Raw genomic sequence first — 57,367 nt, forward strand, 5'->3', positions numbered from 1 at the left:
CGTGTGCCACAGTACTTCGCCTACCACGCCGAAGAATCCCAGCGCGCCGCCGACATCTCCACTGTCAGCGAACTGGTGCGCAAGGGCGACAAGGCTGAGGTCACCCTGCGCAACGACGCGGGTGACGAGCAGCATCTGACCGTCGACGACAACAGCCTGCAAGTTGCCCAAGGCGATGACGTGGCTGAGGGCGACGTGATCGGCGTGACTCGCCATTGGGCCGCAGGCCCCCTGATGTGGGGGCTTTGGACCACCTTGTGGTTGTCCGTGGTGTCGGGCGTGCTTGGCCTGTTGATTGGCCTGGCCACCGGCTTGTGTCGTCTGTCGAACAACCCGACCCTGCGTGACCTCTCGACGATCTACGTCGAACTGGTGCGCGGTACGCCGCTGCTGGTGCAGATTTTCATTTTCTACTTCTTCATCGGCACCGTGATGAACCTGTCACGGGAATTCGCCGGGATCGCCGCGCTCTCTCTGTTCACCGGCGCGTACGTGGCAGAGATCATCCGCTCCGGCGTGCAATCGATTGCCCGGGGCCAGAACGAAGCCGCACGCTCCCTCGGCCTTAGCGCCGGCCAGTCGATGCGCCACGTGGTGCTGCCGCAAGCGTTCAAACGCGTGCTGCCGCCGCTCGCCGGGCAGTTCATCAGCCTGGTTAAGGACACCTCACTGGTGTCGGTGATCGCGATTACCGAACTGCTGAAAAGTGGTCGCGAAGTCATCACCACCTCGTTTTCGCCATTCGAAATCCTGTTCTGCGTGGCCGGCCTGTATTTGTTGATCAACCTGCCGCTGTCGAAAATCGCCAGTCGGCTTGAGCGGAGGCTCGCGCAAAGTGATTGAAGTCCGCGATCTGGTAAAAGTCTTCGACACCCGCGGCCAAGTGGTGCGTGCGGTGGACAACGTCAGCACAGCCGTGGCCAAGGGCGAAGTGCTGGTGGTGATCGGCCCGTCCGGTTCCGGCAAGTCGACCTTCCTGCGCTGCCTCAACGGCCTGGAAGAATTCGATTCAGGCTCGGTGAGCATCGACGGCCTGCAACTGGCCGACCCGAAAACCGACGTGAATGCCTACCGTCGCGAAGTCGGCATGGTGTTCCAGCATTTCAACCTGTTCCCGCACATGACCGTGCTGGAAAACCTCTGCCTGGCGCAGAAAGTCGTGCGCAAGCGCGGCAAGAAAGAACGTGAGGCCAAGGCGCTGGCGCTGCTGGAAAAGGTTGGAATCGCGCAGAAGGCCAACGAGTATCCGTCGCGCCTGTCCGGCGGCCAGCAACAGCGCGTGGCGATTGCCCGGGCGTTGGCCATGGAACCCAAGGTCATGCTGTTCGATGAGCCGACCTCGGCGCTGGATCCGGAAATGGTCGGTGAAGTGCTGGACGTGATGAAAACCCTGGCCGTGGAAGGCATGACCATGGTCTGCGTCACCCATGAGATGGGCTTTGCGCGGGAAGTGGCGGATCGGGTGCTGTTCTTCGATCACGGCAAATTGCTGGAAGACGCCTCGCCAGCCGAGTTCTTCGATGCGCCGAAGGATCCACGGGCTCAGGCGTTCTTGCGTCAGGTTCTATAACCTCAGCATCTACGCCGACGTCTTCGCGAGCAAGTCGAATCGTCGCACCGCCGCTCCCACAGTTATCGCATTCTTCTGTGGGAGCGGGCTTGCTCGCGAAGGCATCGCCTCGGTCCTGAGTGAACCGAGGCCCCCGCATCACCTCAAACCCTGAACTTGCCCACCAGCATCTGCAAATGCGTCCCCAACCGCGCCAGCTCGACGCTGGAGGCCGCGGTTTCTTCGCTGGCTGCCGAGGTCTGCTCGGACACATCGCGCACGTTGAGCACGCTACGGTTGATCTCTTCAGCCACCGCACTCTGCTGCTCGGCCGCTGCGGCAATCTGCTGGTTCATCGACTGAATCGCCGACACGGTGCGGGTGATGCTTTCCAGCGAGCCACCCGCTCGACGGGTCAGTTCGACGCTGCTGTCGGTCAGGCTGCGGCTGTTGTCCATGATGGTCGCGACTTGCTGGGTGCCGCTTTGCAGGCCGACGATCAGCTCTTCGATTTCTTCGGTGGACTTCTGGGTGCGCTGGGCCAGGCTGCGGACCTCGTCGGCGACCACCGCAAAACCACGTCCGGCTTCACCGGCGCGGGCGGCTTCAATAGCCGCGTTGAGCGCCAGCAGGTTGGTTTGCTGGGCGACGGATTTGATCACGTCGAGCACGCTGCCGATCTTGTCGCTTTCGCGTTTCAAGTGACCCATGGCTTCGGTGGAATTACCGACTTCGAGGGCCAGGCGCTCGATCTGGGCGATGGCTTCGCCGACGACCTTGTCACCTTCGCGGGCCTGCTGGTCAGCGGCAAGGGCGGCTTCAGAGGCTTCTTCGGCGTTGCGCGCGACTTCCTGCACGGTGGCAGTCATTTCGTTCATCGCGGTTGCCACCTGATCGGTCTCGACCTTCTGGCTGTTGACCCCGGCGCTGGTCTGCTCGGTCACTGCGGACAGTTCTTCGGCGGCGCTGGCGATTTGCGTGACGCCGTCGCTGATGCCACCGATCAATTCGCGCAGGCCCAGGGTCATGCTCTGCATGGCGCGCTGGAGTTGACCGAGTTCGTCCTGACGCTCGGACACGAGGTTCTGGCTCAGGTCGCCGGCGGCGATGCGCTCGGCCACTTTCAGCGTCTGGCTCAGTGGAATGACGATCTGTCGGGTGATAGCCCATGCCGCGAAAAGACCGAAGATCAAGGCCAGGGCAGTGGCCAGCAACAGCATGTTCTTGGCGTGCGCGGCGTCGGTGTCGCGTACGACGGTTTGCGAGGCGGTGAGCTTTTTGCTGACGTCGAGCAGGATGTTGCCCTGGGAGGCCATGCGTGTGAGTGCGGCGGCGCTGGCGACTTGAGAGTCGCGGAACTGGCTGACGGCGGCGCGATAGGCTTTGAACGATTCGCTGGCCTGTTGCAGATTGGCCGTGTGCTGTTGCGGCAGTTTCGATGGCAGGCTGTCGAGGCTGTTCAGGGCATTGGTAATGGCATCCAGCGCCGGTTGTTCAGCGTCGGCCTTGCCGCTGTAGGTGTAGCCGCGAACTTGATAGCGGGCTTGCTGAAGTAATTTGCTGACTTCAACCACACTGTTGAAATCGGCGACGCTGTCGCCCTGCTGCATGGCTTTCTCGACTTCAGTCACGCGTGCTACGGCGTTATCGGCGTTGGCGCCGAGTTTGCTGCGCGCATCTTCGCGGCTGGCGCCGGCCTGGACCATGGCGGCAAAGGCTTGTTTGTACTCGCTGACCGCGGCCAACTGCTGGTCGACCATGGCCGCATCGGCAGGTTGTTCGATCAGTGTACGCGCGGTCTTCAGCCCGGTGTCGAGTTGCCCGAGCAGGTCGTTGACGGCCCCCGGGCCTTGTTCGCCACGGCGCATTTCGTAATCCAGGCGGGCCAGGCGCAAGTCTTTGGTCAGGTCATTGAGACTGGCAATGAACCCCAGTTTGTCGCCGCGACTGATGACGTCACTCAGGCCGGTCCAGCCGGTGAAGGTGATCAACAAGGTGAGTAGCAGTACCAGACCGAAGCCGACACCCAGTTTGCGATTGACGCTGACGTTTCCCAGTTTCTCGGCTAGCCATCGGTACATGCTGCAACTCCCTCGGACCACAAATTGGTTTTATGGGAGGTATATCGGCAGGGGTGCGGGGTTCTGTAGGTGCAGGCCGATGTGCGGCCAGCAATATTCGAAGTGAAAGATGACTTATGGGAGCGGCGGTGTTTAGAACAGACGGGCGAGCAATGCAGTGACGGCAGTCTCGACGCGCAGGATGCGCTCGCCGAGCTGCACCGGTTGCAGGCCGGATTTGCCGAGTAAATCGATTTCGTAAGGAATCCAGCCACCTTCCGGGCCGATGGCCAGGGTTACCGGTTCGTCCAGGCCGCGGGGGCAGGGCGGGTAATTTCCGGGGTGACCGACCAGGCCAAGGGTGCCTTCGGTGATGGCCGGCAGGCGATCTTCGACGAACGGTTTGAAGCGTTTTTCGATGACGATTTCAGGCAACACGCTGTCCCGGGCCTGCTCGAGGCCGAGGATCAGTTGCTCGCGAATCGCTTCAGGTTCGAGAAACGGTGTCTGCCAGAAGCTCTTCTCGACGCGGTAGCTGTTCACCAGCACGATCCGCGGCACACCCATGGCCGCCACGGTCTGAAACACCCGACGGAGCATTTTGGGCCGCGGAAGGGCCAATACCAGGGTCAGCGGCAGCTTGGCCGGAGGCGGTTGATCGAGTGTGACACGCAGTTCGGCTTCATCGGCGTCCAGGCGCAGCACTTCGGCCGAACCCATCAGGCCGCCGATACGCCCGACGCGCAGGGTGTCACCCACTTCACAGCGGTGAACTTCCTGCATGTGGGTCAACCGGCGATCACGCAGGATCGCCCGGTCGGCCGCAATGAAATCGGCCTCGATGAGGAGCAACAGGTTCACGGCTGGGTCGCTGGCGGCTGGTCGTTGTGATCGTCAACCGGCTGGTCGTCCGGGTGCTCGCCACGCTTGCTGATCAGGCCGCCGAACAGGATACCGATTTCAAACAGCAGCCACATCGGTACGGCCAGCAGCGTCTGCGAAAAGATGTCCGGTGGCGTCAGGATCATGCCGACCACGAAGCAGCCGATGATCACGTACGGGCGGATTTTTTTCAGGTATTTGACGTCGACCACGCCGATCCATACCAGCAGCACCACCGCCACCGGGATTTCGAACGCCACGCCGAAGGCGAAGAACAGCGTCATGACGAAGTCGAGGTAGCTGCTGATGTCGGTCATCATCTCCACGCCGGCCGGGGTGGCGGCGGCGAAGAATTTGAAGATCAGCGGGAACACCAGGTAGTAGGCGAACGCCATGCCGGCGTAGAACAGCATGATGCTCGATACCAGCAAGGGTACGGCGATGCGTTTTTCATGTTTGTACAGGCCTGGCGCAATGAAGCCCCAGATCTGATGCAGGATCACCGGGATCGCCAGGAACAGCGACACCATCATGGTCAGCTTCAGCGGCGTGAGGAAAGGCGACGACACGTCGGTGGCGATCATCGTCGCGCCCACCGGCAGGTATTGCCGCAGTGGCGTGGAGACGAAGGTGTAGATCTGCTGGGTGAAGGCGAACAACCCGGCGAAGATAATGAAGATCGCCGCTACGCAGCGCAGCAGACGGGTACGCAACTCGGTGAGGTGCGAAACCAGCGGCATGTGCTGGTCGTTTTCTGGGAGATCGCTCATGGGGCTCGCGGCGGCAGTGTTGGGTCATGAGGGGCCGGCGCAACAGGCGCAGCCGCAGGAGTAACGGGTTCAACCGGTGTGGCTGCAACGACGGGCGCTGGTTCTACAGCCACTGCAACAGGTGCAGCGGTTGGAGCATGGATCGTCTGCTCCGCTACAGGCTCAACAGGTTGAACCGGTGTGGCTTCCTGCTGAGTCGGCGTGAAGATCTTCCGCGCCTCCTGTTCCAGCGACAGAATGTGCTCGTTGTGCAGTTGCCGACGGATCTCGTCGGCACCGATTTCACGTTCAACTTCCTGTTTGATCGCGTTGAAGCTGCGCTTCAGGCGCCCGACCCACAGGCCGGCCGTGCGCGCAGCACCCGGCAGACGTTCGGGGCCCAGCACGAGCAGGGCCACGAGGCCGACGAGCAGCAGTTCAGAGAAGCTGATACCAAACATTAGTCAGTGCTCACACGTCTTTGCGGATCGGCTCTTCGACTTTTTGCGCCTGCACGTCGATGGTGTGCGGCTGGTTCACGGACTGTGTGGTCTGTGGCTGAACGGGTGGCACCGGTTGGGCCGGGGTCACTGTCGGGTCAACCGGTTTGTCTTCATCGCTCATGGCTTTCTTGAAGCCCTTGATCGACTCGCCCACGTCAGTGCCGAGGTTTTTCAGTTTCTTGGTGCCGAAGACCAAAACGACAACAACCAGGATGACGATCCAGTGTTTCCAGTCAAAAATGCCCATGTTGCTGCTCCTCTCTAATAATTGTTCAGGCGGACGGGCGCGAGGCTTTCTCGGCGTGTCCGGACAGACCGAAACGACGGTCCAGTTCATCGAGTACAGCCTGTGGATGCTGCCCCAGTTGGGCGAGCATGACCATGCTGTGGAACCATAGGTCGGCGGTCTCGTAGATCACATCGCTGCAGTCACCGCTGATGGCGGCATCCTTGGCGGCAATGATGGTTTCGACCGACTCTTCGCCGACTTTTTCCAGAATCTTGTTCAAGCCCTTGTGGTACAGGCTGGCGACATACGAGCTGTCGGCGGCGGCGCCTTTGCGCTCTTCCAGCACCTGGGCCAGACGGGTCAGGGTGTCACTCATGGGTATGTCCTGCGGAGTAGATGGCGTGCGGATCTTTCAGGACCGGGTCGACGGTTTTCCAGTCGCCGTTCTCGAAGACGCGGTAGAAGCAGCTCTGGCGACCGGTATGGCAGGCAATGTCGCCGATCTGTTCGACCATCAGGATGATCACGTCGGCGTCACAGTCCAGGCGCATCTCATGCAGGGTCTGCACGTGGCCGGATTCTTCACCCTTGCGCCACAGCTTGCCACGGGAACGTGACCAGTAAATGGCACGGTTTTCGGCGGCGGTCAGTTCCAGCGCTTCACGGTTCATCCAGGCCATCATCAGGACGCGCCCGGTCTTGTGATCCTGGGCAATTGCCGGCACCAGGCCATCGGCGTCCCACTTGATTTCGTCCAGCCAGTTTTTCATCTTCGACTCCGACAGCGGACCCCGCACTTCATTAGCAGAGCCCAACGTTCAAACAGTGTGCCAGTGGATCACACAACTGGCTATCGGCGAACGACCAGATACAAACCGACGGCCATCATGATTCCGGCCGGCCAGTAAGCCAGTTCGTTCAACGGCCCGCCAATGGCGAGTATCGCGCCGCCGGCCAGATGAGCCGTGCCGAGCAGCCGCAGGAACCAGTCGTCCCGGCGACGATGCCACGGTGGTGGCGGGTCGTAGGCGTGGGGCTGGGACATGCGTTCGAGCAGATCGCGGGCCATATTGGCCAGGTGCGGCAGTTGTTCGAACTGGCTCTGCACGTTGCCGAGCAAGGCTTTAGGGCTGACGCGCTCACGCATCCAGCGTTCGAGGAACGGCTGGGCGGTGTTCCACAAATCAAGGTCCGGGTACAACTGACGGCCCAGGCCTTCGATGTTCAGCAGGGTTTTCTGCAGCAGCACCAGTTGCGGCTGCACTTCCATGTTGAAGCGTCGAGCAGTCTGGAACAGGCGCATCAGCACCTGGCCGAAGGAAATATCTTTTAACGGTTTTTCGAAAATCGGCTCGCACACCGTACGGATCGCTGCTTCGAATTCGTTGAGTTTGGTTTCCGCCGGCACCCAGCCCGAGTCGATGTGCAATTGCGCGACACGCCGGTAGTCACGCTTGAAGAACGCGAACAGGTTGCGCGCCAGGTAATCCTGGTCTTCCGGGGTCAGGCTGCCGACGATGCCGCAGTCGATCGCAATGTATTGCGGGCTCCACGGATTCACGGTGCTGACGAAGATGTTGCCGGGGTGCATGTCGGCATGGAAGAAACTGTCGCGGAACACCTGGGTGAAGAAGATCTCCACGCCGCGCTCGGCGAGCATTTTCATGTCGGTGCGCTGGTCGGCGAGGGTCGCCAGATCGGTCACCTGAATCCCGTAGATGCGCTCCATCACCAGCACTTTCGGCCGGCACCAGTCCCAATAGACTTGCGGCACGTACAGCAGCGGTGAACCGTCGAAGTTGCGCTTCAACTGGCTGGCGTTGGCGGCCTCGCGCAGCAGATCGAGCTCGTCGTAGATGGTTTTTTCGTAGTCGCTGACCACGTCCACCGGGTGCAGCAAGCGTGCGTCCGCGGAGAGTTTTTCCGCGGCGCGAGCGAGGATGAACAGCCACGCCAGATCCTGCGCGATGATGGGTTTCAGGCCGGGGCGGATGACTTTGACGACGACTTCTTCACCGGTTTTCAGCTGCGCGGCATGCACCTGCGCCACCGAAGCAGAAGCCAGTGGTTCGACGTCAAAGCGGCTGAACACTTCACTGATTTTCTTGCCGAGCTGTTCTTCGATCAGCCTGACCGACACTTGCGAATCGAACGGCGGTACGCGGTCCTGCAACTTCATCAGTTCGTCGGCGATGTCTTCCGGCAGCAGGTCGCGACGAGTGGACAGGATCTGCCCGAACTTGATGAAAATCGGGCCCAGGTCCTGCAGCGCCAGGCGCAATCGGGCGCCGCGGCTCAGGTCCAGCGTCTTGCGTGGGAACCAGCGCCACGGCAAGGCGTAGCGCAGCGCCAGCAGAAACCACGGCAGCGGGAGGGCGAACAGCAAGTCATCGAGGCGGTAGCGAATCACAACGCGCTGGATGCGCAACAAACGGCGGACGGCAAGCAGCTTCATGCGTTATCGCTTGGGTCGAGGGATCGGGAAAGGCGCTCGAAACGCGCCTCGAGACGTTCCAGATCGAGTTTGATCTGGTCCAGTTCACTGAAACGGGCTTCGGCTTCGCGCTGACCGACGAGGGTGCGCGACTCTTCGGCCAGGTATTCGCCAAGGTTCTGATTGAGGCTGGCGAACCCTTGCCGATACCAGCGTGCGCGGCTGCGCAGGTGACCGCCGACCAGTTGCGTGGCGACCGGGCCGAGCCAGCGCGAGAGTTCGTACTCCCAGTCCAGTTCGAGGTCCTGAAGGATCGCCGCCAGCTCCAGCAGCACGCCGCTGTCGCCGTCGAGTTCAACTTGAGGTTCATGCAGGACCGAGGTCTTGTCCTTGCTCATCGCCAGTTTCAGCAGGCTTGAGGCCGGTGCACGCAAAGTGCAGTCGGCACTGGTTTCCCAGTGGGATGCGAGCATCAGGCCTTCGTCGCTGGGCAGGATGAACAATTGCAACGCCGGGCTGCGGCAGTCGACGGCAATCACTCTGCCGTTCAAATGCGCCAGCCGCGGCAGCGCCGTGCTGTCGAGGCGCAGCACCCGGTTCAGGCCGAGTTCAACGCTGGCGAGCAGTCCGGCCAGCAACATCAGGGTTTGATGCCGCGGTGCAGGGCGACGATGCCTGCGGTCATGTTGTGGTAGGTCACGCGGTCGAAGCCGGCCTCGACCATCATCGACTTCAGGGTTTCCTGATTCGGGTGCATGCGGATCGATTCGGCGAGGTAGCGATAGCTTTCCGAGTCGTTGGTGATCAGCTTGCCCATCAGTGGCATGAAGGCGAACGAGTAGGCGTCGTAGGCCTTGGACATCAGCGCGTTGGTCGGTTTGGAGAATTCCAGCACCAGCAAACGGCCGCCCGGCTTGAGTACGCGCAGCATCGAACGCAGGGCGTCTTCTTTATGCGTCACGTTGCGCAGACCGAACGCGATGGTCACGCAGTCGAAGTGGTTGTCCGGGAACGGCAGCTTTTCAGCATCGGCCTGGACGAATTCAACGTTGCCGGCCACGCCGAGATCCAGCAGGCGGTCACGGCCGACCTTAAGCATGGATTCGTTGATGTCGGCCAACACTACCTGGCCAGTCGGCCCCACGAGGTGCGAGAATTTTTTGGTCAGGTCGCCGGTGCCGCCAGCAATGTCCAGCACGCGGTTGCCGGTGCGCACGCCCGACAGCTCGATCGCGAAACGCTTCCACAGACGGTGCATGCCGCCCGACAGGAGGTCGTTCATCAAGTCGTACTTGGCGGCTACCGAGTGGAAAACCTCAGCGACTTTTTCCGCTTTTTGGCTTTCCGGAACGTTTTTGAAACCGAAGTGAGTGGTGGGTTCGGCATCGCTGCCTTTGCGCTGATCAGTCATATCGCTGTCACCAGAAGAGAATGCGGGACATTCTAATCCCGGTGGCTTGCTTTGTCTTGGCAAGGCTGAAGGTAAGATAGGTAACCGCCAGGACGTTTTGCCGCAGCAGCGGTCAAGATGCTTCAGGAAAGTATCCATAAAGCAGGAGTCATTCGATGGCCCGTATTAGTGTTGAACGTGCCCACGGCCTGGGCAAGGAAGCGGCCCGAGAGAAGGCCGACCAATTGGCGCAGAAGCTGTCCGATCAATATGGCCTGGAGCCGCAGTGGTCTGGCGACACCTTGAACCTCAAGCGCTCGGGTGTGAAAGGTGCGGTGCATGTCAGCGAAGATTCGATCCGCGTCGATGTGGAGTTGGGCCTGATGATGTCGGCCATGAGCGGCATGATCAAATCGGAAATCGAAAAGGCGCTCGATAAAGCCCTCGCGTAAATCCGATTGTTCCCTTGGAATACGATCATGTGGGAGCGGGCTTGCTCGCGAATGCAGCCTGTCAGTTGACTGAGATGTCGACTGGCATGACGCTTTCGCGAGCAAGCCCGCTCCCACATTTGTTTGTGGTGAATCCAAAGGTTTATGTCAGTTGTTAGGGTGCCGTTTCTAATTTTTCTCCCTACTTTGTGCATGAGCCCGACACTTTCGCGGGCAGTTCCTCAAACCTTCTGCGCGTGAGGTGCACCATGGCCAAAGTTATTTTGAAGAAAAAAATCGACGCTTCGACAACCGCTCTGAGCGACGTCAAATCCTATGCCCGCAAGATCTGGCTGGCAGGCCTGGGGGCCTACACCAAGGTCGGCCAAGAGGGCAGCGAGTACTTTCAAGAGTTGGTGAAGGCGGGTCAAACCGTTGAAAAAAAAGGCAAAAAAGTAGTTGCCGAGAAACTTGAAGCCGCTAACGCCGAGATCGATGAAGCCAAGAGTGAAGTGAGCACATTCAAAGGCAAGGTCGAACTTCAACTCGACAAGGTCGAGAAGGCTTTTGACTCGCGTGTTGCAAGTGCCTTGAATCGTATCGGCATTCCGTCTAAACATGACGTTGAGACACTCTCTGCTAAGCTCGATGAGCTGACGGCATTGCTCGAACGCGTCGCGCGTAAATCTTAAGGAGAACGGGATGGCTGGTAAAAAGAACACCGAAAAAGAAGGCAGCTCGTGGATTGGGAAAGTCGAAGACTACTCCCGCAAAATCTGGCTGGCTGGTTTAGGCGTGTACTCGAAGATCGACACTGACGGCAGCAAGCTCTTCGATGCATTGGTCAAAGACGGCGAGAAAGCCGAGAAGCTCACCAAGAACGCTGTCGGCAAAAAAGTCGATGACGTCAAGGATTCCGCTTCCTCGGCCAAGTCGCGCATCAGTGGCGTGAAAGATCGTGCGCTGGGCAAGTGGGATGAGCTGGAAGGCGCTTTCGACAAGCGCCTGAACAGCGCCATTTCGCGCCTGGGTGTACCAAGCCGTAACGAAGTGAAAGCGCTGCACAGCAAGGTCGATACCCTGACCAAGCAAATCGAAAGACTCACCGGTGCCAAGGTTGCGCCTGTTGCGGCGAAAACCGCAGCGGCCAAACCGGCTGCTAAAACGGCCGCCAAGCCACTGGCAAAAGCGGCCGCTAAACCGGCTGCTAAACCGGCTGCCAAACCAGCGGCCAAAACTGCCGCAGCCAAACCTGCAGCAGCCAAGGCAGCGGCCAAACCGGCCGCCGCCAAAGCAGCAGCAAAACCAGCCGCCAAGCCAGCTGCCAAACCGGCGGCGAAAGCCGCAGCCGCCAAACCGGCAGCCAAGCCCGCGGCAAAACCTGCCGCAGCGAAGAAGCCGGCAGTGAAAAAACCGGCAGCGCCGAAAGCCGCTGCACCAAAACCAGCAGTGGCTGCCGCCAAACCGGCAACCCCGTCGACTCCGGTCAGCACATCGAACTCTGCTACCGCGCCGACCCCTGCTGCAACCCCGACTGCCGCGCCAACTCCATCGACGCCAACCAGTCAGTCCTGATTTCAGGGCTCAAAAAAACGCCCGGCCTGCAAAGGTCGGGCGTTTTTGTTTATGCACGTTTCCATGAACACCGCAGATCCAATGTGGGAGCGGGCTTGCTCGCGAATGCGGTGTGTCATTCAGCATTGATGTCGTCTGACACGCCGTATTCGCGAGCAAGCCCGCTCCCACATTTGTTTTGTGTACAACCGAAATTCAGTTATTCGTGTTCTTCGAGGTATTGGAGTGCCAGTTGTTCGGTCGCGACCTTGATCGGCGGCAGCAGATGCGGCGCCACCAGCATCATGATCTGATACACCACCAGCCTCACCTCACCCTCACGATCCAGAATCCGCTGATAGTCCAGCGAGAACAGCAGCGTCATGGTGATCTGCTCCACCAGTTGCCCCAACGCCTGCGTGTCGCTGACCAACAGCCCTTGAGCCTTCAGCCGCGCCAGCAATGAAGCCAGCGTGCGCTTCAGTGCATTGAGCAGGTTGCGTATCCCTTTGGCCAGTTTCGGCAATCGACCGGCGAGGTTCGACAGGTCCTGGAACAGAAACCGGTAATGAGCCAGGCGCTCGACGATCAAATGCAGAAACAGCCAATAGTCTTCAGGGGCCAGTTCCACGTCGGACGGCGGATCGAGCAGCGGCGCAAGCTCCGCCTGGAAACGCTCGAACAACCCGAGAATCAGCGGTTCCTTGCCGTGGAAGTGGTAGTAGAGGTTGCCCGGGCTGATGCCCATTTCGTTGGCAACTTCCATGGTGGAGACGTTCGGTTCGCCCTTCTGGTTAAACAACTGCAGGGCACATTCGAGGATCCGGTCGCGGGTTTTCATCCAGTCTTCTTAATGGTCATGCCACAACCAGGTTCAAACCCGCAGGAGCCGGCTTGCTGGCGATCGCACCACCGCGGTGGCTCGTGATGCCGCGGTGATGCGATCGCCAGCAAGCCGGCTCCTGCAGGGTGAGCACCCGTCGTGGTGTATTGAGTGTCAGCGCACGCGCACGTAAGTACCGGGTGCCGCCTCCATCGGTGGATAGTTCTGGTTGCCGAGCGCCATGTGGGTTTCTTTCTGCGCGCCCGAGCGTTCCTGAATCCAGCCCAGCCATTGCGTCCACCAACTGCCGTCGACTTGCTTGGCGTCGTAATACCAGGCCCGGGGATCGCCGCTCAGTTTCGTGCTTTCGATGAAATTGGCTTTCGGGTTGGAAGGCGGGTTGAGGATGCTCTGCACATGCCCGCTGTTGGACAGCACGAAGCGCCGCTCGCCACCCAGCAGCAGCGTCGAGCGATACACCGCATCCCACGGGGTGATGTGGTCGTTGATGCCGGCCACGCTGAAGCTGTCGACGGTGACTTTCTGCAAATCGATCGGCGTGCCGCACACTTCAAGACCGCCCGGATGACTCAGCGGGTTGTGCTTGAAGAAGTCCAGCAGGTCGCCGTGAAAGGCTGCCGGCAGACGCGTGTTGTCGTTGTTCCAGTAGAGAATGTCGAACGCCGGCGGCTCCTTGCCCAACAGGTAGTTGTTGACGAAGTAGCTCCAGATCAAATCGTTGGGGCGCATCCAGGCAAAGACCTTGGCCATGTCGCGGCCGTCCAGCACTCCCTTCTGATAGGACCGACGCTTGGCTGCTTCCAGGGTTTGCTCGTCGGCGAAAAGAGTCGCGGGGCTCTCCATCTGGCTGTCGAGCAGGCTCACCAGATAGGTCGCGCTGGATACCCGACGCAGTTGCCGCTTGGCTTGCAAATGACCTTGCAGCGCGGCGATGGTCAGCCCGCCGGCGCAGGCGCCCATCAGGTTGACTTCGCGGGCGCCGGTGATCGCCCGGCACACGTTCATCGCTTCTTCCACGGCTTCGACGTAGGTCGACAGGCCCCACTCGCGATGGCGCACATCCGGGTTGCGCCAACTGATCATGAAGGTCTGCAGGCCGTTTTTCAGGGCGAACTGAACGAAGCTGTTACTCGGGCTCAGGTCGAAAATGTAGTACTTGTTGATCTGTGGCGGCACCACCAGCAGCGGCTTTGAATACTGCTTCTCGCTCATCGGCTTGTACTGGATCAGCTCCAGCAACTCATTGCGAAACACCACGGAGCCGGTGGTGGTGGCGACCGTTTTGCCGACCTCGAATGCCTGTTTGGTGACTTGCCTGGGCAGGCCGTCGTTGTGCAGGAAATCATCGACCAGATGACTGATGCCGCGCACCAGGCTGTTGCCGCCGGAGTTGAAAATCTCCTTGATTGCCAGCGGATTGAGCAGGGTGTTGGACGGTGACACCGCGTCGTTGAGCAAGGCGAACGCGAAGTGGGCGCGGGCGCGATCGTCCGGATTCATGTTGCTTTCGTCGATCCAGCTTTTGACCTGCTTCTGCCAACTCAGGTACGCCTGCAGGCTGCGGCGATAGAACGGGTTGAGGCTCCAGGCCGGGTCGGCAAAACGACTGTCCTGCGGGTTGGTCGGGTGCAAGGTTTCGCCCAGCAACACCCGCCCCAATTGACCGCCCAGCTTCAATGCATGGCGGGCGCTGTGCACCGGGTTGCGCAAACCATGGGCGGCGACACTGCGCAGGGTCGATATCAGATCCCGACCCCGCAGGCCGGTAATCGCACTCTGTGCGTTGATGAACGCGGCGGGAGTAGGTAAAGATTCCCTCGCTGGTTTATCGCGCATGACTCAACACTCCTTCGTCTTCAAGCCGAATACAAACACTTAACCAGAACACCATAGACGCTGTAACGGGTTGTTGCGCGGTGCGGCGTCCTGCCGACCGACGATGAGCCGGCTAACCGCCCAATGGTGCCGGGTGTGGATGCATCACCGCGCGCTGCCGTTCTTCCTCGAGAAATTTCATGATGATCGGCGCCACGGCCTCGGCGCGGGTGATCAGGAACAGATGACCGTCATCGATGATGTGCAGCTGGGCATTGGGAATCCGCCAGGCCAGCACGCGCATGTTGATCAACGGGATCAGCGGATCGTCGTCACCCGCCAGCACCAGCGTCGGCTGATGGATCTTGTGCAGCCAGTGAATGCTGGTCCAGCCGAGGCCGGCGAACAGCTGCCAGTAGTAACCGAGCTTGCCCGCCGAACGCACTTTTGCAGCATGGCTGGCGGCGAGTGTCGGATCGCGACGGAACGAGCCGCCGTAGATCATCGGCGCAATGCGAATCACGTGGGAGGGCTGGATGTAGCGCCGCGGGCTGGCCATCATCCACAGCACTTTCGGCTTGCCCGGCACCATTACCGCACCCGCCGCCGTCGCTGCCAGCACCAGTTTCTTGCAGCGCTCGGGATAGTCGTAAGCAAACTGCTGGGCGAGAGCGCCCCCCCACGACACACCGATCACGTTGACTTTCCCGTAATCGAGGTAGTCGAGCATCCGCGCCGTGAGTTTGGCCAGGCCCGGAAAACGATAGGGCCGGTTCGGCGTCGACGAACCGCCAACACCCGGGACATCGAAAGCGATGACTTCGAGGTCCGGGTCCAGCGCCGCGACGAACGGAAACACCAGCTCCAGGTTGGCGCCGATGCCATTGAAAATCAGCAAGGGCGTCAAGTGAGGCTTGCCGGGGCGTACCGCCGTGCGGAGGGTCTGGCCATCCAGGTCGACGGTACGAAAAATGAACGGTTGCGGCATGCTTCAAGCCCTGTAAGTGGATCGGCCCCCATTCTGTAGGAGCCGGTTTGCTGGCGATCGCAACACCACGGTTTCACAGTTTCACCGCGGTGATGCGATCGCCAGCAAGCCGGCTCCTACGGGTCGGGGGACATTTAGCGTTCGTGTACGTAAGTGCCTGGTGCTGCTTCGCCAGCGGGATAAGCCTTGTTGCCCAGTTTTGTCGGAGCTTTTTTCAGTTCGCCCGAACGATCCGCTTGCCAGGCCTGCCAGTGCAGCCACCAGGAGTCGGTGTGTTTGGTCGAGTTTTCTTGCCAGTCCTCGGCCTTTACCGGCATTTCAGCACTGGTCATGTAACGCGATTTCGGATTGCCCGGCGGGTTCAGGATGCTCTGGATGTGCCCGCTGCTGGACAGCACGAACTCGACTTTGCCGCCAAACAATTGCGCCGACTTGTAGCAGGACTTCCACGGCGTGATGTGGTCGTTAGTGCCGGCCAGGGAGTAGATGTCGGCAGTGACCTGCTTCAGGTCGATCGGTGTGCCGCACACTTCCAGTGCATTCGGGCGGATCAGCGGATTGTTTTTGAACATCTCGATCAGGTCGCCGTGGAACGCGGCGGGCAATCGTGTGGTGTCGTTGTTCCAGAACAGGATGTCGAACACCGGCGGCTCGTTGCCGAGCAGGTAGTTGTTGACCCAGTAGTTCCAGATCAGGTCATTGGGGCGCATCCAGGCGAACACCTTCGCCATGTCTCGGCCTTCCAGCACGCCGGCCTGATAGGAATGGCGCTTGGCGGCTTCGAGGGTCTGCTCGTCGACGAACAGGGCCACGTCGCTGTCCAGCGTGGTGTCCAGCACGCTCACCAGCAAGGTGAGGGCGTTGACCTTCTTCTCGCCGATCGCGGCGTAGTGGCCCAGCAGCGCGGTGCAGGTGATGCCGCCCGAGCAGGCGCCGAGCATGTTCACGTCTTTGCTGCCGGTGATCGCGGTGACCGCGTCGACCGCTTCCTTGAGGGCTTCGATGTAGGTCGAAAGGCCCCACTCGCGCTGCTCCTTGGTCGGGTTGCGCCAGCTGACGATGAAGGTCTGCACGTGATTGCGCAGGCAGAAACGCGCCAGGCTTTTGTCCGGGCTCAGGTCGAACACATAGAACTTGTTGATCTGCGGTGGCACTACCAGCAATGGGCGCTCGTGCACCTGCTCGGTGGTCGGCCGGTACTGGATCAGCTCCAGCACATCGTTGCGAAACACCACCGCGCCTTCGGTCACGCCCAGGCTCTTGCCGACTTCGAACGCGCCCATGTTGACCTGGCTCGGCATACCGCCGTTGTGCACCAGATCCTTGGCCAGGTGCGAGAGGCCGTCGAGCAGGCTCTTGCCACCGGTTTCGAAGAAGCGTTTGACCGCCGCCGGGTTGGCCGCACTGTTGGTCGGGGCCATGGCTTCGGTCATGAGGTTGATCACGAAGTGTCCGCGCGCCACATCCTTGGGCCCGAGGTTGCTGTCGTCGATCCAGTCGTGGAGTTCCTTGCGCCACGCCAGGTAAGTTTGCAGATAACGTTTGTAGAGCGGGTTCTGGCTCCAGGCCGGATCGTGGAAGCGACGGTCATCGCTGGTCGGTTGCAGCTCGGATTTGCCAAACAGCACGTTCTTGAGTTCAAGGCCGAAATGAGCGACATGCCTGGCGCTATGCACCGGTTGCCTGATGGCCTGCCTGAGCACCATTCGAGCAGAAGCCAGTAGATCCTTTCCACGCAGCCCAACGACAGGATTCAGCCCCAAAGTGTTTTCCGAGGCCTGATACTTCAAGTCATCGTTATTCTTGTTACTCATCTACGACGCTCCATTGTCCTGAGACGAGTACCAGGGTCCAGCTGTGTAAGTACACAGCCAATGCCAGGTACTACTGCTCGGGTGACCGTTAATTCTGCATCGCTGCTTTTTGTTCGCAGAGAGCACTGCAGGGAACTTGCCAGCTCCATTGGTTACCCGAGTTTAATTTTTTTCGCAAGCAGGCCAATGACTGGCCTCGCGGCCAAGCATTCAAACAGATGAAATTAGAAAATGCCCTCTAAAGCGCAAGAGGCCTGGGCTAGAGCATCAGCTTGACGACAGACTCGTTCGGGTCGCGGGTCTTTCCGGCCGCTTTCAGTTCGGCAAGATAATCGTTCCAGAGATCCTCCTGACGCACGCCCAGTTGATACAAGTAATCCCAGGTGAACAGGCCGCTGTCGTGGCCATCGTCGAAGGTCAATTTCAGTGCGTACTGACCGGCCGGTTCTACTTTGGTCAGGCCTACGCCGATCTTGCCAAATTGCAGGATAGGTTTGCCGTGGCCCTGGACCTCGGCGGAAGGAGAGTGCACGCGCAGGAACTCGGCGGGCAGGTGATGTTCCTCGCCGGACGTGTATTTCAGCGACAGGGTTTTCGAGGCTTTGTGCAGTTTGATGTCGGTAGGAAGTTGGGTCATGACCTGAAGTCCGTACTTAAGCGCAAGGTCTGAACCTCTGTAGGAGCCGGCTTGCTGGCGATGGCGATTTCAAGTACGCCATCGCCAGTAAGCCTGCTCCTGCAGGAGGTGGCATACCTACAGGATATAACGGGACAGGTCTTCGTTCTGCGCCAATTCACCGAGGTGGCTGTTGACGTAGTCGGCGTCGATCAGGATGACCTTGCCGTCGTGGGCGCTGGCCAGGTCACCTGCGCTGAACGACACCTCTTCGAGCAGTCGCTCAAGCAAGGTGTGCAGGCGACGGGCACCGATGTTCTCGGTCTTCTCGTTGACCTGCCAGGCGATCTCGGCGATGCGCTTGATGCCGTCCGGCTGGAACTCGATGGCCAGGCCTTCGGTTTTCAGCAGTGCGCAATATTGCTCGGTGAGCGACGCGTGCGGCTCGCTGAGAATGCGTTCGAAGTCTTCAGGCGTCAGCGCCTTCAGCTCGACACGGATCGGCAGACGACCTTGCAACTCAGGCACCAGGTCGCTCGGCTTGCTCAAGTGAAACGCACCGGAAGCGATGAACAGGATGTGGTCGGTCTTGACCATGCCCAGTTTGGTGTTGACGGTGCAGCCTTCGATCAGCGGCAGCAGGTCGCGCTGTACGCCTTCACGGGACACGTCGACGCCGCCGGAATTACCGCGCTTGGCCACCTTGTCGATTTCATCGATGAACACAATGCCGTGTTGCTCGACCGCTTCCAGTGCCTTGGCCTTCAGCTCTTCATCGTTGACCAGGCGGCTGGCTTCTTCGTCGCGGACCAGTTTCAGCGCTTCCTTGACCTTGAGCTTGCGGCTCTTGCGTTTGCCCTTGCCCATGTTGGCGAACAGGCTCTGCAACTGGTTGGTCATTTCTTCCATGCCCGGTGGCGCGGAGATATCGACGCCGGCCACTTCGGCGACTTCGATTTCGATCTCCTTGTCATCCAGTTGACCTTCGCGCAGGCGCTTGCGGAACAGCTGGCGGGTGTTGGAGTCGGCCGACGGGGTGTCATCGTTGTTGAAACCCATGCGCGCCGGTGGCAGCAGGGCGTCGAGGATGCGCTCTTCGGCGGCGTCTTCGGCACGGTGGCGAACCTTGGTCATTTCCTGTTCGCGCAGCAGTTTGATGGCGGCGTCAGCCAGGTCACGAATGATCGACTCGACATCGCGGCCGACGTAGCCGACTTCGGTGAACTTGGTCGCTTCGACTTTGATGAACGGCGCGTTGGCCAGTTTGGCCAGGCGACGGGCGATCTCGGTTTTACCGACACCGGTCGGGCCGATCATCAGGATGTTCTTTGGCGTGACTTCAACGCGCAGCTCTTCCGGCAGCTGCATCCGGCGCCAGCGGTTACGCAACGCGATGGCGACGGCGCGCTTGGCATCGTCCTGGCCAATGATGTGGCGATTGAGTTCGTGGACGATTTCACGGGGAGTCATGGACATAATATTTTGACGGACCTTAAACAAGAAGAGTCGTGGCAGGAGCCGTAACAGACTTACTCGTCGCCTTTGGCGCAGTCCTGCTCCTCAATGGTCTGGGTGTGGTTGGTGAATACACAGATGTCGCCGGCAATGCCCAGGGCGGTTTCGACGATTTCCCGGGCTGACAGGTCGGTTTTCTTCAGCAGCGCACTGGCGGCCGCCTGGGCGTAGGCGCCACCGGAACCCATGGCAATCAGGCCTTGTTCAGGTTCAACAACGTCGCCGTTGCCAGTGATGATCAGGGACGCGTCTTTGTTGGCGACCGCGAGCATGGCTTCGAGGCGGCTGAGGGTGCGGTCGGTGCGCCATTCTTTGGCGAGTTCGACGGCGGCGCGAACGAGATGGCCCTGGTGTTTCTCCAGTTGACCCTCGAAACGTTCGAAAAGAGTAAAGGCGTCAGCCGTGGCGCCGGCAAATCCAGCGAGGACTTCGCCGTGGTACAGGCGACGAACTTTCTTCGCGTTGCCTTTCATCACGGTATTGCCGAGAGAAACCTGGCCGTCGCCGCCCATGACGACTTTGCCGTGGCGGCGAACTGAAACGATGGTGGTCAAGGGAGAGTCTCCACGCAGCGGGGCGAAAATGCCTTATGCCAACTCATATGGGGGTGGTGGGGCGTTTTTCAACTGCGGGGTTGGAGAGGGGACGAGCGGTGTTTTGGCGGGAGGGGTGTGTTGTTTGTTCTGACGCCATCGCCAGCAAGCCGGCTCCTACAGGGATTCGCATAGGTCCTGTAGGAGCCGGCTTGCTGGCGATGAACGATAACGCGGTGCGGCTGACGGCATCAGCGGTTCTGGCGTTGTTGTAACAACAGGTTGCTGAAGCCAGCGCCGGACAGTTGTTTCTGCGCTGTGGTCAGTTGTTCACGGTTGCTGAACGGCCCGACCAGCACCCGATACCAGGTCTCGTCCTTCACCGTGCCGGATTCAACCGCCACCGCCTGCCCGAGCAGGATGATCTGCGCACGCACCTTGTCCGCATCGGCTTCCTTGCGGAATGAGCCGGCCTGCAGGAAGAACTTGGTCACCGGCGCTGCCTTGGCCACGGGCGGTGGCGGCGGCGGGGTGATGCCGGCCAATGCTGCCTGGGCGCGTGCGGTGTCGATCTTCGCCGCTTCCGCTGGCGTTACCGGCGTAGTCGGTACAGCCGGCGTCGGCGGGGTTTTTTCCGGCACGGCATCCGGCGGAACGATCACTTCCGATTCCGGCAGCAGGGTGTAGAAGTCGTACTTCGGCTTCACCGGTTGCGTCGGGCTCGGCGGGGTCTTGTTGGCCTCGGCGATCTTGGTGGCTTTCTGCTGCTCGATCTTTTCGCGCTTGACGCTCTCGCTGCCCTTGCCCGGCTCCAGTTTCATCAGGAACACAATGAACGCGCCGACCGTCAGGCCGATGGCCATCCACAGCCAGCCCGGGATCGGTTGCTTTGCAGGAGCTTGGTAACGGCTGGCGCCACGCTTGGGTGCAGGTTTTTTCTTGGCAGCCAACTTACATACGCTCCAGAGTTTCCAGACCCAAGAGTTCCAGGCCTTGCTTGAGAGTGCGGCCGGTCAGCGCGGCAAGGCGCAGACGGCTTTGCATTTGCGCCGGGGTTTCAGCACTGAGGATCGGGCAGTTCTCGTAGAAACTGGAGAACAGGCCGGCAACGTCGTACAGGTAGGTGCAGAGGATGTGCGGGGTGCCTTTCTCGGACACGTTGTTCAGTATTTCACCGAACTGCGCGAGTTTTGCCGCCAGCTCATGTTCATGCGCAGCCTCAAGGACGATCTGCCCTTCGACTTCGCTGAAGTCTTTGCCGAGCTTGCGGAACACACCGGCCACGCGAGTGTAGGCGTACAGCAGGTACGGCGCGGTGTTGCCTTCGAAGTTCAGCATCAGGTCGAAGTTGAAGCTGTAATCGCTGGTGCGGTGTTTGGACAGGTCGGCGTATTTCACTGCGCCAATGCCCACGACTTTGGCGATGTTGCGCAGTTCGGCCTCGGCCAGCTCCGGGTTCTTGTCCTTCACCAGGGTGTAGGCGCGTTCCTGGGCTTCGGTCAGCAAGTCGATCAGTTTCACGGTGCCGCCGTCACGGGTCTTGAATGGACGGCCATCGGCGCCGTTCATGGTGCCGAAGCCCATGTGTTCCATTTCCATCGGGTGCGTCACGAAGCCGGCCTTGCGGGCGACTGCGAACACTTGCTGGAAATGCAGGGCCTGGCGCTGGTCGACAAAGTACAGCGCGCGATCCGCCTTGAGCTTGCCGCTGCGATAACGCACGGCTGCCAGGTCGGTGGTGGCGTAGAGGTAGCCGCCATCAGCCTTGACGATGATCACCGGCAGCGGGTCGCCGTCAGCATTTTTGAACTCGTCGAGGAACACGCACTGCGCGCCATTGCTCTCGACCAGCATGCCGGCAGCCTTGAGGTCGTTGACCACATTGATCAGGTCGTCGTTATAGGCGCTTTCGCCCATCACGTCGGCCATGGTCAGTTTGACGTTCAGCAGTTCGTAGATTTTCTGGCAGTGGGACAGCGAGATGTCCTTGAACTTGGTCCACAGCGCCAGGCAGTCCGGGTCGCCGGCTTGCAGCTTGACCACCAGGCCACGGGCGCGGTCGGCGAACTCTTCGGATTCATCGAAGCGTTGCTTGGCGGCGCGGTAGAAGTTTTCCAGGTCCGACAGCTCGTCGCTGGTAATCGGGTTTTCTTGCAGGTAGGCCATCAGCATGCCGAACTGGGTGCCCCAGTCGCCGACGTGGTTCTGACGGATCACTTCGTCACCGAGGAACTCCAGCACGCGGGCCACGCCGTCGCCGATGATGGTCGAGCGCAAGTGGCCGACGTGCATCTCTTTGGCGAGGTTGGGGGCGGACAGGTCAACCACGGTGCGCTGCACCGGACCCGCCTTGCGCACGCCGATGTGTTCGTCCGCCAGTGCGGCGTCAAGGCGCGAGGCCAGGGCCTGGGTGTTCTGGAAGAAGTTCAGGAAGCCGGGGCCGGCGATTTCGGTCTTGGTGACGTTCTCGTCGGCCGGCAGTGCGGCGATGATTTTCTCGGCCAGGTCACGCGGCTTCATGCCGGCCGGCTTGGCCAGCATCATGGCGATGTTGCTGGCGAAGTCGCCGTTCTTCTTGTCGCGGGAGTTTTCCACCTGGATCGCCGGCGACAGGCCTTCAGGCAACACACCTTCGTTGACGAGTTGGGTGATGGCTTGTTGGATCAGCTGGCGAATGGTGTCTTTCATGGTCTTCTCTTTCGACCGCAAGCGCGGCGGCGCTTCGATGCGCTGGTGGAAAAACTGGGCATTATCCGTTGCGAAGGCGGGCTTGCCAACTATAGCGGGCAGGTTGTGGATATGTGGTGACAAAAGCGGCAAAGATCGCAGCCTTCGGCAGCTCCTGCGTAGAGCGCGTTCCCCTGTAGGAGCTGCCGAAGGCTGCGATCTTTTGATCTTTAATACAAATCCACCGGGTCAACATCCAGCGACCAACGTACCGCCCGCCCGCTCGGCATCTGCTCCAGCACCAGCAACCAACTGGCCAGTAACCGATGCAGCGGCGCCCGGGCCGTAGCCTGCAACAACAATTGCGCCCGATAACGCCCTGCTCGGCGTTCCATCGGTGCCGGCACCGGCCCGAGCAATTCGATCCCGGTCAGATTATGTTCTGCCAGCAAACGTTCCGCCTCGCTGCACGCCTCATCGAGAAAACCTTCGGCCTGCCCCGGTTTGTGCGCTTCGGCCCGCAACAGCGCCAGATGTGCAAACGGCGGCAAACCGGCAGAGCGCCGCTCGCTCAACGCCTGTTCGGCGAAGGCGAAATAGCCTTGTTCGGTCAGTTGCACCAGCAGCGGATGGTCCGCCAGATGCGTCTGGATAATCACCTTGCCCGGCTCTTCAGCCCGTCCCGCACGCCCGGCCACCTGGACGATCAACTGCGCCATGCGCTCGCTGGCGCGGAAGTCGCCGGAGAACAACCCACCGTCGGCGTCGAGAATCGACACCAGCGTTACCCGTGGAAAGTGATGCCCTTTGGCAAGCATCTGCGTGCCCACCAGGATGCACGGCTGACCCTTCTGAATGGTCGCGAACAACTGATTCATCGCGTCTTTGCGCGATGTGCTGTCGCGGTCGACCCGCAGCACCGGAACATCCGGAAACAGAATGGCCAGACGTTCTTCGGCACGTTCGGTGCCAGCGCCGACGGGCCGCAAGTCGACCTTGCCGCATTTCGGACAATGCCGGGGCACGCGCTCGACGTAGCCACAATGGTGGCAGCGCAGTTCGCCGGAGCGCTGGTGCACGGTCATTCGCGCATCGCAACGCTGGCATTCGGACATCCAGCCACAGTCATGACAAAGCAGGGTGGGGGCAAATCCTCGGCGGTTGAGGAACACCAGCACTTGCTGGCCGGCGGCCAGAGTCTGACCGATGGCTTGCTGCATTGGCCCGGAAATGCCGCTGTCGAGCGGGCGACTTTTCACATCCAGACGAAGGAATCGCGGCTGCTTGGCGCCACCGGCGCGCTCGTTCAGGCGCAGGAGACCATACCGACCGGTGTAGGCGTTGTGCAGGCTTTCGAGCGAAGGCGTGGCGGAACCGAGCACGATCGGGATGTTTTCCTGCCGTGCGCGCACCAATGCCAGGTCGCGGGCGTGATAGCGCAGGCCTTCCTGCTGTTTATAGGAGCCATCGTGCTCTTCGTCGATGATGATCAGGCCAGGGTTTTTCATCGGTGTGAACAGCGCGGAACGGGTGCCGATAATAATGTCGGCGTCGCCGTCACGGGCGGCGAGCCAGGCTTCGAGGCGCTCGCGATCGTTGACCGCCGAGTGGATCAGCGCAATGCGCGCATTGAAGCGCTGCTCGAAGCGCGCCAGGGTTTGCGGGCCGAGGTTGATCTCCGGGATCAGCACCAGCGCCTGCTTGCCGGCTTCAAGGGTTTCGCGGATCAACTGCAAATAGACTTCAGTCTTGCCGCTCCCGGTGACACCGGCCAGCAGGAACGCGTGATAACTGTCGAACCCGGCGCGAATCGCTTCATAGGCGGCGCGTTGCTCAGGGTTGAGCGGCAATTCCGGTTGCGCCAGCCAATGCTCGTGACGGGCGCCGGGGGCATGCTTGCGGATTTCCACTTGCACCAGGTCCTTGGCCAGCAGCAGGTCGAGACTGTCCTTGCTCAGCATCAGTTTGCTCAGCAATTGATGAGCGACGCCGTGGGGATGCTGGGCCAGGGTCGCCAGCGCCTCGCGCTGACGCGGGGCGCGGGCAATGCGCGGGTCATCGAGGCTGGCGCCGGGCGCGGCAGACCAGAAGCGTTCCTGGCGCGCTTCAGCCAGTTCGCCCTGGCGTAACAACACAGGCAGCGCCCAACTCAAGGTGTCGCCGAGGCTGTGCTGATAATACTGAGAGGTCCACAGGCAGAGCTTGAACAGGGCCGGCGGCAAGGGCGGCGTTGCGTCGAGCAGCGCCAGGGCTGGCTTGAGCTTCTCTGCCGGCACGTCACTGGTATCGGTAACCTCCACCAGAATCCCTATCATTTCCCGCCGGCCGAACGGCACCCGCAGGCGCATGCCCGGGTGCAACTGGGCGCGCAAGACCCCGGCCGGAGCTCGGTAGTCGAACAGGCGGCGCAGGGGCGAAGGCAGGGCTAGGCGCAGGATGGCGTTGGGCACGCGGGGGATTCTCTTTGGGCGGGCAAAAACGGAAGAACGGACGCATGACCTGTGGGAGCGGGCTTGCTCGCGAAAGCGGTGTGTCAGGCGATGTAAATGTTGACTGATACACCGCTTTCGCGAGCAAGCCCGCTCCCACAGGGGGTGTGCTTTGGGTCGGGAGCCTAGCAGACGGTCGGTCTTGGCGACAGCTTGCGTGATTGAGATTGTCTGGTAGAATCCGCGGCCTAATTACGTGCGGTATTCAACAATAGTGTTGGGTGGCGGCACGCAGCCCGAGGAAGACACCATGAAAGCTGATATCCATCCAGATTATCCAGTCATTGCTGTTACTTGCAGCTGTGGCAACAAGTTCGAAACTCGTTCGACCTTCGGCAAAGCTCTGCCGATCGACGTTTGCAACGAGTGCCACCCGTTCTACACCGGTAAGCAGAAGACTCTGGACACTGGCGGCCGCGTTCAGCGCTTCGCAGACCGTTTCGGTGCTTTCGGCGCGAAAAAGGCCTAAGGCCGATCATTTTGGAAAGTCGTTCCGGCTTCTCCAGACTGATGAAAAAGGCGTCCCTTGCGGGCGCCTTTTTTATGTCCGCGATTTGGCTTTCAGGCGCCCAGGCTTTCTGCCCGGTGCCGAATGGCATGACGCCAGTCGCGGTGCAGCGGGTGGTGGATGGCGACACCGTGCGCCTGAGCGATGGCCGCAGTGTGCGGATGATCGGTTTGAACACGCCCGAACTGGGCAAGCAGGGCAGATCCGACGAGCCGTTCGCCGTGGCGGCGCGCAAGCGTCTGGAAGCATTGGTGGTCGCGAGCGACGGGCGGGTCGGCGTGCTACCGGGTAAAGAGAGCAAGGATCACTACGGTCGCACCCTTGCGCATCTCTATGGCGCCGATGGCGTCAACCTCGAAGCGCAGATGCTCGCCGAGGGCCTTGGGTTTCAGGTGGCGGTCGCGCCGAATGTCGATCTGGTCACCTGTCAGCAAGCGGCGGAACGCAGTGCGCGGCAGGCCGGGCTCGGCGTGTGGCGTCAGTCACCTGTACTGAAAGCGGAGCAGATCAATACGTCCGGTTTCGCCGTGGTCAGCGGGCGTGTGAGCAAGGTTCAACGCAATCGTGGCGGCCTTTGGATCGAATTGCAGGATTCGCTTGTATTGCGTGTTGCACCCAATTTGTTGGGGCAGTTCGATGTCGTGGCGTTGGAACGCCTGAAGGGCAAGCAGATCGAGGCGCGTGGCTGGGTCGTGGACCGTTCTCGTCGTGGCGGGTTGAAACCGGAACAGGCGCGCTGGCTCCTGCCGTTGACCGATCCGGCGATGCTGCAAGCGGCGCCCTGATAAAGAATTGTAGACATTTTTTATATCGATTGTGAACAGTCTATCCCTTGTGTTTCGTGGCTCTTGGCCCAAAGTCGTAGGACCGGGCGCTTGACAGGGGTGACTGGTCAGTCTTGTGGGGACTTTGCGAGGCGCGTATCCTCGCTGACCAGTCTGTCCAACAGTAAAAGCGGAATGCCCCCATGTCTGATTTGAAAACTGCCGCTCTCGAATATCACGCCCATCCTCGTCCAGGTAAGCTGAGTGTCGAGCTCACCAAGGCCACCGCTACCGCCCGCGACCTGTCGCTGGCCTACAGCCCCGGCGTAGCCGAACCAGTACGCGAAATCGCTCGCGATCCTGAACTGGCCTACAAATACACCGGCAAAGGCAACCTGGTTGCAGTCATTTCCGATGGCACCGCGATTCTGGGCCTGGGTAACCTTGGCCCATTGGCTTCCAAGCCAGTGATGGAAGGTAAGGGCGTGCTGTTCAAGCGCTTCGCCGGCATCGATGTTTTTGACATCGAAGTCGATTCCGAAAGCCCGCAAGCCTTCATCGACACCGTCAAGCGCATCTCCATCACCTTCGGTGGCATCAACCTGGAAGACATCAAGGCACCTGAGTGCTTTGAGATCGAGCGCGCTCTGATCGAGCAGTGCGACATTCCAGTGTTCCACGATGACCAGCACGGCACCGCGATCGTGACTGCGGCCGGCATGATCAACGCCCTGGAAATCGCTGGCAAAACCCTCGCCGACGCCAAGATCGTCTGCCTGGGCGCCGGTGCTGCCGCCATCTCCTGCATGAAATTGCTGGTGAGCATGGGCGCCAACATCGAAAACATCTACATGGTTGACCGTACCGGCGTGATCCACTCCGGCCGTGACGACCTGAACCAGTACAAGGCTGTCTTCGCTCACGCGACCGACAAGCGCACCCTGGCTGACGCCCTGCAAGGCGCAGACGTGTTCGTCGGCCTGTCCGGTCCGAACCTGCTGAGTGCCGAAGGCCTGAAATCCATGGCGGCCAACCCGATCGTGTTCGCGTGCTCGAACCCGGATCCGGAAATCTCCCCGGAACTGGCGCACGCTACCCGTAACGACGTGATCATGGCGACCGGTCGTTCGGACTACCCGAACCAGGTCAACAACGTACTGGGCTTCCCGTTCATCTTCCGTGGTGCCCTGGACGTTCGCGCCAAGCGCATCAACGAAGAAATGAAAGTGGCTGCGGCCAACGCCCTGCGTGAACTGGCCAAGCTGCCGGTTCCTCAGGAAGTGTGCGACGCCTACGGCGGCATCAAACTGGAATTCGGTCGTGAGTACATCATTCCGAAGCCAATGGACAAGCGTCTGATCACCCTGATCTCCGATGCCGTGGCCAAGGCTGCGATCGAGACTGGTGTGGCAACCCTGCCGTATCCGAAGAACTACCCGCTGAAAAGCGTGGATGACGTGTTCAACGGCTAAGCTGTTGTAGCGCTTCAATGAAAAGCCCCGGCTCTGGTGAGTCGGGGCTTTTTATTGTCTGCCGGTTTTTGCGGTGTCTGTGATGGCCCCTTCGCGAGCAAGCCCGCTCCCACAGGAGTACGCATTCCAATGTGGGAGCGGGCTTGCTCGCGAAGGCGGCCTGGCTGGCGACCTGTTTTTATTCTGTGCAGAGACTCCGGATACAAAAAAGCCCCGCTCTTCTTCCGAGGGCGGGGCTTTTTGGTACTGCTGCGATCAGAACAAATCGATCGGCGCCGCTTCATCGGCTGGCAGCGGGCTTCCCGGTGCGTTGCCGTTACCCAGCTCATTCACCGACGGCGGCGTGTCTTCGGCCTTGAACAGCTCGAAGTACGCGCCTGGCGTGCCAGGGGTGGCGGCGCGACCACTGACCGGGTCAACCCGCAGGCTCAGAATGCCTTCCGGCTCTGGCTGCGTATGCGGTGGCTTGTCCTTGAGCGCGGCAGCCATGTAGTTCATCCAGATCGGCAACGCTACAGTACCGCCGAATTCACGTTTGCCCAGGCTTTCCGGCTGGTCGAAGCCGGTCCAGACGGTGGTCACATAATCGGCGTTGTAGCCCGAGAACCACGCGTCCTTGGATTCGTTGGTGGTACCGGTCTTGCCCGCGATGTCGGGGCGGCCCATGGCCAGCGCGCGGCGGCCTGTACCGAGTTTGATCACATCCTGAAGCATGCTGTTGAGGATGTAAGTGGTGCGGCCATCGACAATGCGTTCGGCCACGGCTGGAGCCTGAGGCGCGGGTTGGCCCGGAGCTTCGCCGGGTGTCGCGTTGACCGTAAAGGCCTCGGCGGCGGGGACGGCAATCCCGTCCGGTGCTGCATCGCCTTTCGGCACGCTCGGCGGATTGGCGACGAACAGCGTGTCGCCATTGCGGCTTTCGATCTTGTCGATGATGTACGGGGTGATCTTGAAGCCGCCGTTGGCGAACGTGCTCCAGCCGGTGGCGATTTCCATAGGCGTCAGGGTCGCGGTGCCCAGGGCCAGCGACAGGTTGCGCGGCAGGTCCTGCTTGTTGAAGCCGAACTTGCTGATGTAGTCGATGGTGCGATCAACGCCCAGCGCCTGCACCAGTCGGATCGACACCAGGTTGCGCGACTTGTACAGCCCTTCGCGCAGGCGGATCGGGCCTAGGAAGGTGTTGGTGTCGTTCTTCGGTCGCCAGACCTTGTCCAGGTATTCGTCGACGAACACGATCGGTGCGTCGTTCACCAGGCTGGCGGCGGTGTAGCCGTTATCCAGTGCGGCGCTGTAGACGAACGGTTTGAAGCTCGAGCCCGGCTGACGCTTGGCCTGCAGGGCGCGGTTGTAGTTACTTTGTTCGAAGGCGAAGCCGCCGACCAGTGAGCGAATGGCGCCGTTCTGCGGATCAAGGGAAACCAGCGCGCCTTGTGCCTGAGGGATCTGGCTGAACTTCAGCGAGTTGTCCGGCTGGCGCTGCGCGCGAATCAAGTCGCCGACCTGGGCAACGTCCGACGGCTGCTTCGGGTTGGCGCCCATGCTGTTGGTGTTCAGGAATGGCCGCGCCCATTTCATGCTGTCCCAGCCAACGTGCTCGTCGCCGGTACGGGTCATCACTTGCAGGCCGGTCTTGTCGACCTGGGTGACGATGGCGGGTTCAAGGCTGCTGATCGTGCGTTGCTTGGTCAGCTCGGTGGCCCAGGCTTCACGCGTCTTGCCCGGCAGGCGCGACTCGGGGCCGCGATAACCATGGCGCTGATCGTAAGTCATCAAGCCTTCGTGAAGCGCGGTGTTGGCCATTTCCTGCAGGTTGCTCGGCACGGTGGTCGTGACGCGGAAACCTTCGGTGTAGGCATCGCTGCCATAGCGGCCGACCATTTCGGCGCGAGCCATTTCAGCGATGTAGGGTGCGTTCACTTCCGGGGTCGGCACGTGATAGCTGGCGTTCAGCGGCTCGTTGATCGCAGCGGTGTAATCGGCTTCGGTGATTTTTCCGAGCTTGTACATGCGCCCCAGGATCCAGTCGCGACGTTCTTTGCTGCGCGCCGGGTTGGCCAGCGGGTTGAAGCGCGACGGGGCTTTTGGCAGGCCGGCGATCATCGCCATCTGCGCCAGGCTGACGTCACGAATCGACTTGCCGTAATACACCTGCGCCGCCGCCTCGATACCGTAGGCGCGGTTACCCAGATAGATCTTGTTGACGTACAGCTCAAGGATCTCGTCCTTGGTTAGCTGCCGTTCGATCTGCAGCGCCAGGAGGATTTCAGTGGTCTTGCGCGAAAAACTGCGTTCGCTGGTCAGGAAGAAGTTCTTCGCCACCTGCATGGTGATGGTGCTGCCGCCGGACTGAATGTGGCCGCTTTTGACCAATTGGGTGGCGGCGCGCATCAGGCTGCCAGGATCGACGCCGTAGTGGTTGGCGAAATTGTCGTCTTCAGCACTTAGTAACGCATTAATGAAATTGGGGGGAATGTCGGCGAAACGGATCGGGGTGCGGCGCATTTCGCCAAATTCTGCGATCAACTTGTTGTCGCTGCTGTATACCCGTAGAGGAATCTGCAACTGAATACTTCTCAGTGCCTCCACAGACGGCAATCCGGGACTAAGGTAAAGAAAAGCGCCGCTCAGACCAAGAAGCAGTCCGCAGAAAACGGCGACGATGGACCAACCGAAAAACTTCAGCAGACGAATCAAGGCTTTGGGATATCCAGGGCAAAGAATGAATGAGGCATCAGGGTTCAGGATAAAAGGAGAACGACCCGCGCTTGACGTAAAAAGCGGAAAAAAACGCTGGGCATTATAAGCATTTTTCCGTCGAGGGCGTCATTTGCGCAGCTGTCAAGACGGGTGGATGGAACGCAATCGACATTACAGAGTCCGTAACTCACGGATAGTCATAGGGAATTGGTAGTGCTAGGACTCTTCAATAAAAAAGCCAATACGCTTCTGGGGATCGACATCAGCTCCACGTCGGTAAAGCTTCTGGAGCTCAGCCGCCACGGCGACCGCTACCGGGTCGAAGCCTATGCGGTAGAGCCGCTGCCCGCCAGCGCGGTAGTCGAGAAAAATATCGCCGAGCTCGAAGGCGTGGGTCAGGCACTCACGCGCGTGCTGCTCAAGGCCAGAACCAGTCTCAGGAACGTCGCGGTGGCCGTTGCCGGCTCGGCGGTGATCACCAAGACCATCGAAATGGATGCCGGTCTTTCCGACGACGAGATGGAAAACCAGCTGAAAATCGAGGCGGATCAGTACATCCCTTATCCGCTGGACGAAGTGGCCATCGACTTCGAAGTCCAGGGTGCATCCGCGCGCAACCCCGAGCGGGTCAATGTGCTGCTGGCAGCCTGTCGCAAGGAAAACGTCGAAGTCCGTGAGGCGGCGCTCGCACTGGCCGGCCTGACCGCCCGCGTAGTCGATGTCGAGGCCTACGCGCTGGAGCGATCCTTCGGTTTGCTGACCGGACAGCTGGCACCCGCTCAGGAGCGCCTGACGATTGCCGTGGTCGACATCGGCGCGACCATGACCACGCTCAGCGTCCTGCACAACGGACGCATCATCTACACCCGCGAACAATTGTTCGGCGGTCGTCAATTGACGGAAGAAATCCAGCGACGTTATGGCCTGACCCTCGAACAGGCAGGGTTGGCAAAAAAACAGGGCGGTTTGCCGGACGACTACGTCAGCGAAGTGCTGCAGCCGTTTCGCGATGCGCTGGTCCAGCAGGTGTCGCGGTCATTGCAGTTTTTCTTTGCGTCCGGGCAGTACAACGCGGTCGATCACATCCTGCTGGCCGGCGGCACCGCTTCGGTCCCGGGGCTGGACCGGTTGATCGAGCAACGTTTGGGCACGCCGACGCAGGTGGCCAATCCCTTCTCGAACATGACCCTGAGCAGCAAGGTCAACGCCGGCGCCCTGGCCGGCGACGCGCCGGCGCTGATGATCGCTTGCGGGCTGGCCCTCAGGAGTTTCGACTGATGGCGCGGATCAACCTTTTACCCTGGCGCGAAGAGCTGCGTGAGCAGCGTCGCAAACGCTTCTTGCTGGCGCTGGTCGGTGTGGTGGTAGGGTCAGTGGGAGCGGTGCTGATTGCGGATCAGGCCATCAGTAGCGCCATCGATCGACAAGTCGCCCGAAACGATTACATCAGTAAACAGGTGACGGTGGTCGACGAGCGGATCAAGCAGATCAGTGAGCTGAAAGCCCGTCGCCAGCAATTGGTCGAGCGCATGCGCATCATCCAGGACCTGCAAGGCAATCGTCCGATCAGCGGGCGAATCTTCGATCAGTTGGCGCGTACCTTGCCTGACGGAGTGTATTTCACCGAGGTGAAAATGGAAGGCAAGACCCTGTCCATTACCGGCGCGGCAGATTCCAATAACCGCGTGTCAGACCTTATGCGCAATCTGGATGCATCGGACTGGTTCGACGCGCCGAACCTGACGGAGGTCAAGGCGACCACGGCTGGCCAGCTGGATCAGGCCAACGTCTTCCAGTTGACCGTTCGCCAGACCCAGCCTGCCGTTACGGAGGCTGTTCAATGAGGCCGGCCGAATGGATGGAAGGCTTGCGCAAGATCGACATCAACGACCTGGACACCAACAACATGGGCTCATGGCCGCCCGCCATCAAGGCGCTGGCGGGTGCGCTGTTGATGATTCTGGTGCTGGCGCTGGGCTACAGCTTTTCCATCAGCGACCTTGAGAGCCAGCTCGAACTCAAGCGTGAGGAAGAGTCGACGCTCAAGGAACAATTCGCCTCCAAGGCGCACATGGCGGCAAACCTGGAGCTATACATCCAGCAGATGAAGGAAATGGAGAATTCCTTTGGCGTGCTCTTGCGGCAGTTGCCCAGCGACACCGAAGTGCCTGGTCTGCTGGAGGACATCACGCGAACCGGCCTGGGCAGTGGCCTGGAGTTCGAAGAAATCAAACTGCTGCCTGAGGTCACCCAGCAGTTCTACATCGAACTGCCGATCCAGATCACCGTCACCGGCGCATATCACGACCTCGCCACGTTCGTCAGTGGCGTGGCCGGGTTGCCGCGAATCGTCACCCTGCATGACTTCGACCTTGCGCCGGCCAACCCCGAGGGTGGGACGAAATTGCGCATGAGCATCCTCGCCAAGACATACCGCTATAACGACAAGGGGCTGCAGAAATGACCCCGATGCGTTTTATCCCGATGATCGGAGTTCTGATCGTTCTGGCCGGTTGTGGCGGTGACACTGACTTCCGCGACCTGGACGCGTACATGAACGAAATGCGCCTGCGTGCGCCGGGGAAGATTGAACCAACGCCGACATTCCGGTCTTACCCAACATTCACCTACAGCGCTGCTAACCTGCGAAGCCCCTTTTCCCGGCAGGTCAAAGTCGACCTGGCTGGCCAGAAACACGGCTCACGCAACGTCAAGCCTGATCCCAACCGGGTCAAGCAGTACCTCGAAGGATTCAACATCGAGCAGTTTGAAATGGTCGGCACGATTTCCAATGCGGCTGGCTCCTTTGCGCTGTTGCGCGGGGCGGGCGGTGTGCATCGGTTGAAGGTCGGCGATTACCTGGGACGTAACGATGGCCGGATCGTCGCCATCAGCGGCTCGCAAGTCGATGTGGTCGAAATCGTTCCCGACGGCGAAGGCGCCTGGCTGGAACGGCCGCGGACCATCCCTTTGAAAGAGCACTCATAGTGGAACTCGAATAATGAACAGGATTTTCGCAACCTTCGGAATATCGCTATGGATAGCGTTGCTGTCGCCGATGGTACAAGCGGCCACCCTTAAAGCGCTGGATGTCGCTGCGCTCCCGGGGGACCGCGTCGAGTTGAAGTTGTCGTTCGATGGAGCGCCCCCGACACCCCACGGTTACACGACGGAGCAACCTGCGCGGATTGCGCTGGACCTGCCCGGTGTGATCAACCAGCTGGCGAGCAAAACCCGCGACCTGGGCGGCGGCAATGCCCGCAGCGCCACGGTGGTGGAAGCCAAGGACCGCACGCGGCTGATCATCAACCTGACTCAATTGGCACCGTACACCGCTCGTGTCGAAGGCAATAATCTGTTTGTGGTGGTCGGGCGCGGAACCAGTAATGCAGCCTCTGCACCGGCAGCCAGACCGCCACGTGTCGCCACGGCCACTCCGGCGCCGGTCAAGGCCTATACGCCAGTGAGCAAAGCGATCCGCGGCGTGGATTTCCAGCGCGGGACCCAGGGTGAAGGCAATGTGGTCATCGACCTGTCGGATCCGTCCATCGCTCCGGACATTCAGGAACGCGATGGCAGGATTGTCGTTGGTTTCGCCAGGACCCAATTGCCGGAACCGTTGCGGGTTCGCCTGGACGTCAAGGATTTCGCCACGCCCGTGCAATTCGTCAACGCCAGCGCCACGGGGGACCGGGCGACCATCAGCATTGAGCCCAGCGGCGCGTTCGATTACTCGACCTATCAGACCGACAACAAGCTGACTGTCAGCGTCCGCCCGATGACCGTGGACGACTTGCAGAAGCGCAACGCGGAGCGTTTTGCCTACACCGGTGAAAAGCTCTCGCTGAACTTCCAGGACATTGACGTGCGCTCGGTGCTGCAACTGATCGCCGATTTTACCAACCTCAATCTGGTCGCCAGCGACACGGTGCAGGGCGGCATTACCTTGCGCTTGCAGAACGTGCCATGGGATCAGGCGCTGGACCTGGTGCTGAAAACCAAGGGGCTGGACAAACGCAAGATCGGCAACGTGTTGCTGGTGGCGCCGGCCGATGAGATTGCCGCCCGCGAGCGCCAGGAACTGGAGTCGCAGAAGCAGATCGCCGAGCTGGCACCACTGCGACGCGAGCTGCTGCAAGTCAACTACGCCAAGGCGGCCGATATCGCCAAGCTGTTCCAGTCGGTGACCAGTGCCGAGGCGAAAGTCGACGAGCGGGGGTCGATTACCGTCGATGAACGGACCAATAACATCATTGCCTATCAGACCCAGGACCGCCTTGACGAGCTGCGCCGTATCGTCGCGCAACTGGATATTCCGGTGCGTCAGGTGATGATCGAGGCACGGATTGTCGAAGCGAACGTCGACTACGACAAAAGCCTCGGTGTGCGATGGGGTGGTTCGGTGCAGAACAAGGGCAACTGGAACACGTCCGGGGTCAGCAATGGTGCAAACGCGTCGTCGACCATCGGCACACCCGGCAGCACCAGCACCAACTCACCGTTCGTCGACATGGGCACCGCCGCCAACACCTCGGGGCTCGGCATCGCCTTCATTACCGACAACGTGCTGCTGGATCTTGAGCTGACCGCGATGGAAAAAACCGGTAACGGCGAAATCGTCTCGCAACCCAAGGTGGTTACCTCCGACAAGGAAACCGCAAAAATCCTCAAGGGCACCGAGATTCCATACCAGGAAGCCAGCTCCAGTGGTGCTACGTCGGTGTCGTTCAAGGAAGCTTCGCTGTCGCTGGAAGTGACGCCGCAGATCACGCCGGACAACCGGATCATCATGGAGGTCAAGGTCACCAAGGACGAACCGGACTACCTGAACAAGGTGCAGGATGTACCGCCAATCAAGAAAAACGAGGTCAACGCCAAGGTCCTCGTCAATGACGGCGAGACCATCGTGATTGGTGGTGTTTTCTCAAATACTCAGAGCAAGGTCGTAGATAAGGTGCCATTTCTCGGTGATGTGCCGTATCTTGGCCGCCTTTTCCGGCGTGACGTGGTTTCGGAGAAAAAATCCGAGCTGCTGGTATTTCTCACTCCGCGTATCATGAACAACCAGGCGATTGCTGTGAGTCATTGATTCTGTGCGAAATTTGATTCTTGTTGGACCGATGGGGGCTGGAAAAAGCACCATCGGCCGGTTGCTGGCCAAAGAGCTGCGCCTGCCATTCAAAGATTCCGATAAGGAAATTGAATTGCGCACGGGCGCCAATATCCCATGGATTTTCGATAAGGAAGGCGAGCCGGGCTTTCGGGACCGCGAGCAGGCGATGATTGCCGAGCTGTGCGGCTGCGATGGCGTGGTGCTGGCGACCGGCGGCGGCGCGGTCATGCGCGAAGCCAATCGTCGAGCACTGCGTGCCGGTGGTCGGGTGGTTTATCTGCATGCTTCTGTCGAGCAGCAGGTCGGCCGCACCGCCCGTGACCGCAATCGACCCTTGTTGCGTACTGCCGATCCGGCCAAGACCCTTCGGGACCTGCTGGAATTGCGCGATCCGCTGTATCGGGAAATCGCCGACCTGGTGGTGGAAACCGATGAGCGACCGCCGCGAATGGTGGTGCTCGACATTCTTGACCGCCTGCAGCAGCTGCCTCCCCGTTAAAGCAGAGCGCGAAATGCGCTATCCTCGGCGTCCTGCCACGACCGCTCAAGGTTGTGGCACAAGGCTACCGAACGGCGTCACACCAACAGATGCCGTGGACATTCGATAACTCAAGGCAGGACGCCTGATTCCATCTTCACTGTGGGGACACATGCAGACACTCAAGGTCGATCTAGGCGAGCGCAGCTACCCGATTCATATTGGCGAAGGTTTGTTGGATCAGCCCGAGCTGCTGGCCCCGCATATTCGCGGACGGCAAGTGGCGATCATCTCCAACGAAACCGTTGCGCCGCTCTATCTCGAACGTCTGACCCGCAGCCTTGCGCAGTTCTCGGTGATTTCCGTGGTGCTGCCCGACGGCGAAGCCTTCAAGACCTGGGAAACCCTGCAACTGATTTTCGACGGTCTGCTGATCGCACGCCATGATCGCCGCACCACCGTGATCGCCCTCGGCGGCGGCGTGATTGGTGACATGGCCGGTTTTGCGGCTGCCTGCTACCAGCGCGGTGTCGATTTCATTCAGGTTCCGACCACGCTGTTGTCGCAAGTCGACTCCTCGGTGGGCGGCAAGACCGGAATCAATCATCCGCTGGGCAAAAACATGGTTGGCGCCTTCTATCAGCCGAACGTGGTCCTGATCGATACCGCCACACTCAACACTCTGCCGGCCCGCGAGTTGTCCGCCGGGTTGGCTGAAGTCATCAAGTACGGGCTGATTTGCGACGAGCCGTTCCTCACCTGGCTCGAAGAAAACGTCGATCGCCTGCGCGCCCTGGACCAGGTCGCCCTGACGTATGCGATCGAGCGTTCCTGCGCGGCCAAAGCGGCGGTGGTCGGTGCCGACGAGAAGGAAACCGGCGTTCGTGCCACCTTGAACCTGGGGCACACCTTCGGCCATGCCATCGAAACCCACATGGGATATGGTGTGTGGCTACATGGTGAGGCGGTAGCTGCTGGCACCGTAATGGCCCTGGAGATGTCCGCGCGCCTGGGCTGGATCAGCGAGCAGGAGCGTGATCGTGGCATTCGCCTGTTCCAGCGTGCCGGCCTGCCGGTCATCCCGCCGGAAGAGATGACGGAAGCCGATTTCCTCGAACACATGGCAATTGACAAGAAAGTGATCGACGGTCGTTTACGCCTGGTGCTGCTGCGCCACATGGGTGAAGCGGTGGTGACCGACGATTATCCGAAAGAGGTTCTACAGGCCACGCTGGGAGCGGACTACCGCGCCCTGGCTCAGCTTAAAGGTTAATAAGATCCCGATGACTAGTTTGCACGCCGACGAGGCTTTCCTCGGCCATTACCAGTTAAGTCATGACCCATTTGCTCCACGGGTGCCTGGCTTCAAATTCTTCCCGGCCCAGCGCAAGCCGGTGCTGGGGCAACTGCATCACCTGGCCCGCTACAGTCAGTTGCTGCTGGTGGTTACCGGTCCGCAAGGCAGTGGCAAGACCCTGTTGCGTCAGGCTCTGGTGGCCAGTACCAACAAACAATCCGTTCAGAGCGTGGTGGTTTCCGCTCGTGGCGCCGGCGATGCCGCTGGCGTGCTGCGTCAGGTGGCCCAGGCGCTGAACGTCGCTCAGGCAGAGATTGGCCCGATCCTGGCTCAGGTCGTGCAGCTCGCGCTGACAGGGCAGGAAGTCTATTTGCTGGTGGACGACGCCGAGCAGCTGGACGAGTCCGCACTGGAAGCCTTGATGGAGTTGGCCGCTGGTGCGCCGGAAGGTCGCCCGCATGTGTTCCTGTTCGGCGAGTCCTCGCTGATCGCCCAACTGGAAGCGTTGAATCTTGAAGAAGAGCGCTTTCACGTCATCGAACTGCAGCCTTACACCGAAGAAGAAACCCGCGAGTATCTGGACCAGCGGCTCGAAGGCGCTGGCCGCGGTATCGAACTTTTTACCGCAGATCAGATCTCTGATATTCACGAAAGCTCCGACGGCTGGCCTGGCAACATCAACCAGGTTGCCCGCGATGCAATGATCGAAGCCATGATTGCCAGCCGCTCAGCGGTCAAGCGTCCAAGTATGGGGTTCAACATGCCGAAGAAACACGTATTGGCGATTTCCGCTGTCGTCGTGGTCGCGGTAGCCGCCGCCTGGTTGATGCCGGGTCGCAGCAAAGCACCGACCACCGGCGCACCCGCCAACGAACAGGCGCAACTGCCGCTCGGCCAGGGCACGCCACAACCTAACAGCGGCGGCGCACCTGCCGTGGAATTCGCTGGCAACTCGCAACCGATGCCATTGCCGCTGGTCGGCAATTCGCAGCCGGTCATGCGTGGCCCGCTGGCCGAAGCGGCCGGTGGCATCACCGAAGGTGACGATGGTGTGCCGGTCGAAGGCTCTAGCGATACGCCGCCGACCGTGACCACCACCGCACCTCCTGCGGGCGTTCCGGCCGGTCCGGCGCCAACACCTGCGGCCAAGCCGACGCCTGCGCCGACTCAGGTCGCGACAGCCAAGCCGGTCCCGACGGCGCCTGCGGTGAAGCCGGCTCCAGCGCCAGCCAAGCCAGCCGCCGTCGCTACCGCCAAGCCTGCCGAGAAACCAGCCGCAGCCGCTGCTGCTAAAGGCGCTGCTGGTACCTGGTACGCCGGACAACCGACGAGCAACTACGTGGTGCAGATCCTCGGCACCAGCTCCGAAGCGACCGCGCAAAACTTCGTCAAGGAGCAGGGCGGCGAGTACCGCTATTTCAAGAAAGTCCTCAACGGCAAGCCGCTTTACGTCATCACTTACGGTAACTTCGCCAACCGCGATGCGGCCGTGACCGCTATCAAGGCCTTGCCAGCGAAGGTTCAGGCTGGTAAACCTTGGCCTCGCACTGTCGCCAGCGTCCAACAGGAACTGGAAACAACTCGCTGAAGATTCGGCGGCCTTACCCAGGCCGCCTCTCCAAGCACCTCAAAATTTCTACAAGTGCGCGCAGCCTTCCAGGCCGCGTGCCTTGTGGTGTCTGCGTTACAGTAGTCTTTGAGTCGTTGCGGTCAGAATTAAAAAAGTTTTGACTAGCACAGCAGATCGCTTTAAACCTTTCACAAATGCGACATGGATTTGCGACAGTTCGTCGTCAAATTTGTGAGCGTCTGTGTCGCTGTGTACAATGACCACCCTTTTGCCCCCGCTAAGCCGGCGTACGTTCGGCGTGGAATGCAAGTGGTTGAATTGAAAAGAAATTTGCCTTGATAAGAGGCAGCCTGGTGAGAAAGTGTCTATGAAAGCAGGTCTGTACCAACCAGATGAATTCAAGGATAACTGCGGTTTCGGCCTGATAGCCCATATGCAGGGCGAGCCCAGTCATACCCTTTTGCAAACGGCCATCGAGGCCCTGACCTGCATGACCCACCGCGGTGGGATCAACGCCGACGGCAAGACCGGTGACGGTTGCGGTCTGCTGATTCAAAAGCCGGATGTGTTCCTGCGTGCGATCGCCCAGGAAACCTTCGGCGTCGAATTGCCCAAGCAATACGCAGTGGGCATGGTTTTCTTCAATCAGGACCCGGTCAAAGCCGAAGCCGCTCGCGAGAACATGAACCGCGAGATCCTGGCTGAAGGCCTGACCCTGGTCGGCTGGCGCAAAGTGCCGATCGATACCAGCGTCCTCGGCCGCCTGGCCCTTGAGCGCCTGCCGCAGATCGAGCAGGTCTACATCGGCGGTGAAGGCCTGAGCGATCAGGACATGGCGATCAAGCTGTTCAGCGCCCGTCGTCGCTCGTCCGTGGCCAACGCCGCCGACGTCGATCACTACATCTGCAGCTTTTCCCACAAGACCATCATTTATAAAGGCCTGATGATGCCGGCGGATTTGACCGCCTTCTATCCAGACCTCAGCGATCAGCGCCTGCAAACCTCGATTTGCGTGTTCCACCAGCGCTTCTCCACCAACACCTTGCCGAAATGGCCGCTGGCCCAGCCATTCCGCTTCCTTGCCCACAACGGCGAGATCAACACCATCACCGGCAACCGCAACTGGGCCCAGGCCCGTCGCACCAAGTTCACCAATGATCTGATGGATCTGGAAGAACTCGGTCCGCTGGTCAACCGCGTCGGTTCTGACTCCTCGAGCATGGACAACATGCTCGAGCTGATGGTCACCGGTGGCATCGACCTGTTCCGTGGCGTGCGGATGATCATTCCGCCTGCGTGGCAGAACGTCGAAACCATGGACCCGGACCTGCGTGCGTTCTACGAATACAACTCGATGCACATGGAACCGTGGGACGGCCCGGCCGGCGTGGTAATGACTGACGGTCGTTACGCGGTGTGCCTGCTCGACCGTAACGGTCTGCGCCCGGCGCGTTGGGTCACTACCAAAAACGGTTTCATCACCCTGGCGTCCGAAATCGGTGTCTGGAACTACCAGCCTGAAGACGTGATCGCCAAGGGCCGCGTTGGCCCGGGCCAGATCTTTGCCGTGGACACCGAAACCGGTCAGATCCTCGACACCGATGCCATCGACAACCGCCTGAAGTCCCGTCATCCGTACAAGCAATGGCTGCGCAAGAATGCCCTGCGCATCCAGGCGACCATGGAAGACAACGACCACGGTTCGGCGTTCTACGACGTCGATCAGCTCAAGCAGTACATGAAGATGTATCAGGTCACGTTCGAAGAGCGCGACCAGGTGCTGCGTCCGCTCGGCGAGCAAGGCTACGAGGCCGTTGGCTCGATGGGCGACGATACGCCGATGGCCGTGCTGTCCCAGCGCGTGCGTACGCCGTACGACTATTTCCGCCAGCAGTTCGCGCAGGTCACCAACCCGCCGATCGACCCGCTGCGTGAAGCCATCGTCATGTCGCTGGAGATCTGCCTCGGTGCCGAGCGCAACATCTTCCAGGAGTCGCCGGAACACGCTTCGCGCGTGATCCTCAGCTCGCCGGTCATTTCCCCGGCCAAATGGCGCTCGCTGATGAACCTCGATCGTCCGGGCTTCGAACGCCAGATCATCGACCTCAACTATGACGAAAGCGTCGGCCTCGAAGCCGCAGTGCGCAACGTCGCCGATCAGGCTGAAGAAGCCGTTCGCGCCGGGCGCACCCAGATCGTCCTGAGTGACCGTCACATTGCCCCGGGCAAGTTGCCGATCCACGCTTCCCTGGCCACCGGCGCGGTGCACCACCGCTTGACCGAAAAAGGCCTGCGTTGCGACTCCAACATCCTCGTGGAAACCGCTACCGCTCGCGACCCGCATCACTTTGCGGTACTGATCGGTTTCGGCGCCTCGGCGGTCTATCCGTTCCTGGCCTACGAAGTGCTGGGTGACCTGATCCGCACCGGTGAAGTGCTGGGCGACCTCTATGAGGTGTTCAAGAACTACCGCAAAGGCATCACCAAAGGCCTGCTGAAGATCCTGTCGAAGATGGGTATCTCGACCATCGCGTCCTACCGCGGAGCACAATTGTTCGAAGCGATCGGCCTGTCCGAAGAAGTCTGCGACCTGAGCTTCCGTGGCGTGCCAAGCCGCATCAAGGGTGCACGTTTCGTCGACATTGAAGCCGAGCAGAAAGCCCTGGCCGCTGAGGCCTGGAGCCCGCGCAAGCCGATCCAGCAAGGCGGTCTGCTGAAGTTCGTCCACGGTGGCGAATATCACGCGTACAACCCGGACGTGGTCAACACCCTGCAAGCCGCTGTGCAGCAGGGCGACTACAGCAAGTTCAAGGAATACACGTCGCTGGTGGACAACCGTCCGGTGTCGATGATCCGCGACCTGTTCAAGGTCAAGACCCTGGACACGCCGCTGGACATCAGCGAGATCGAACCGCTGGAATCGGTGCTCAAACGCTTCGACTCCGCCGGCATCTCCCTCGGCGCGCTGTCGCCGGAAGCTCACGAAGCCCTGGCCGAAGCCATGAACCGCCTCGGTGCGCGTTCCAACTCCGGTGAAGGCGGCGAAGACCCGGCGCGCTACGGCACCATCAAGAGCTCGAAAATCAAGCAAGTCGCGACCGGCCGTTTCGGTGTCACTCCGGAATACCTGGTCAACGCCGAAGTGCTGCAGATCAAGGTCGCTCAGGGCGCCAAGCCCGGCGAAGGCGGTCAGCTGCCAGGCGGCAAGGTCAACGGTCTGATCGCCAAGCTGCGTTACGCAGTGCCGGGCGTGACTTTGATTTCGCCTCCGCCGCACCACGACATCTATTCGATCGAAGACTTGTCGCAGCTGATTTTCGACCTGAAACAAGTCAACCCGAAGGCCCTGGTCTCGGTGAAGCTGGTGGCAGAAGCGGGCGTCGGCACCATCGCCGCCGGTGTAGCCAAGGCCTACGCGGACTTGATCACCATCTCCGGCTACGACGGCGGCACCGGCGCATCGCCGCTGACGTCGATCAAATACGCGGGCGCGCCGTGGGAACTCGGCCTGGCCGAAACTCACCAGACCCTGCGTGGCAACGACCTGCGCGGCAAAGTCCGGGTGCAGACCGACGGCGGCCTGAAAACCGGCCTCGACGTGATTAAGGCAGCCATCCTCGGCGCTGAAAGCTTCGGCTTCGGCACCGCGCCAATGATTGCGCTGGGCTGCAAATACCTGCGTATCTGCCACCTGAACAACTGCGCCACTGGCGTCGCGACTCAGAACGAGAAGCTGCGCAAGGATCACTACATCGGTACCGTCGACATGGTGGTGAATTTCTTCACCTACGTCGCCGAAGAAACCCGTGAGTGGCTGGCCAAGCTGGGCGTGCGCTCCCTCGAAGAGCTGATCGGCCGTACCGATCTGCTGGAAGTCCTCGAAGGCCAGACCGCCAAGCAGAACCACCTTGACCTGACCCCGTTGCTCGGCAGCGATCACATCCCGGCGGACAAACCACAGTTCTGCCAGGTCGACCGCAACCCGCCGTTCGACAAAGGCCTGCTGGCCGAGAAAATGATCGACATGGCCACCTCGGCCATCAACGACATGAGCGGCGCCGATTTCGCCCTGGATATCTGCAACTGCGACCGTTCGATCGGTGCGCGGATTTCCGGGGAAATTGCGCGCAAGCACGGCAACCAGGGCATGGCGAACGCGCCGATCACCTTCCGCTTCAAAGGGACGGCCGGTCAGAGCTTCGGTGTATGGAACGCCGGCGGCTTGAACATGTACCTGGAAGGCGACGCCAACGACTACGTCGGCAAAGGCATGACCGGCGGCAAGCTGGTCATCGTTCCGCCCAAGGGCAGCGTCTACAAGACTCAGGACAGTGCGATCATCGGCAACACCTGCCTGTACGGCGCCACCGGCGGCAAATTGTTCGCGGCCGGCACCGCGGGCGAGCGTTTCGCAGTGCGCAACTCCGGTGCTCACACCGTGGTTGAAGGCACGGGCGATCACTGCTGCGAGTACATGACCGGTGGTTTCGTCTGCGTGCTGGGCAAGACCGGTTACAACTTCGGCTCAGGCATGACCGGCGGTTTCGCCTACGTGCTCGACCAGGACAACACCTTCGTTGACCGGGTCAACCACGAACTGGTGGAAATCCAGCGGATCAGCGGCGAAGCGATGGAAGCCTACCGTAGCCACCTGCAACGTGTGCTGAACGAGTACGTCGAGGAAACCGACAGCGAGTGGGGTCGTGAACTCGCGGAAAACCTCGATGACTATCTGCGCCGTTTCTGGTTGGTCAAGCCGAAGGCTGCCAGCTTGAAAACGTTGCTTTCCAGCACCCGTGCCAACCCGCAGTGATATGCGCCTGAAGAGTTTGATGAGGTTTTAACAATGGCTGAACGTCTGAATAACGACTTCCAGTTCATCGACGTCGGGCGCAAAGATCCGAAGAAGAAACTGTTGCGTCAACGCAAGAAAGAGTTCGTGGAAATCTACGAACCCTTCAAACCCCAGCATTCGGCCGATCAGGCCCACCGCTGCCTGGGTTGCGGTAACCCGTATTGCGAATGGAAGTGCCCGGTGCACAACTTCATTCCGAACTGGCTGAAACTGGTGGCCGAGGGCAACATCCTCCAGGCCGCCGAGCTGTCGCACCAGACCAACACCCTGCCGGAAGTGTGCGGTCGGGTGTGCCCGCAGGACCGTCTGTGCGAGGGTGCCTGCACCCTCAACGACGGCTTCGGCGCGGTGACCATCGGTTCGGTGGAGAAGTACATCACCGACACGGCGTTCGCCATGGGCTGGCGCCCGGACATGTCCAAGGTCAAGCCGACCGGCAAACGTGTCGCGATCATCGGCGCAGGTCCGGCCGGCCTGGGTTGTGCCGACGTGCTGGTGCGCGGCGGCGTGACCCCGGTGGTGTTCGACAAGAACCCGGAAATCGGTGGTCTGCTGACCTTCGGCATCCCCGAGTTCAAGCTGGAAAAGACCGTGCTGAGCAATCGCCGCGAAGTCTTTACCGGCATGGGGATCGAGTTCCGCCTGAACACCGAAGTGGGCAAGGATGTGTCCGTCGAGCAACTGCTCGAAGAATACGATGCCGTGTTCATGGGCATGGGCACCTACACCTACATGAAGGGCGGCTTTGCCGGTGAGGACTTGCCGGGCGTGCATGACGCGCTCGACTTCCTGATCGCCAACGTCAATCGCAACCTGGGCTTTGAAAAGTCGCCGGAAGATTTCGTCGACATGAAAGGCAAGAAGGTTGTGGTGCTGGGCGGTGGCGACACGGCGATGGACTGCAATCGTACGTCGATCCGCCAGGGCGCCAAGTCGGTGACCTGCGCCTATCGTCGTGACGAAGCGAACATGCCGGGCTCGCGCAAAGAGGTGAAGAACGCCAAGGAAGAGGGCGTGAAATTCCTCTACAACCGCCAGCCGATTGCCATCGTTGGCGAAGACAAGGTCGAAGGCGTGAAGGTGGTCGAGACCCGTCTCGGCGAACCGGACGCTCGTGGCCGTCGCAGCCCCGAGCCGATCCCGGGTTCCGAAGAGATCATCCCGGCCGACGCCGTGGTCATCGCTTTTGGTTTCCGTCCAAGCCCGGCGCCGTGGTTCGAGCAATTCAGCATCCAGACCGACAGCCAGGGCCGCGTTGTGGCGCCGGAACAAGGTCAGTACAAGCACCAGACCAGCAACCCGAAAATCTTCGCCGGTGGCGACATGGTTCGCGGCTCTGACCTGGTGGTGACGGCAATCTTCGAAGGGCGCAATGCGGCTGAAGGGATCCTGGACTACCTGGGCGTCTGATCACTTTCCAAAACTGGAATGCGATCAAAATGTGGGAGCGGGCTTGCTCGCGAAGGCGGTTTGTCAGTCAACATCTCTGTTGAATGTGACGGCCTCTTCGCGAGCAAGCCCGCTCCCACATTGGTTTATGGTGTCGGGAAGACCGCATTCCACCGCGACAAATTGACCCGATAGACAAAAGGCTGACCTGCATCCGTGCCTTTTGCCTCGCGCTCTGAGAAAATGCCCGCACTTTTTTTCCGGATGCCGACATGACTGCCCTGAAGAACGACCGTTTCCTTCGCGCCCTGCTCAAGCAACCCGTAGACGTCACCCCTGTGTGGATGATGCGTCAGGCCGGTCGCTACCTGCCGGAATACCGCGCCAGCCGTGCCAAGGCCGGCGACTTCATGAGCCTGTGCATGAACCCGGCGTTCGCTTGCGAAGTCACGATGCAACCGCTCGACCGCTACCCGCAACTGGACGCGGCAATCCTCTTCTCGGACATCCTGACCATCCCCGATGCCATGGGCCAGGGCCTGTACTTCGAAACCGGTGAAGGCCCGCGCTTCAAGAAAGTCGTCAGTACGATGGCCGACATCGAAGCCCTGCCGATTCCTGATCCGCACAAAGACCTCGGTTACGTGATGGACGCGGTCAGCACCATCCGCCGCGAACTGAACGGCCGCGTGCCGCTGATCGGCTTCTCCGGCAGCCCCTGGACGCTGGCCACCTACATGGTCGAAGGCGGTTCGTCGAAAGACTTCCGCAAGACCAAAGCCATGCTCTACGACAACCCGCAAGCCATGCACCTGCTGCTGGACAAGCTGGCGCAGTCGGTCACTTCTTATCTCAACGGCCAGATCATGGCCGGTGCGCAAGCGGTGCAGATCTTCGACACGTGGGGCGGCAACCTGTCGGCAGCGGCGTATCAGGAGTTCTCACTGGCCTACATGCGCAAAATCGTCAGCGGCCTGATCCGCGAGCACGAAGGCCGCAAGGTTCCGGTCATTCTGTTCACCAAGAACGGCGGTCTGTGGCTGGAAAGCATTGCCGACGCGGGTGCTGATGCCCTGGGCCTGGACTGGACGTGCGATATCGGCAATGCCCGGGCTCGCGTTGGCGACAAAGTTGCCTTGCAAGGCAACATGGACCCGACCGTGCTCTACGCCAAACCGGAAGCCATACGCACCGAAGTCGGACGGATCCTCGCCAGCTATGGCAAGGGCAGCGGGCACGTATTCAACCTCGGTCATGGCATTACGCCGGAAGTCGATCCGGAGCATGCGGGCGCGTTCCTGCGCGCGGTGCATGAGCTGTCGGCGCAGTATCACGAGTAATCATTTCAAGGTTCCATCCAGCCTGTCCGGTCAATGCCGGGCAGGCTTTTTTTTGCCTGAAAAACGTATGCCAGCCTAATCCGTTTCTGCTTGTAAGAATGTTTTCTCTCTTTGTCAGATAAGCGAAGAGAGAGATTAATCCCCATGTAATCGGCGACTTGTCCTACATAGAACTCGCGCTCATCCCAGTAAGGTTTCAGACCTTCGTTCGGTGCCGCACACCGAATGGAATTACGAACAGCGGCGCCCACAAGGCGCCTTATTTTTCGATAAGTAGTCTGGAACACAATCATGAAAAAAACGTTCTACAAGGGAGGTGCATTCACTGCATGCGCCTCTCCAATGATCCTGTTATCGGCAATGTTGGCGTCTCAAACTGTTTCAGCCCATGGCTATCTTGAAGTACCACCTTCACGGGCATTGCTTTGCCAGAAAGGCTTGAACACCAACTGTGGCGGCGCGCAATACGAACCTCAAAGTGTTGGTGAAACCTTCAAAGGTTTCCCGGCCGGTGTTGGCGGTGCTCCTTTGCAAGGGCCGATCGACGGCAAGATTCCGAGTGGCGGTCATCCATCGTTCTCCGCGATGGATGCCCAGTCCGCCACCCGTTGGCACCTGACAGAAATCAAGGATCGCACCATCGATTTCCAATGGCGCTACACCGCGGTTCACCCGGCAACCAAGCATGAGTACTTCATCACTCGCAACGGCTGGAACCCGAACGAGTCGCTGAAACGTGCCACCTTCGAAAGCACCCCGTTTTGCACCAAAGATGGCGCCAATCAGAAACCTGAGTCTGGTGACAAGCACAACTGCACCATCCCGGCAGACAAATCCGGCCAGCATGTGATTCTGGCGATCTGGACCGTCGGCGATACCGACGCAGCGTTTTACAACGCGGCCGATGTGAACATTATTGCGGAAGCAGAATTGCCTGGTGGCTGGACTTCCGTTGGCGGTATCGCGCCGTCGACGTCGTTGCTGACCGGTGACAAGGTCAAGGCCCGTGCATTCTCTGCCAACGGTGTCAGCCCGGATTACGACGTTGAAATCACCATCGCCACTGCCGAAGAAGGCTCGCCAAACAACTGGGCGTTCAAACTGGCAGAAAAAATCAACACCACTCACACACTCATCCGCGCCGGTATTCGTGATGAGAGCGGCAACATCGAACCGGTCCGGGGCAACAACACCCTCTACGCCCAAAAAGAAAGCGGCGTAACCCGTTACGAAGTTCAGCTGGACATGAAGGAAGACGTCGCAGCACGGATGTCGGTAGCTTCTCAGCAAGCTGAATACGTATTGGAAAAAGGCCAGGCTAAAGTCGACTTCAGCATGATCTCGAATCGCCCGATGAACGTCGAAGCGACCTTGTTCGACGAGAACAACAAGCCGGTCGGCTCCGTGATGAAACAGGTGGAAAGCGGTCCGACCTGGCTGGGTATGGATGTTCGCAGCAATCCCGGCAAACACACGCTGACACTGGTCGGCACTACCCTGGATGGCCGTACTACTCGCCAGGACACCCAGCCGACCAACATGACCGGTGAAGGCGCTGGCGTCGAGCATGACTTCGTGTTCCCCGAAGGCCTCAGCGAGTACACCGCCGGGACCAAAGTGCTGCAGCAGAAGACCAATGAAGTCTTCGAATGCAAGCCATTCCCCGAGTCGGGCTACTGCATGCAATACGCCCCGAACGCCAATGGTTTTGAACCTGGCGTCGGTGCGCACTGGCATATGGCGTGGAACAAGCTTTAAGCCCGCCGTAACACTTCAGGCGATCCGCGAATGGATCGCCTGAAGGTTCATTCTCTTGTTGAAAATCGAGTTGAAAAATGACGGTTTTGGGTTATTCCACCCAACGCGTATGGCTGCACTGGTTATCGGCGGCAGTCATCGTCTGGACCCTGATTTCCGGTTTTTATGTGGCCTGCGTCGACGTGTCCCCACAGCTGGCGCAATGGGTCGCTTTTCTCAATGTGTCGCTGACCACGGTGTTCATACCGTTTTTCGTCTGGCGCTTATTCATTTTTGCCTCTCATGCCCGGCATATCAGCGTGAGGGCCTTTAGCTTCATGGAAAAACTCGGACTGTTCGCGCACACGCTGATCTATCTCATCGTCAGTATCGTGCTGGTCACCGGCGTCTTGATGATGGATCGCCCGATCGACGTGTTCGGCCTGGTCGAAATAACTCAGCCTCTGAGCGATCCTGAGCTCATCTCCCGCTTTCTCGTCATTCATGTTTGGGCCTGTGTCGTCCTTTCATTGCTCATCGTGCTGCATGTCGGCGCGGTCGTTGTCCATGAGCTGTGCGGCCACCGAGTGCTGCGGCGAATGTCATTGTGCAGCATTGTTCGAAGTGAACGGCCCGAGTGAACAGGCGCCTGAACACACTCTGCCTGTTGGTTTTATCCGTCGGTTACGCCGCATTTTTGGTGTGGCAGGAATGGGGCTTTCGCAAAAGCCTTGCCTCGCCGTTGTCGTTCGCTGCGACCGTGCCGACGCCACCGTCCCGTGCGCCCCTCGATACCACAGCGATTGCAACGGTGCTCGGTCTGGCGACTGAAACCACATTGCTGCCCAGTGCCGAGCTGCTGACCTTGCAGGCCAGTTTTGTCCTCGGCACCGGGTTGTCCAGAGCGTTACTGGCGGACGCTCAAGGTGCGCGGATTTACCAGGTGGGGGATCAGTTGCCGGGTGGCAGCGTCCTGCGACGCGTCGAGGTCAATCAAGCGGTGTTGTGGAACAAGGGTCGAGAAGAGGTGCTGACGTTGCAGACCTCTTCCGCGGGTTTCCTGCGTCAACTCGACTCAGCATCCCAGCCACAGACACCCGTCAGTGCTACGCGTTTTCTACGCCCTCTTTCCGGGCCGCCAGAGTGATCACACCCATGAACAGCTTCATCGGCGCGCATCCCCTGCGCACCCTTCTTTTTCTGGCCGCTTTGGCGACGACGTTCTTTCACGACACGTTGCAAGCCGAGGAAGAAAAATGGCAACTGGCGATGAACAATGCCGAGTTGCGCGACATCGTTGAAGAAATCTCGACCATTCTCGGGACCACGGTGGTGCTCGACCCCAGAGTGTCCGGGCGTATCACCGTCATGTCCCGCCAGGCCCTAGACCGCGAGGGCGTTCGCCGGTTGTTTTATTCGGTGCTCGATGCCCATAACTTTACGGTGATCGACGAAGGTGACCGCATTCTGATCACGCCAGTCACCGAGGCGAAAACCCGTGCAGGCCAAGGCACGGCAAAAAACGCCACGGCGTCGCAGTTCGTCACTCGGGTCATCGAACTGAACACCAGCAGTGCCTCCGATATTGCCGGGCTGGTCCGGCCGTTGGTGTCGGTCAATGGTTACGTCGGCCCATCGGTGTCGGCCAATGCGCTGGTCGTCACCGATACGGCGGCCAATGTGGAGCGCATTGCCAAGGTCGTGGGTCAGCTGGATTCGGGGCAGAACAACCTGCATGCCGTGGTGCAGATGCATCACGCCCAAGCCGCCGACGTGATGACGATCATTGAGTCTTCGCTGGGCAAGCGCAACGCAGATACGCCGATCCAAGTGCTTGCCGACACCAGAACCAATCGACTGATCCTCATTGGTCCACCGTCGGTGCGCCAGCGCCTGATCGACCTCGCACGCAGTCTCGATACACCCGCCACCGCATCCCTCGACAATGCCCGGGTCATTCGCCTGCGCCACAGCGATGCCAAGCAGTTGGCCGAAGTGCTCGAAACCATGGGGCAGGCCCGAAAACAGGCATCGACCTTGGGCGGCGTGAAGGATAACTCGTCCGGCGCGACGTTCATGATCAAGGCCGACGAGAGCCAGAATGCGCTGGTGCTGATTGCCGAGCCCGCGCAAATCCGCACCATCGAAACCATCGTGCGCCAGTTGGACCAGCCCCGGGCCCAAGTGCTGATCCATGCCGCCATCGTCGAAATCTCCGGAGACATCGCCGAAGCCGTCGGCGTCCAGTGGGGCATCAGCAGCGGCGACGCGAAGGGCTTTATCAACTTCCCCGGCACTGACATTCCGATCATTGGCGGGCTGACCTTCGACGAAAAAAAGTCGGCCCCGGAAGGCGCGCTCCTGCAACTGGGCAATGACCGCTTTGGTGCGTTGATTTCGGCGTTGGCCAGCAACACCCACAGCAATCTGCTTTCCACACCGAGCCTGCTGACCCTGGACAATCAGGAAGCGGAAATCATCGTCGGTCAAAACGTGCCGTTCAAGACGGGCTCCTATGCCACCAACAGCAACGGTGCGGACAATCCGTTTACCACCGTCGAGCGCAAGGACGTCGGCATCAGCCTGAAAATCAAGCCGTACATCAACGAAGGTTCGACGTTGCGCCTGGAGGTAGAGCAGGAGGTTTCGGACATTGCACCGTCAGTGTCCGGTATCGATTCTTCCGACCTGATCACCAACAAGCGTGCACTCAAAAGCACCATTCTCGCCGACGATGGCGAGATCATCGTGATCGGCGGCTTGATCCGCGACAGCGTTCGAACCCAGCAAAGCGGCGTGCCGCTGCTGCGCAATATTCCTTACTTGGGCGCACTGTTTCGCTGGACCCGGGACACGCAAACCAAAAGCAATCTGATGGTCTTTTTGCGGCCCACCATCGTGCGCAGCAAGGAAGATCTGGCCGACGTGAGCGAGCAGCGTTACAACGCGCTGCGCAAGCTGAGCCAGCCGGGCGCGCACGGGAACAACTCGTTGTTGCTGCCGGCAGAATCGCGTCAGTTGTTCGACCCGGCGATCGATGCGCCCGTGTTTGATTTACGCAAGCAAACCCCGGTTACGCCATGAGCGAAAAAATCGAACAGTTGCCTTTCGGTTTCGCTCGGCGTTTCGGTGTTCTGCTGGCGTGCGAGGGGCCCGACTTGAGTCTTGCGCTGCGGGCCGATACGCCGCTGACAGCGCTGTCGGAAGCGCGTCGGGTGTGTGGACGGAACCTGCCGATCCTGGTGCTGGATGCCGATGCGTTTGCCGTGCGTCTGGCCGCCGCTTACCGAGAAGGTCAGAGCGCGGCAGAGCAGGTGGCCCAGGGGCTGGACGACGAACTGGATCTGCTCAGCCTGGTCGATCAAGTTCCGCAGACTGCCGACTTGTTGGAGCAGCAGGGCGACGCGCCGATCATCCGGCTGATCAATGCCCTGCTCAGCGAAGCCGTGCGCGAGCATGCCTCGGACGTGCACCTGGAAACCTTCGAACACTCGCTGTCGGTGCGCATGCGGGTCGACGGGCAATTGCGCGAAATGCTCAGGCCCCGGCGTGAACTGGCGACGTTGCTGGTGTCGCGGATCAAGGTCATGGCGCGTCTGGACATTGCTGAAAAACGTATCCCGCAGGACGGTCGAATGGCCCTGCGACTGGCCGGGCACGAAGTCGATGTGCGGGTCTCGACGTTGCCGTCGGCGCACGGTGAACGGGTGGTGCTGCGGTTGCTCGACAAACAGGCCGGGCGCCTCGATTTGCAGCGACTCGGCATGCCTGCCGACACCCTCGCGGCGTTGCGCCAGTTGCTTGGCAAACCTCACGGCATTCTGCTGGTAACCGGGCCCACCGGCTCCGGCAAGACCACCAGTCTGTATGCCGCGTTGAGCAGCCTGAACGATCAGACACGCAACATTCTCACGGTCGAAGACCCCATCGAATATCACCTGCCGGGTGTGGGGCAGATGCCGGTCAATCCGAAAGTGGACATGACCTTCGCCCGAGGCTTGCGGGCGATTCTGCGTCAGGATCCGGACGTGGTGATGGTCGGCGAAATCCGTGATCGCGAAACGGCAGAAATCGCCGTCCAGGCCTCGCTGACCGGTCACTTGGTGCTCTCGACGTTGCACACCAACAGCGCGGTGGGCGCGGTGACGCGGCTGGTGGACATGGGGGTTGATGCCTACCTGCTGGCGTCGTCGCTGGTGGGCATTCTGGCCCAGCGCTTACTGCGTACGTTGTGCCCGCATTGCAAGGCGTCGTTTCGCGCCGATGCGGCCATGTGTCAGCGTCTCGGGCTTGATGCGGCGGCGCCACCGCTGCTGTTCAGTGCGGTGGGGTGTGAGCAGTGCCAGCACGGTTATCGAGGGCGGATTGGAATCTACGAACTGATCAGCGTCACGCCGGCCGTGTCGGCGCTGATTCATCAAGGCGCCACTGAGCAGGCGTTGATCGATGAGACGCGCAAGGTCTCCCGCAGCCTGTTTCAGGACGGTCGGCAAAGGGTACTCGCCGGCGTGACCAGCCTCGACGAGTTACTGCGCGTGACCCAGGAGGACTAGCGCGTGCCGACATTCGATTACCGCGCTGACGATGCCCAGGGCCGACGCTGCAAGGGCCGACTGGAAGCCGACAGCCCCCGTCATGCCCGACAACTGATGCGCGAGCGTGGTTTGCGGCCGCGTGAATTGAATGAGGTCAGCACGGGCGGTCCCGCCGGTGCGCAACCCCGCAGCGGACGTTTGGGGGCGGCTGAACTGGCGCTGATGACGCTGCAGTTATCCACGCTGGTTCAGGCCGGTCTGCCTTTGGAAGAAGCACTGGAAGCGGTGACCAAACAAAGTGCCAGGCGCAAGGTTGCCGGGTTGTTGTCGGCAGTCCGCAGCCGGGTGATGGAAGGGCATGCTCTTTCAACCGCGCTGGGGCTGTTTCCCAAGGCGTTCCCCGAGTTGTTTCGCGCCACCGTCGCGGCCGGTGAGCGTTCCGGGCACTTGGGGCATGTGCTGGAGCAACTGGCGGCGTACACCCAGGCGCGTCAGGCTTCGCGGCAGAAAATCCAGATGGCCTTGGTCTACCCGATGATCCTGATGCTGGCCAGCGTAGCGATCGTGGGTTTCCTGCTCGGTTACGTGGTGCCGGACGTGGTGAAAATTTTCGTCGACAGCGGCCAGCCGCTGCCTTGGCTGACTCAAGCGCTGATCGGTTTGAGCGACGGTCTGCGCAACCATTTCCTGGCATTGATGGGCGTGCTGGCGACGCTGATCGGTGTCTGGCGCTGGAGTTTGCGTCAGCCGCTCTGGCGCCTGCGCTGGCATCGCCTGGCGTTGAAACTGCCGGTAGCCGGCGAGGTGTTGCGGGCGATGGAAGCCGCACGGTTTGCCAGCACTCTGGCGATCCTCGGCAAAAGTGCCGTGCCGCTGGTGGATGCGCTGGAAATCGCTGCCGCTGTCATCGGCAATCTGACCATTCGTGCACGCATGGTCGATGTCGCCCGCTCCGTACGCGAAGGCGGAACCCTGACCCGGGGCCTGGAACTCAGCGGTGACATCCCGCCAATGATGCTGCACATGATCGCCAGCGGCGAACGCGTAGGCGAACTCGATCACATGCTGGTACGGGCCGCCGAGCAACAGGAAAACAGCCTGGCGGCGCGCATCGCGCTGGTCGTGAGCCTCTTCGAACCGGCCATGCTGGTGCTGATGGGCGGCGTCGTGCTGCTGATCGTCATGGCCATCCTTCTACCGATTCTCAGCCTCAACCAATTGGTGAATTGACCCATGCAACCTTTACGCAGTAACTCACGCCGCGGGCAACGCGGTTTTACCCTGATCGAAATCATGGTGGTGGTCGTGATCATCGGCGTGCTGGGGGCCATCGTGGTGCCGCAGTTCATGAGCCGCCCCGACCAGGCCAAGGTCACCGCGGCAAAAATCGATATCCAGGCGATCGCCACCGCCCTGGAAATGTACCGCCTCGACAATTTCCACTACCCCTCGACGCAGCAAGGGCTGGAAGCCTTGAGCAAACGACCTTCGGGCATGCCGGCGGCGAGGAACTGGAACCCTCAGGGTTACCTGAAAAACCTGCCGGTCGACCCGTGGGGCACGCCCTATCAGTTTCTCAATCCTGGTGTGCAATCCATCGACGGCAGCTACGACTTGTATTCCCTGGGTTCCGATGGCGTGGTGGGCGGCGAAGGGCATGCGACCGATATCGGCAATTGGGGCAACTGATTCATGCGCCAGCGTTGCCGCGGGTTTACCTTGCTCGAGTTGATGATCGTGATCGTTGTGATCGGCGTGCTGCTGTGCATGGTGAGTCTGGTGGTCGGCCCGAATCCGCTGCGTCAGGCGCAGCACGAAGCGCACGGGATGGCAGGTCTGATTCAACAGCTGCGTGAACGGGCGGTGCTGGATGGCGAGGAATACGGCCTGCGGCTCAGTGACAGCGGTTACCGCGCGATGCGCCTCGATGCTCGAGGCTGGGAGCCGGTGGCTGCGTTTTACACGTGGCCGGAAACCCTGCGGCTACACCTTGAGCAGGATGGGCATTCCCTGATGCTGGGGGCCGATGAGGGACCGCCGCAATTGCTGATGCTCAGCAGCGATGAGACCAGCGCCTTCACGCTGACGTTCGCGACCCGGGACAGCACGCTCCTGAGTCTTTCGAGCGATGGCCTGGGCGAGGCTGTGATTGATGGATAGGGGGCTGTCGCGGGCACGTACGCGTGGGTTCACGCTGCTGGAAATCATGGTGGCCCTGGCGGTCTTCGCGACGCTGGCGGCGGCCGTGCTGTCGGCGAGCCAATACGTGTTGAAGCAAACCGGCGCGGTCGAGGAACGACTCTTCGCCGCCTGGCTGGCCGATAACCATTTGAATGAATTGCGCCTGCAACCCGGGTTGGCCCTCGGTCAACAGCAACGCGTGGTGCACATGGATCGCCGCGACTGGCTGTTGCGCCAGCACATCAGCGCATCGACTGACCCGCGACTGCTCAAGGTCGACGTTGACGTCAGCCTTTCCGGGCGCGAGCAAACCTTGCACCGCGCCACTGGCTGGATACCTGATCGTCATGAATAGGCAATCCGGTTTCACCTTGCTGGAGCTGGTGATCGCCATGGCGATATTCGCGTTGCTCGGCCTGGCCAGTTGGGGGTTGTTCGATGGTGTCGTGCGCACGCAGAAAGGCACGACGGCCCACGAAGGGGAGTTTCGACGGCTGCAACGGGCGGTGGCGGTGATTGAGCGAGACTTGTTGCAGGTTACCGAACAGCCTGTCGTGCTCCAGCCAACGGGGCTGCAATTGCAGCGCAGCCACTGGCGCAATCCTCTGGACCAGCCCCGCAGCGAGCGCCAGACACTGACGTACCGACTCGACAACGGAGTGCTGTGGCGTGAAAGCCAGGGCGAAGGCACGCCCATCATGCAGCGACAAAAACTGCTCGACGATGTTCGGGACTTGAGCTGGCGCTTGTTCGATCGTCAAACCGGATGGCGCAGCGAGTGGCCGGCTGGAAAGGATCTGAGGGCACCGATGGCCGTGGAGCTGCAAGTGTCGGTGGGCCGTTTCGAGGCGATCCGTCGGGTGCTGCTGTTGCCGGGCGCGTTGCCATGAACGGGCGTCAACGGGGCATCGCGTTGATCAGTGTGTTGCTGGTGATGAGTCTGGCGCTGTTGATCACCAGCGGCATGCTGCGCAGTCATCGGCTGTCGTTGCAAAGCAGCGGGAAATCGATGCATCACATTCACTTGCGGCAACTCGCGAGTGCCGGGGAAACCTGGGCGCTTTTGCAGCTACAGGACGCCGCGAATGCTTCGCCAAAAAACGTCGATCTGACCCAGGACTGGGCGCGGACGACGCCCGACTTCGACATCGAGGGCGCGCAGTTGCGCGTCGATATCGAAGACCTCGCCGGGCGGTTCAATCTCAATTCACTGTTGATTCAGGGCCAGATAGATCAGGTCACCCTTGATCGTTGGGGGCGCTTGCTCGAGCTGCTCGATCTTGCGCCGTTGCCACTGAGTCAGGTCGGTGCATTACAGGAGCTGAACCAGCTGCGCCTGCTTCCAGGTGTCGACGGCCCGCTGTTGCGTCAACTGGAACCCTGGGTCGCGGTGCTTCCCGCAGACGCCGCTCTGAACATCAACACCGCGCCGGCTCTGGTATTGAGGGCACTCGATGGCGTGGAGGCGACGACCGCCGAGGCGTTGGTCCGGCAGCGGTCGGCAACTGCATGGGCGAGCGTTCAGGCCTTTACTCAGGACCCGCTGCTCGCCGGCGCAGGCCTGAGCAGTCATGGGCTGGGCACCGGCAGCCGTTGGTTTCGGATCACGGTGCAGGTCATTCAGGGGCAGAGCCGTTTGTTGCTGGCCACTGATGTCGAGCGAGATCCCGACACGCACCACTTCAAGATCCTGCAACGACGTCTTCTTCCTTCGAGTACTCATGAGATGCCGCGATGAACACCTGGCTTTACCTGAACGCCGAGGGCCTTGCCGAGCCGTCGCCCGACTGGCCGTGCTGCCTTTGGTCTTCAACCGGCCAACGTCAGCACATGCCATTGAAACAAGTCGCACAGGCACTGAACGGGCAAACGGTCGATCTGCTGTTGCCCATGGAAATGTGCAGTTGGGTGCGCAGCGATCCGTGGCCTTCCAGGCGTCAGCCCGCTGCGCAAGCCATCGCGTTTGCCGTAGAAGATCAACTGAGTGACGCGCTGGAAAAATTGCACCTGGGCATCGGCGCTCGCGACCGGCAGAGGTGCTACCCGGTGATGGTGATCGGTCGCGAGCGATTCGCCGCTGTGCTCGCGCTGTTGGCCGAGTCGAATGTTGGCGTCCGATCCGTCTTTGTCGATGCCGATGTATTGCCCGGGGCTGAGGCGGTCGTCGTTCGATGGTTCGGTCGATGGCTGATCGGCGGCGGGATGCCGGCCCGCGTGGCCGTATCGGATGACGGGCTGGCCTCGCTCAGACCTGCCTTGCCCCCGGATATCCGGTGGATCGACGAGCGTCACGACGCGGTCGATGTCGACCAGTGCCTGAGCCTTCGCCACTCCCAGGCCATCAACCTGCTGCAAGGAGCCTTCGCCCC

General features: G+C 60.5%; 52 protein-coding genes and 1 pseudogene (2 of these 53 cut by a window edge). 31 read left to right on the plus strand and 22 right to left on the minus strand.

Features of this window, described 5'->3' with window-relative positions:
• Window positions 1-843 carry the 3' portion of an amino acid ABC transporter permease gene (locus FBY04_RS00835; RefSeq protein WP_145314268.1) on the plus strand. It extends 117 nt beyond the left edge of the window, so the window shows 843 of its 960 coding nt (coding positions 118-960); its start codon lies off the left edge, out of view; its stop codon occupies window positions 841-843.
• A complete protein-coding gene (locus FBY04_RS00840; protein WP_084322533.1) occupies window positions 836-1,570 on the plus strand; it encodes an amino acid ABC transporter ATP-binding protein in 735 nt (244 codons plus the stop codon). Before FBY04_RS00835 ends, FBY04_RS00840 begins: the two co-directional genes overlap by 8 nt.
• 143 nt (window positions 1,571-1,713) lie before the next feature.
• Here FBY04_RS00840 and FBY04_RS33080 read toward each other — a convergent pair whose 3' ends face one another.
• The 11 genes and pseudogenes from FBY04_RS33080 to ubiE all read right to left on the minus strand — a co-directional run bounded on the left by FBY04_RS33080 (window position 1,714) and on the right by ubiE (window position 9,817).
• Entirely contained in the window at window positions 1,714-2,586 is an 873-nt protein-coding gene (locus tag FBY04_RS33080; protein WP_371850936.1) for a methyl-accepting chemotaxis protein, read from the minus strand.
• A pseudogene (locus FBY04_RS33085) lies at window positions 2,572-3,630 on the minus strand (methyl-accepting chemotaxis protein); the annotation flags it as partial. The gene FBY04_RS33080 and the pseudogene FBY04_RS33085, both read right to left, overlap by 15 nt.
• A gap of 132 nt (window positions 3,631-3,762) precedes the next feature.
• On the minus strand, window positions 3,763-4,470 hold the full coding sequence (locus FBY04_RS00850; RefSeq protein WP_084322535.1) for a 16S rRNA (uracil(1498)-N(3))-methyltransferase: 708 nt from the start codon (window positions 4,468-4,470) through the stop codon (window positions 3,763-3,765).
• Window positions 4,467-5,261: a twin-arginine translocase subunit TatC gene (gene tatC, locus FBY04_RS00855; RefSeq protein WP_084322536.1), complete on the minus strand. Its 795-nt coding sequence runs from the start codon at window positions 5,259-5,261 to the stop codon at window positions 4,467-4,469. Before tatC ends, FBY04_RS00850 begins: the two co-directional genes overlap by 4 nt.
• On the minus strand, window positions 5,258-5,701 hold the full coding sequence (gene tatB / locus FBY04_RS00860) for a Sec-independent protein translocase protein TatB (RefSeq protein WP_084322537.1): 444 nt from the start codon (window positions 5,699-5,701) through the stop codon (window positions 5,258-5,260). The genes tatC and tatB overlap by 4 nt, the downstream gene beginning before the upstream one ends.
• Window positions 5,702-5,711: 10 nt before the next feature.
• Window positions 5,712-5,990 (minus strand): twin-arginine translocase TatA/TatE family subunit, encoded by a 279-nt coding sequence (locus FBY04_RS00865; RefSeq protein WP_084322538.1) that lies wholly within the window; start codon window positions 5,988-5,990, stop codon window positions 5,712-5,714.
• Window positions 5,991-6,015: 25 nt separating this feature from the next.
• A complete protein-coding gene (locus FBY04_RS00870) occupies window positions 6,016-6,348 on the minus strand; it encodes a phosphoribosyl-ATP diphosphatase (protein WP_007899279.1) in 333 nt (110 codons plus the stop codon).
• Window positions 6,341-6,742 (minus strand): phosphoribosyl-AMP cyclohydrolase, encoded by a 402-nt coding sequence (gene hisI / locus FBY04_RS00875; RefSeq protein WP_007899278.1) that lies wholly within the window; start codon window positions 6,740-6,742, stop codon window positions 6,341-6,343. The genes FBY04_RS00870 and hisI overlap by 8 nt, the downstream gene beginning before the upstream one ends.
• A gap of 80 nt (window positions 6,743-6,822) precedes the next feature.
• Window positions 6,823-8,427 (minus strand): ubiquinone biosynthesis regulatory protein kinase UbiB, encoded by a 1,605-nt coding sequence (gene ubiB, locus FBY04_RS00880; RefSeq protein ID WP_084322540.1) that lies wholly within the window; start codon window positions 8,425-8,427, stop codon window positions 6,823-6,825.
• Entirely contained in the window at window positions 8,424-9,047 is a 624-nt protein-coding gene (locus FBY04_RS00885) for an SCP2 domain-containing protein (protein ID WP_145314271.1), read from the minus strand. Before FBY04_RS00885 ends, ubiB begins: the two co-directional genes overlap by 4 nt.
• Window positions 9,047-9,817 (minus strand): bifunctional demethylmenaquinone methyltransferase/2-methoxy-6-polyprenyl-1,4-benzoquinol methylase UbiE, encoded by a 771-nt coding sequence (ubiE, locus tag FBY04_RS00890; protein WP_007948968.1) that lies wholly within the window; start codon window positions 9,815-9,817, stop codon window positions 9,047-9,049. The genes FBY04_RS00885 and ubiE overlap by 1 nt, the downstream gene beginning before the upstream one ends.
• A gap of 155 nt (window positions 9,818-9,972) precedes the next feature.
• Between ubiE and FBY04_RS00895 the strand changes: the two genes are divergently transcribed.
• The 3 genes from FBY04_RS00895 to FBY04_RS00910 all read left to right on the plus strand — a co-directional run bounded on the left by FBY04_RS00895 (window position 9,973) and on the right by FBY04_RS00910 (window position 11,802).
• Window positions 9,973-10,248: a polyhydroxyalkanoic acid system family protein gene (locus FBY04_RS00895; protein ID WP_017336104.1), complete on the plus strand. Its 276-nt coding sequence runs from the start codon at window positions 9,973-9,975 to the stop codon at window positions 10,246-10,248.
• 248 nt (window positions 10,249-10,496) lie between these two features.
• Window positions 10,497-10,919: a phasin family protein gene (locus FBY04_RS00905; protein WP_084322542.1), complete on the plus strand. Its 423-nt coding sequence runs from the start codon at window positions 10,497-10,499 to the stop codon at window positions 10,917-10,919.
• A 10-nt stretch (window positions 10,920-10,929) separates the two neighbouring features.
• A complete protein-coding gene (locus tag FBY04_RS00910; protein ID WP_145314272.1) occupies window positions 10,930-11,802 on the plus strand; it encodes a phasin family protein in 873 nt (290 codons plus the stop codon).
• Window positions 11,803-12,001: 199 nt separating this feature from the next.
• Here the strand turns inward: FBY04_RS00910 and FBY04_RS00915 are convergent, their stop codons facing one another.
• The 10 genes from FBY04_RS00915 to FBY04_RS00960 form a co-directional block, all read right to left on the minus strand.
• The gene (locus FBY04_RS00915; protein ID WP_017336107.1) at window positions 12,002-12,622 is read right to left on the minus strand and encodes a TetR/AcrR family transcriptional regulator; all 621 of its coding nucleotides are present in this window, start codon (window positions 12,620-12,622) and stop codon (window positions 12,002-12,004) included.
• 156 nt (window positions 12,623-12,778) lie between these two features.
• Complete coding sequence (phaC, locus tag FBY04_RS00920) at window positions 12,779-14,461, minus strand: class II poly(R)-hydroxyalkanoic acid synthase (RefSeq protein ID WP_084322544.1); 1,683 nt, start codon at window positions 14,459-14,461, stop codon at window positions 12,779-12,781.
• A 112-nt stretch (window positions 14,462-14,573) separates the two neighbouring features.
• Window positions 14,574-15,428: a poly(3-hydroxyalkanoate) depolymerase gene (phaZ, locus tag FBY04_RS00925; RefSeq protein ID WP_084322545.1), complete on the minus strand. Its 855-nt coding sequence runs from the start codon at window positions 15,426-15,428 to the stop codon at window positions 14,574-14,576.
• A 134-nt stretch (window positions 15,429-15,562) separates the two neighbouring features.
• Window positions 15,563-17,242, minus strand: a complete 1,680-nt coding sequence (gene phaC / locus FBY04_RS00930; protein WP_145314273.1) for a class II poly(R)-hydroxyalkanoic acid synthase — start codon at window positions 17,240-17,242, stop codon at window positions 15,563-15,565.
• Window positions 17,243-17,501: 259 nt separating this feature from the next.
• The gene (locus FBY04_RS00935) at window positions 17,502-17,879 is read right to left on the minus strand and encodes a gamma-butyrobetaine hydroxylase-like domain-containing protein (RefSeq protein ID WP_145314274.1); all 378 of its coding nucleotides are present in this window, start codon (window positions 17,877-17,879) and stop codon (window positions 17,502-17,504) included.
• A gap of 117 nt (window positions 17,880-17,996) precedes the next feature.
• Window positions 17,997-19,334 carry an ATP-dependent protease ATPase subunit HslU gene (gene hslU, locus FBY04_RS00940; protein WP_084322548.1) on the minus strand — a complete coding sequence of 446 codons (1,338 nt, stop codon included), beginning with the start codon at window positions 19,332-19,334 and terminating at the stop codon, window positions 17,997-17,999.
• A gap of 53 nt (window positions 19,335-19,387) precedes the next feature.
• Window positions 19,388-19,927 carry an ATP-dependent protease subunit HslV gene (hslV, locus tag FBY04_RS00945; protein ID WP_008025213.1) on the minus strand — a complete coding sequence of 180 codons (540 nt, stop codon included), beginning with the start codon at window positions 19,925-19,927 and terminating at the stop codon, window positions 19,388-19,390.
• Window positions 19,928-20,157: 230 nt separating this feature from the next.
• Window positions 20,158-20,856 carry an SPOR domain-containing protein gene (locus FBY04_RS00950; protein ID WP_084322549.1) on the minus strand — a complete coding sequence of 233 codons (699 nt, stop codon included), beginning with the start codon at window positions 20,854-20,856 and terminating at the stop codon, window positions 20,158-20,160.
• Between the two features lies 1 nt (window position 20,857).
• Entirely contained in the window at window positions 20,858-22,594 is a 1,737-nt protein-coding gene (gene argS / locus FBY04_RS00955) for an arginine--tRNA ligase (RefSeq protein WP_084322550.1), read from the minus strand.
• Between the two features lie 209 nt (window positions 22,595-22,803).
• Window positions 22,804-25,023 (minus strand): primosomal protein N', encoded by a 2,220-nt coding sequence (locus FBY04_RS00960; RefSeq protein WP_145314275.1) that lies wholly within the window; start codon window positions 25,021-25,023, stop codon window positions 22,804-22,806.
• Between the two features lie 289 nt (window positions 25,024-25,312).
• Between FBY04_RS00960 and rpmE the strand changes: the two genes are divergently transcribed.
• The 3 genes from rpmE to FBY04_RS00980 all read left to right on the plus strand — a co-directional run bounded on the left by rpmE (window position 25,313) and on the right by FBY04_RS00980 (window position 27,806).
• Window positions 25,313-25,531 carry a 50S ribosomal protein L31 gene (gene rpmE / locus FBY04_RS00970; protein ID WP_084322552.1) on the plus strand — a complete coding sequence of 73 codons (219 nt, stop codon included), beginning with the start codon at window positions 25,313-25,315 and terminating at the stop codon, window positions 25,529-25,531.
• A 41-nt stretch (window positions 25,532-25,572) separates the two neighbouring features.
• The gene (locus FBY04_RS00975) at window positions 25,573-26,355 is read left to right on the plus strand and encodes a thermonuclease family protein (RefSeq protein WP_145314402.1); all 783 of its coding nucleotides are present in this window, start codon (window positions 25,573-25,575) and stop codon (window positions 26,353-26,355) included.
• Between the two features lie 182 nt (window positions 26,356-26,537).
• Window positions 26,538-27,806, plus strand: coding sequence for a malic enzyme-like NAD(P)-binding protein (locus FBY04_RS00980; protein WP_084322553.1), 1,269 nt, complete (start codon window positions 26,538-26,540; stop codon window positions 27,804-27,806).
• Between the two features lie 255 nt (window positions 27,807-28,061).
• Here the strand turns inward: FBY04_RS00980 and FBY04_RS00985 are convergent, their stop codons facing one another.
• Window positions 28,062-30,500 (minus strand): penicillin-binding protein 1A, encoded by a 2,439-nt coding sequence (locus tag FBY04_RS00985; RefSeq protein ID WP_145314276.1) that lies wholly within the window; start codon window positions 30,498-30,500, stop codon window positions 28,062-28,064.
• 216 nt (window positions 30,501-30,716) lie between these two features.
• Between FBY04_RS00985 and FBY04_RS00990 the strand changes: the two genes are divergently transcribed.
• From FBY04_RS00990 to gspL, 23 genes are all read left to right on the plus strand, one after another.
• Complete coding sequence (locus FBY04_RS00990; RefSeq protein ID WP_084323156.1) at window positions 30,717-31,781, plus strand: pilus assembly protein PilM; 1,065 nt, start codon at window positions 30,717-30,719, stop codon at window positions 31,779-31,781.
• Entirely contained in the window at window positions 31,781-32,347 is a 567-nt protein-coding gene (locus FBY04_RS00995; protein ID WP_084323155.1) for a PilN domain-containing protein, read from the plus strand. The genes FBY04_RS00990 and FBY04_RS00995 overlap by 1 nt, the downstream gene beginning before the upstream one ends.
• Window positions 32,344-32,967, plus strand: a complete 624-nt coding sequence (gene pilO, locus FBY04_RS01000) for a type 4a pilus biogenesis protein PilO (RefSeq protein ID WP_084323154.1) — start codon at window positions 32,344-32,346, stop codon at window positions 32,965-32,967. Before FBY04_RS00995 ends, pilO begins: the two co-directional genes overlap by 4 nt.
• Window positions 32,964-33,491, plus strand: coding sequence for a pilus assembly protein PilP (locus FBY04_RS01005; RefSeq protein WP_084323153.1), 528 nt, complete (start codon window positions 32,964-32,966; stop codon window positions 33,489-33,491). The genes pilO and FBY04_RS01005 overlap by 4 nt, the downstream gene beginning before the upstream one ends.
• A gap of 13 nt (window positions 33,492-33,504) precedes the next feature.
• Entirely contained in the window at window positions 33,505-35,592 is a 2,088-nt protein-coding gene (pilQ, locus tag FBY04_RS01010) for a type IV pilus secretin PilQ (protein ID WP_084323152.1), read from the plus strand.
• A gap of 4 nt (window positions 35,593-35,596) precedes the next feature.
• Entirely contained in the window at window positions 35,597-36,115 is a 519-nt protein-coding gene (aroK, locus tag FBY04_RS01015; RefSeq protein ID WP_017336125.1) for a shikimate kinase AroK, read from the plus strand.
• A 151-nt stretch (window positions 36,116-36,266) separates the two neighbouring features.
• Window positions 36,267-37,367, plus strand: coding sequence for a 3-dehydroquinate synthase (aroB, locus tag FBY04_RS01020; RefSeq protein ID WP_145314277.1), 1,101 nt, complete (start codon window positions 36,267-36,269; stop codon window positions 37,365-37,367).
• A gap of 10 nt (window positions 37,368-37,377) precedes the next feature.
• Window positions 37,378-38,979 carry an AAA family ATPase gene (locus FBY04_RS01025; protein WP_145314278.1) on the plus strand — a complete coding sequence of 534 codons (1,602 nt, stop codon included), beginning with the start codon at window positions 37,378-37,380 and terminating at the stop codon, window positions 38,977-38,979.
• Window positions 38,980-39,328: 349 nt separating this feature from the next.
• A complete protein-coding gene (gltB, locus tag FBY04_RS01035; RefSeq protein ID WP_084323149.1) occupies window positions 39,329-43,774 on the plus strand; it encodes a glutamate synthase large subunit in 4,446 nt (1,481 codons plus the stop codon).
• A gap of 33 nt (window positions 43,775-43,807) precedes the next feature.
• Window positions 43,808-45,226 carry an FAD-dependent oxidoreductase gene (locus FBY04_RS01040; protein WP_084323148.1) on the plus strand — a complete coding sequence of 473 codons (1,419 nt, stop codon included), beginning with the start codon at window positions 43,808-43,810 and terminating at the stop codon, window positions 45,224-45,226.
• Between the two features lie 251 nt (window positions 45,227-45,477).
• Window positions 45,478-46,545, plus strand: coding sequence for a uroporphyrinogen decarboxylase (hemE, locus tag FBY04_RS01050; protein ID WP_008025187.1), 1,068 nt, complete (start codon window positions 45,478-45,480; stop codon window positions 46,543-46,545).
• A 291-nt stretch (window positions 46,546-46,836) separates the two neighbouring features.
• Window positions 46,837-48,303: an N-acetylglucosamine-binding protein GbpA gene (gene gbpA, locus FBY04_RS01055; protein WP_145314280.1), complete on the plus strand. Its 1,467-nt coding sequence runs from the start codon at window positions 46,837-46,839 to the stop codon at window positions 48,301-48,303.
• A 77-nt stretch (window positions 48,304-48,380) separates the two neighbouring features.
• Complete coding sequence (locus FBY04_RS01060; RefSeq protein WP_145314281.1) at window positions 48,381-48,923, plus strand: cytochrome b; 543 nt, start codon at window positions 48,381-48,383, stop codon at window positions 48,921-48,923.
• Window positions 48,920-49,429, plus strand: a complete 510-nt coding sequence (locus tag FBY04_RS01065; protein WP_084323144.1) for a hypothetical protein — start codon at window positions 48,920-48,922, stop codon at window positions 49,427-49,429. The genes FBY04_RS01060 and FBY04_RS01065 overlap by 4 nt, the downstream gene beginning before the upstream one ends.
• Window positions 49,430-49,437: 8 nt before the next feature.
• On the plus strand, window positions 49,438-51,366 hold the full coding sequence (gene gspD, locus FBY04_RS01070) for a type II secretion system secretin GspD (RefSeq protein WP_145314282.1): 1,929 nt from the start codon (window positions 49,438-49,440) through the stop codon (window positions 51,364-51,366).
• Window positions 51,363-52,835, plus strand: coding sequence for a type II secretion system ATPase GspE (gene gspE, locus FBY04_RS01075; RefSeq protein WP_145314283.1), 1,473 nt, complete (start codon window positions 51,363-51,365; stop codon window positions 52,833-52,835). The genes gspD and gspE overlap by 4 nt, the downstream gene beginning before the upstream one ends.
• 3 nt (window positions 52,836-52,838) lie before the next feature.
• Complete coding sequence (gspF, locus tag FBY04_RS01080) at window positions 52,839-54,047, plus strand: type II secretion system inner membrane protein GspF (RefSeq protein ID WP_145314284.1); 1,209 nt, start codon at window positions 52,839-52,841, stop codon at window positions 54,045-54,047.
• A 3-nt stretch (window positions 54,048-54,050) separates the two neighbouring features.
• Window positions 54,051-54,506: a type II secretion system major pseudopilin GspG gene (gene gspG / locus FBY04_RS01085; RefSeq protein WP_084323140.1), complete on the plus strand. Its 456-nt coding sequence runs from the start codon at window positions 54,051-54,053 to the stop codon at window positions 54,504-54,506.
• Between the two features lie 3 nt (window positions 54,507-54,509).
• Entirely contained in the window at window positions 54,510-54,977 is a 468-nt protein-coding gene (gene gspH / locus FBY04_RS01090) for a type II secretion system minor pseudopilin GspH (protein ID WP_084323139.1), read from the plus strand.
• Window positions 54,970-55,353: a type II secretion system minor pseudopilin GspI gene (gene gspI / locus FBY04_RS01095; RefSeq protein ID WP_145314285.1), complete on the plus strand. Its 384-nt coding sequence runs from the start codon at window positions 54,970-54,972 to the stop codon at window positions 55,351-55,353. Before gspH ends, gspI begins: the two co-directional genes overlap by 8 nt.
• On the plus strand, window positions 55,346-55,888 hold the full coding sequence (locus tag FBY04_RS01100) for a type II secretion system protein GspJ (RefSeq protein ID WP_145314286.1): 543 nt from the start codon (window positions 55,346-55,348) through the stop codon (window positions 55,886-55,888). Before gspI ends, FBY04_RS01100 begins: the two co-directional genes overlap by 8 nt.
• Window positions 55,885-56,736, plus strand: a complete 852-nt coding sequence (locus FBY04_RS01105; RefSeq protein WP_145314287.1) for a type II secretion system protein GspK — start codon at window positions 55,885-55,887, stop codon at window positions 56,734-56,736. The genes FBY04_RS01100 and FBY04_RS01105 overlap by 4 nt, the downstream gene beginning before the upstream one ends.
• On the plus strand, window positions 56,733-57,367 hold the 5' portion of the coding sequence (gene gspL, locus FBY04_RS01110; protein ID WP_145314288.1) for a type II secretion system protein GspL. Its footprint extends 472 nt past the window's final position; only the first 635 of its 1,107 coding nucleotides appear in the window; its start codon is at window positions 56,733-56,735; the stop codon falls past the right edge of the window. Before FBY04_RS01105 ends, gspL begins: the two co-directional genes overlap by 4 nt.

Origin of the sequence: Pseudomonas sp. SJZ080 (assembly GCF_007828295.1) — a bacterium.
Classification (GTDB): Bacteria; Pseudomonadota; Gammaproteobacteria; order Pseudomonadales; family Pseudomonadaceae; genus Aquipseudomonas; species Aquipseudomonas migulae_A.

Excerpts from the sequence above, each read along its gene's own strand:
- FBY04_RS33080 (WP_371850936.1), bottom strand. The coding sequence starts at position 2,586 with ATGCAGAGCATGACCCTGGGCCTGCGCGAATTGATCGGTGGCATCAGC.
- tatC (WP_084322536.1), bottom strand. The coding sequence starts at position 5,261 with ATGAGCGATCTCCCAGAAAACGACCAGCACATGCCGCTGGTTTCGCAC.
- tatB (WP_084322537.1), bottom strand. The coding sequence starts at position 5,701 with ATGTTTGGTATCAGCTTCTCTGAACTGCTGCTCGTCGGCCTCGTGGCC.
- FBY04_RS00865 (WP_084322538.1), bottom strand. The coding sequence starts at position 5,990 with ATGGGCATTTTTGACTGGAAACACTGGATCGTCATCCTGGTTGTTGTC.
- FBY04_RS00870 (WP_007899279.1), bottom strand. The coding sequence starts at position 6,348 with ATGAGTGACACCCTGACCCGTCTGGCCCAGGTGCTGGAAGAGCGCAAA.
- hisI (WP_007899278.1), bottom strand. The coding sequence starts at position 6,742 with ATGAAAAACTGGCTGGACGAAATCAAGTGGGACGCCGATGGCCTGGTG.
- ubiB (WP_084322540.1), bottom strand. The coding sequence starts at position 8,427 with ATGAAGCTGCTTGCCGTCCGCCGTTTGTTGCGCATCCAGCGCGTTGTG.
- FBY04_RS00885 (WP_145314271.1), bottom strand. The coding sequence starts at position 9,047 with ATGTTGCTGGCCGGACTGCTCGCCAGCGTTGAACTCGGCCTGAACCGG.
- ubiE (WP_007948968.1), bottom strand. The coding sequence starts at position 9,817 with ATGACTGATCAGCGCAAAGGCAGCGATGCCGAACCCACCACTCACTTC.
- FBY04_RS00895 (WP_017336104.1), top strand. The coding sequence starts at position 9,973 with ATGGCCCGTATTAGTGTTGAACGTGCCCACGGCCTGGGCAAGGAAGCG.
- FBY04_RS00905 (WP_084322542.1), top strand. The coding sequence starts at position 10,497 with ATGGCCAAAGTTATTTTGAAGAAAAAAATCGACGCTTCGACAACCGCT.
- FBY04_RS00910 (WP_145314272.1), top strand. The coding sequence starts at position 10,930 with ATGGCTGGTAAAAAGAACACCGAAAAAGAAGGCAGCTCGTGGATTGGG.
- FBY04_RS00915 (WP_017336107.1), bottom strand. The coding sequence starts at position 12,622 with ATGAAAACCCGCGACCGGATCCTCGAATGTGCCCTGCAGTTGTTTAAC.
- phaC (WP_084322544.1), bottom strand. The coding sequence starts at position 14,461 with ATGCGCGATAAACCAGCGAGGGAATCTTTACCTACTCCCGCCGCGTTC.
- phaZ (WP_084322545.1), bottom strand. The coding sequence starts at position 15,428 with ATGCCGCAACCGTTCATTTTTCGTACCGTCGACCTGGATGGCCAGACC.
- phaC (WP_145314273.1), bottom strand. The coding sequence starts at position 17,242 with ATGAGTAACAAGAATAACGATGACTTGAAGTATCAGGCCTCGGAAAAC.
- FBY04_RS00935 (WP_145314274.1), bottom strand. The coding sequence starts at position 17,879 with ATGACCCAACTTCCTACCGACATCAAACTGCACAAAGCCTCGAAAACC.
- hslU (WP_084322548.1), bottom strand. The coding sequence starts at position 19,334 with ATGTCCATGACTCCCCGTGAAATCGTCCACGAACTCAATCGCCACATC.
- argS (WP_084322550.1), bottom strand. The coding sequence starts at position 22,594 with ATGAAAGACACCATTCGCCAGCTGATCCAACAAGCCATCACCCAACTC.
- rpmE (WP_084322552.1), top strand. The coding sequence starts at position 25,313 with ATGAAAGCTGATATCCATCCAGATTATCCAGTCATTGCTGTTACTTGC.
- FBY04_RS00975 (WP_145314402.1), top strand. The coding sequence starts at position 25,573 with ATGAAAAAGGCGTCCCTTGCGGGCGCCTTTTTTATGTCCGCGATTTGG.
- FBY04_RS00980 (WP_084322553.1), top strand. The coding sequence starts at position 26,538 with ATGTCTGATTTGAAAACTGCCGCTCTCGAATATCACGCCCATCCTCGT.
- FBY04_RS00995 (WP_084323155.1), top strand. The coding sequence starts at position 31,781 with ATGGCGCGGATCAACCTTTTACCCTGGCGCGAAGAGCTGCGTGAGCAG.
- pilO (WP_084323154.1), top strand. The coding sequence starts at position 32,344 with ATGAGGCCGGCCGAATGGATGGAAGGCTTGCGCAAGATCGACATCAAC.
- FBY04_RS01005 (WP_084323153.1), top strand. The coding sequence starts at position 32,964 with ATGACCCCGATGCGTTTTATCCCGATGATCGGAGTTCTGATCGTTCTG.
- pilQ (WP_084323152.1), top strand. The coding sequence starts at position 33,505 with ATGAACAGGATTTTCGCAACCTTCGGAATATCGCTATGGATAGCGTTG.
- aroB (WP_145314277.1), top strand. The coding sequence starts at position 36,267 with ATGCAGACACTCAAGGTCGATCTAGGCGAGCGCAGCTACCCGATTCAT.
- FBY04_RS01025 (WP_145314278.1), top strand. The coding sequence starts at position 37,378 with ATGACTAGTTTGCACGCCGACGAGGCTTTCCTCGGCCATTACCAGTTA.
- gltB (WP_084323149.1), top strand. The coding sequence starts at position 39,329 with ATGAAAGCAGGTCTGTACCAACCAGATGAATTCAAGGATAACTGCGGT.
- FBY04_RS01040 (WP_084323148.1), top strand. The coding sequence starts at position 43,808 with ATGGCTGAACGTCTGAATAACGACTTCCAGTTCATCGACGTCGGGCGC.
- hemE (WP_008025187.1), top strand. The coding sequence starts at position 45,478 with ATGACTGCCCTGAAGAACGACCGTTTCCTTCGCGCCCTGCTCAAGCAA.
- gbpA (WP_145314280.1), top strand. The coding sequence starts at position 46,837 with ATGAAAAAAACGTTCTACAAGGGAGGTGCATTCACTGCATGCGCCTCT.
- FBY04_RS01060 (WP_145314281.1), top strand. The coding sequence starts at position 48,381 with ATGACGGTTTTGGGTTATTCCACCCAACGCGTATGGCTGCACTGGTTA.
- gspD (WP_145314282.1), top strand. The coding sequence starts at position 49,438 with ATGAACAGCTTCATCGGCGCGCATCCCCTGCGCACCCTTCTTTTTCTG.
- gspE (WP_145314283.1), top strand. The coding sequence starts at position 51,363 with ATGAGCGAAAAAATCGAACAGTTGCCTTTCGGTTTCGCTCGGCGTTTC.
- gspG (WP_084323140.1), top strand. The coding sequence starts at position 54,051 with ATGCAACCTTTACGCAGTAACTCACGCCGCGGGCAACGCGGTTTTACC.
- gspH (WP_084323139.1), top strand. The coding sequence starts at position 54,510 with ATGCGCCAGCGTTGCCGCGGGTTTACCTTGCTCGAGTTGATGATCGTG.
- gspI (WP_145314285.1), top strand. The coding sequence starts at position 54,970 with ATGGATAGGGGGCTGTCGCGGGCACGTACGCGTGGGTTCACGCTGCTG.
- FBY04_RS01100 (WP_145314286.1), top strand. The coding sequence starts at position 55,346 with ATGAATAGGCAATCCGGTTTCACCTTGCTGGAGCTGGTGATCGCCATG.
- FBY04_RS01105 (WP_145314287.1), top strand. The coding sequence starts at position 55,885 with ATGAACGGGCGTCAACGGGGCATCGCGTTGATCAGTGTGTTGCTGGTG.